Source organism: Proteocatella sp. QWL-06 (assembly GCF_058684135.1).
Genome location: NZ_CM178755.1, coordinates 2,648,736 through 2,706,406, shown reverse-complemented (window position 1 = coordinate 2,706,406; position 57,671 = coordinate 2,648,736). Strand labels below are relative to the sequence as shown.

At 45.0% G+C, this 57,671-nt stretch carries 50 protein-coding genes (2 of these 50 cut by a window edge); 13 read left to right on the top strand and 37 right to left on the bottom strand.

All coding sequences use genetic code 11. The features are described from left to right. The 32 genes from flhA to AC4PGZ_RS12665 all read right to left on the bottom strand — a co-directional run. On the bottom strand, positions 1 to 1,853 hold the 5' portion of the coding sequence (flhA, locus tag AC4PGZ_RS12820) for a flagellar biosynthesis protein FlhA (RefSeq protein WP_492159020.1). 211 nt of this gene lie to the left of the window's left edge; only the first 1,853 of its 2,064 coding nucleotides appear in the window; it begins with the start codon at positions 1,851 to 1,853; the stop codon falls past the left edge of the window. A gap of 89 nt (positions 1,854 to 1,942) precedes the next feature. Next, positions 1,943 to 3,007 (bottom strand): flagellar biosynthesis protein FlhB, encoded by a 1,065-nt coding sequence (gene flhB, locus AC4PGZ_RS12815; RefSeq protein ID WP_492159019.1) that lies wholly within the window; start codon positions 3,005 to 3,007, stop codon positions 1,943 to 1,945. Positions 3,008 to 3,023: 16 nt separating this feature from the next. Then, complete coding sequence (locus tag AC4PGZ_RS12810; protein WP_492159018.1) at positions 3,024 to 3,785, bottom strand: flagellar biosynthetic protein FliR; 762 nt, start codon at positions 3,783 to 3,785, stop codon at positions 3,024 to 3,026. A 27-nt stretch (positions 3,786 to 3,812) separates the two neighbouring features. Continuing rightward, the gene (gene fliQ / locus AC4PGZ_RS12805) at positions 3,813 to 4,073 is read right to left on the bottom strand and encodes a flagellar biosynthesis protein FliQ (protein ID WP_492159017.1); all 261 of its coding nucleotides are present in this window, start codon (positions 4,071 to 4,073) and stop codon (positions 3,813 to 3,815) included. A 15-nt stretch (positions 4,074 to 4,088) separates the two neighbouring features. Next, on the bottom strand, positions 4,089 to 4,745 hold the full coding sequence (gene fliP / locus AC4PGZ_RS12800) for a flagellar type III secretion system pore protein FliP (RefSeq protein WP_492159015.1): 657 nt from the start codon (positions 4,743 to 4,745) through the stop codon (positions 4,089 to 4,091). A 17-nt stretch (positions 4,746 to 4,762) separates the two neighbouring features. Next, positions 4,763 to 5,119, bottom strand: coding sequence for a FliO/MopB family protein (locus tag AC4PGZ_RS12795; RefSeq protein ID WP_492159013.1), 357 nt, complete (start codon positions 5,117 to 5,119; stop codon positions 4,763 to 4,765). A 6-nt stretch (positions 5,120 to 5,125) separates the two neighbouring features. Then, positions 5,126 to 6,292: a flagellar motor switch phosphatase FliY gene (gene fliY, locus AC4PGZ_RS12790; RefSeq protein WP_492159011.1), complete on the bottom strand. Its 1,167-nt coding sequence runs from the start codon at positions 6,290 to 6,292 to the stop codon at positions 5,126 to 5,128. Positions 6,293 to 6,338: 46 nt separating this feature from the next. Then, positions 6,339 to 6,779, bottom strand: a complete 441-nt coding sequence (gene flgC, locus AC4PGZ_RS12785) for a flagellar basal body rod protein FlgC (protein WP_492159010.1) — start codon at positions 6,777 to 6,779, stop codon at positions 6,339 to 6,341. A gap of 29 nt (positions 6,780 to 6,808) precedes the next feature. Continuing rightward, positions 6,809 to 7,168, bottom strand: coding sequence for a response regulator (locus tag AC4PGZ_RS12780; protein ID WP_492159008.1), 360 nt, complete (start codon positions 7,166 to 7,168; stop codon positions 6,809 to 6,811). Between the two features lie 82 nt (positions 7,169 to 7,250). Further along, a complete protein-coding gene (locus AC4PGZ_RS12775) occupies positions 7,251 to 8,246 on the bottom strand; it encodes a flagellar motor switch protein FliM (protein ID WP_492159007.1) in 996 nt (331 codons plus the stop codon). A gap of 23 nt (positions 8,247 to 8,269) precedes the next feature. Beyond that, entirely contained in the window at positions 8,270 to 9,025 is a 756-nt protein-coding gene (locus AC4PGZ_RS12770) for an OmpA/MotB family protein (RefSeq protein WP_492159005.1), read from the bottom strand. 12 nt (positions 9,026 to 9,037) lie between these two features. After that, a complete protein-coding gene (locus AC4PGZ_RS12765) occupies positions 9,038 to 9,868 on the bottom strand; it encodes a motility protein A (RefSeq protein ID WP_492159004.1) in 831 nt (276 codons plus the stop codon). 41 nt (positions 9,869 to 9,909) lie between these two features. After that, positions 9,910 to 10,113 (bottom strand): flagellar FlbD family protein, encoded by a 204-nt coding sequence (locus tag AC4PGZ_RS12760; protein WP_492159003.1) that lies wholly within the window; start codon positions 10,111 to 10,113, stop codon positions 9,910 to 9,912. A gap of 139 nt (positions 10,114 to 10,252) precedes the next feature. After that, the gene (locus AC4PGZ_RS12755; protein ID WP_492159002.1) at positions 10,253 to 11,200 is read right to left on the bottom strand and encodes a flagellar hook-basal body complex protein; all 948 of its coding nucleotides are present in this window, start codon (positions 11,198 to 11,200) and stop codon (positions 10,253 to 10,255) included. Positions 11,201 to 11,279: 79 nt separating this feature from the next. Then, complete coding sequence (locus AC4PGZ_RS12750; protein ID WP_492159000.1) at positions 11,280 to 11,654, bottom strand: TIGR02530 family flagellar biosynthesis protein; 375 nt, start codon at positions 11,652 to 11,654, stop codon at positions 11,280 to 11,282. 29 nt (positions 11,655 to 11,683) lie between these two features. Continuing rightward, the gene (locus AC4PGZ_RS12745; protein ID WP_492158999.1) at positions 11,684 to 12,199 is read right to left on the bottom strand and encodes a flagellar hook assembly protein FlgD; all 516 of its coding nucleotides are present in this window, start codon (positions 12,197 to 12,199) and stop codon (positions 11,684 to 11,686) included. 13 nt (positions 12,200 to 12,212) lie between these two features. Next, on the bottom strand, positions 12,213 to 13,406 hold the full coding sequence (locus AC4PGZ_RS12740; RefSeq protein WP_492158997.1) for a flagellar hook-length control protein FliK: 1,194 nt from the start codon (positions 13,404 to 13,406) through the stop codon (positions 12,213 to 12,215). A 5-nt stretch (positions 13,407 to 13,411) separates the two neighbouring features. Then, entirely contained in the window at positions 13,412 to 13,861 is a 450-nt protein-coding gene (fliJ, locus tag AC4PGZ_RS12735; RefSeq protein ID WP_492158996.1) for a flagellar export protein FliJ, read from the bottom strand. A 35-nt stretch (positions 13,862 to 13,896) separates the two neighbouring features. After that, positions 13,897 to 15,207, bottom strand: a complete 1,311-nt coding sequence (gene fliI, locus AC4PGZ_RS12730) for a flagellar protein export ATPase FliI (RefSeq protein ID WP_492158994.1) — start codon at positions 15,205 to 15,207, stop codon at positions 13,897 to 13,899. Positions 15,208 to 15,213: 6 nt separating this feature from the next. Next, complete coding sequence (locus AC4PGZ_RS12725) at positions 15,214 to 15,999, bottom strand: FliH/SctL family protein (RefSeq protein WP_492158993.1); 786 nt, start codon at positions 15,997 to 15,999, stop codon at positions 15,214 to 15,216. Continuing rightward, on the bottom strand, positions 15,992 to 16,999 hold the full coding sequence (gene fliG, locus AC4PGZ_RS12720; RefSeq protein ID WP_492158992.1) for a flagellar motor switch protein FliG: 1,008 nt from the start codon (positions 16,997 to 16,999) through the stop codon (positions 15,992 to 15,994). Before fliG ends, AC4PGZ_RS12725 begins: the two co-directional genes overlap by 8 nt. Continuing rightward, positions 16,992 to 18,689: a flagellar basal-body MS-ring/collar protein FliF gene (gene fliF, locus AC4PGZ_RS12715; protein ID WP_492158991.1), complete on the bottom strand. Its 1,698-nt coding sequence runs from the start codon at positions 18,687 to 18,689 to the stop codon at positions 16,992 to 16,994. The genes fliG and fliF overlap by 8 nt, the downstream gene beginning before the upstream one ends. A gap of 30 nt (positions 18,690 to 18,719) precedes the next feature. Continuing rightward, entirely contained in the window at positions 18,720 to 19,040 is a 321-nt protein-coding gene (fliE, locus tag AC4PGZ_RS12710) for a flagellar hook-basal body complex protein FliE (RefSeq protein WP_492158990.1), read from the bottom strand. A 75-nt stretch (positions 19,041 to 19,115) separates the two neighbouring features. Beyond that, positions 19,116 to 19,499 carry a flagellar basal body rod protein FlgB gene (gene flgB / locus AC4PGZ_RS12705; protein WP_492158989.1) on the bottom strand — a complete coding sequence of 128 codons (384 nt, stop codon included), beginning with the start codon at positions 19,497 to 19,499 and terminating at the stop codon, positions 19,116 to 19,118. Beyond that, positions 19,496 to 20,239 carry a PilZ domain-containing protein gene (locus AC4PGZ_RS12700; protein WP_492158988.1) on the bottom strand — a complete coding sequence of 248 codons (744 nt, stop codon included), beginning with the start codon at positions 20,237 to 20,239 and terminating at the stop codon, positions 19,496 to 19,498. Before AC4PGZ_RS12700 ends, flgB begins: the two co-directional genes overlap by 4 nt. 445 nt (positions 20,240 to 20,684) lie before the next feature. Next, complete coding sequence (locus AC4PGZ_RS12695; RefSeq protein WP_492158987.1) at positions 20,685 to 21,722, bottom strand: substrate-binding domain-containing protein; 1,038 nt, start codon at positions 21,720 to 21,722, stop codon at positions 20,685 to 20,687. A gap of 55 nt (positions 21,723 to 21,777) precedes the next feature. Further along, positions 21,778 to 22,521, bottom strand: a complete 744-nt coding sequence (locus tag AC4PGZ_RS12690; protein ID WP_492158986.1) for an ABC transporter ATP-binding protein — start codon at positions 22,519 to 22,521, stop codon at positions 21,778 to 21,780. Beyond that, positions 22,522 to 23,220, bottom strand: a complete 699-nt coding sequence (locus tag AC4PGZ_RS12685) for an ABC transporter permease (RefSeq protein WP_492158985.1) — start codon at positions 23,218 to 23,220, stop codon at positions 22,522 to 22,524. 143 nt (positions 23,221 to 23,363) lie between these two features. After that, entirely contained in the window at positions 23,364 to 25,007 is a 1,644-nt protein-coding gene (locus tag AC4PGZ_RS12680) for a sensor domain-containing diguanylate cyclase (RefSeq protein ID WP_492158984.1), read from the bottom strand. A gap of 167 nt (positions 25,008 to 25,174) precedes the next feature. Further along, on the bottom strand, positions 25,175 to 26,074 hold the full coding sequence (locus AC4PGZ_RS12675; protein WP_492158983.1) for an EamA family transporter: 900 nt from the start codon (positions 26,072 to 26,074) through the stop codon (positions 25,175 to 25,177). Further along, entirely contained in the window at positions 26,071 to 27,402 is a 1,332-nt protein-coding gene (locus AC4PGZ_RS12670; RefSeq protein WP_492158982.1) for a CCA tRNA nucleotidyltransferase, read from the bottom strand. Before AC4PGZ_RS12670 ends, AC4PGZ_RS12675 begins: the two co-directional genes overlap by 4 nt. Continuing rightward, the gene (locus tag AC4PGZ_RS12665) at positions 27,399 to 28,016 is read right to left on the bottom strand and encodes a TetR/AcrR family transcriptional regulator (RefSeq protein WP_492158981.1); all 618 of its coding nucleotides are present in this window, start codon (positions 28,014 to 28,016) and stop codon (positions 27,399 to 27,401) included. The genes AC4PGZ_RS12670 and AC4PGZ_RS12665 overlap by 4 nt, the downstream gene beginning before the upstream one ends. Positions 28,017 to 28,207: 191 nt before the next feature. On the opposite strand from AC4PGZ_RS12665, the gene AC4PGZ_RS12660 reads away from it, so the two are divergent. The 8 genes from AC4PGZ_RS12660 (at position 28,208) to AC4PGZ_RS12625 (ending at position 39,331) form a co-directional block, all read left to right on the top strand. Continuing rightward, a complete protein-coding gene (locus tag AC4PGZ_RS12660; protein ID WP_492158980.1) occupies positions 28,208 to 29,938 on the top strand; it encodes an ABC transporter ATP-binding protein in 1,731 nt (576 codons plus the stop codon). Further along, a complete protein-coding gene (locus AC4PGZ_RS12655) occupies positions 29,931 to 31,814 on the top strand; it encodes an ABC transporter ATP-binding protein (RefSeq protein WP_492158979.1) in 1,884 nt (627 codons plus the stop codon). The genes AC4PGZ_RS12660 and AC4PGZ_RS12655 overlap by 8 nt, the downstream gene beginning before the upstream one ends. 14 nt (positions 31,815 to 31,828) lie before the next feature. Next, the gene (locus tag AC4PGZ_RS12650; protein ID WP_492158978.1) at positions 31,829 to 32,563 is read left to right on the top strand and encodes a hypothetical protein; all 735 of its coding nucleotides are present in this window, start codon (positions 31,829 to 31,831) and stop codon (positions 32,561 to 32,563) included. Between the two features lie 16 nt (positions 32,564 to 32,579). Further along, a complete protein-coding gene (locus AC4PGZ_RS12645; RefSeq protein WP_492158977.1) occupies positions 32,580 to 33,953 on the top strand; it encodes an efflux RND transporter periplasmic adaptor subunit in 1,374 nt (457 codons plus the stop codon). 9 nt (positions 33,954 to 33,962) lie between these two features. Next, positions 33,963 to 35,126: a TolC family protein gene (locus AC4PGZ_RS12640; protein ID WP_492158976.1), complete on the top strand. Its 1,164-nt coding sequence runs from the start codon at positions 33,963 to 33,965 to the stop codon at positions 35,124 to 35,126. 170 nt (positions 35,127 to 35,296) lie between these two features. Then, the gene (locus AC4PGZ_RS12635; RefSeq protein WP_492158975.1) at positions 35,297 to 36,172 is read left to right on the top strand and encodes a methylenetetrahydrofolate reductase; all 876 of its coding nucleotides are present in this window, start codon (positions 35,297 to 35,299) and stop codon (positions 36,170 to 36,172) included. Positions 36,173 to 36,174: 2 nt separating this feature from the next. Next, positions 36,175 to 36,888, top strand: a complete 714-nt coding sequence (locus AC4PGZ_RS12630; RefSeq protein ID WP_492158974.1) for a methionine synthase — start codon at positions 36,175 to 36,177, stop codon at positions 36,886 to 36,888. Then, positions 36,860 to 39,331, top strand: coding sequence for a homocysteine S-methyltransferase family protein (locus tag AC4PGZ_RS12625; RefSeq protein ID WP_492158973.1), 2,472 nt, complete (start codon positions 36,860 to 36,862; stop codon positions 39,329 to 39,331). The genes AC4PGZ_RS12630 and AC4PGZ_RS12625 overlap by 29 nt, the downstream gene beginning before the upstream one ends. Here the strand turns inward: AC4PGZ_RS12625 and mgtA are convergent. Next, on the bottom strand, positions 39,313 to 41,826 hold the full coding sequence (mgtA, locus tag AC4PGZ_RS12620) for a magnesium-translocating P-type ATPase (protein ID WP_492158972.1): 2,514 nt from the start codon (positions 41,824 to 41,826) through the stop codon (positions 39,313 to 39,315). The two genes, AC4PGZ_RS12625 and mgtA, sit on opposite strands and share 19 nt — an antisense overlap. 191 nt (positions 41,827 to 42,017) lie before the next feature. On the opposite strand from mgtA, the gene AC4PGZ_RS12615 reads away from it, so the two are divergent. Then, positions 42,018 to 42,791: a hypothetical protein gene (locus tag AC4PGZ_RS12615; RefSeq protein WP_492158971.1), complete on the top strand. Its 774-nt coding sequence runs from the start codon at positions 42,018 to 42,020 to the stop codon at positions 42,789 to 42,791. Positions 42,792 to 42,805: 14 nt separating this feature from the next. Next, positions 42,806 to 44,821: a zinc ribbon domain-containing protein gene (locus AC4PGZ_RS12610; RefSeq protein ID WP_492158970.1), complete on the top strand. Its 2,016-nt coding sequence runs from the start codon at positions 42,806 to 42,808 to the stop codon at positions 44,819 to 44,821. A gap of 177 nt (positions 44,822 to 44,998) precedes the next feature. On the opposite strand, the gene kbl is transcribed toward AC4PGZ_RS12610, so the two are convergent. Next, positions 44,999 to 46,189 carry a glycine C-acetyltransferase gene (gene kbl, locus AC4PGZ_RS12605; protein ID WP_492158969.1) on the bottom strand — a complete coding sequence of 397 codons (1,191 nt, stop codon included), beginning with the start codon at positions 46,187 to 46,189 and terminating at the stop codon, positions 44,999 to 45,001. 24 nt (positions 46,190 to 46,213) lie between these two features. Further along, on the bottom strand, positions 46,214 to 47,248 hold the full coding sequence (tdh, locus tag AC4PGZ_RS12600; RefSeq protein WP_492158968.1) for an L-threonine 3-dehydrogenase: 1,035 nt from the start codon (positions 47,246 to 47,248) through the stop codon (positions 46,214 to 46,216). Between the two features lie 302 nt (positions 47,249 to 47,550). On the opposite strand from tdh, the gene AC4PGZ_RS12595 reads away from it, so the two are divergent. Genes AC4PGZ_RS12595 through AC4PGZ_RS12585 form a run of 3 tightly spaced genes read left to right on the top strand, consistent with a single transcriptional unit; the run spans position 47,551 to position 55,677 of the window. Beyond that, positions 47,551 to 49,452, top strand: a complete 1,902-nt coding sequence (locus tag AC4PGZ_RS12595) for an oxygen-binding di-iron domain-containing protein (RefSeq protein ID WP_492158967.1) — start codon at positions 47,551 to 47,553, stop codon at positions 49,450 to 49,452. Beyond that, positions 49,449 to 52,463 carry a glycosyltransferase gene (locus AC4PGZ_RS12590; protein WP_492158966.1) on the top strand — a complete coding sequence of 1,005 codons (3,015 nt, stop codon included), beginning with the start codon at positions 49,449 to 49,451 and terminating at the stop codon, positions 52,461 to 52,463. The genes AC4PGZ_RS12595 and AC4PGZ_RS12590 overlap by 4 nt, the downstream gene beginning before the upstream one ends. Then, on the top strand, positions 52,447 to 55,677 hold the full coding sequence (locus tag AC4PGZ_RS12585) for a hypothetical protein (RefSeq protein WP_492158965.1): 3,231 nt from the start codon (positions 52,447 to 52,449) through the stop codon (positions 55,675 to 55,677). Before AC4PGZ_RS12590 ends, AC4PGZ_RS12585 begins: the two co-directional genes overlap by 17 nt. A gap of 60 nt (positions 55,678 to 55,737) precedes the next feature. Here AC4PGZ_RS12585 and AC4PGZ_RS12580 read toward each other — a convergent pair whose 3' ends face one another. Both AC4PGZ_RS12580 and AC4PGZ_RS12575 read right to left on the bottom strand, forming a co-directional pair. Continuing rightward, on the bottom strand, positions 55,738 to 56,499 hold the full coding sequence (locus AC4PGZ_RS12580) for a ZIP family metal transporter (RefSeq protein WP_492158963.1): 762 nt from the start codon (positions 56,497 to 56,499) through the stop codon (positions 55,738 to 55,740). A 147-nt stretch (positions 56,500 to 56,646) separates the two neighbouring features. Beyond that, positions 56,647 to 57,671 carry the 3' portion of a M20/M25/M40 family metallo-hydrolase gene (locus AC4PGZ_RS12575; protein ID WP_492158962.1) on the bottom strand. 619 nt of this gene lie beyond the right edge of the window, so 1,025 of the gene's 1,644 nt are visible here — the last part of the coding sequence; the start codon falls outside the window, past its right edge; it ends in the stop codon at positions 56,647 to 56,649.

The following is a 57,671-nucleotide window of genomic DNA, read 5'->3' as shown; positions in this document are numbered from 1 at the left end:
GGGTTGAGCGCCAGATATATTCCCTGTTCGCTCCTTGTGAGGCTGTTTACTATAGTCTTTTCAAGCTCTGCATCGAGCGTTATCACTCTAAGCTGTCCACTTTCGCAGAATCTCCTTGTTATAGTACGCTTGAGCGCTATCCTGATGTTTTCTGTTATCGTATCTATGTCTCTTGTAGTTGCGGATGTGTCTATTATGCTTTCGAGTATCGTGCCTGTGTCTTTTATAGGGACGCCTTCCTTCAGCAGATTCGCAAGTATCTTCTGGAAGTTGGCGTAGCTTATTATGTTAGGGAATGCTTCTTCTACGAGCTCCGGTATCTGCTGCTTAGTGTTCTCTACGATCTGCATTACTTCGGCTCTTCCAAGGAGCTCATGCGCATGTCTCTTCACGGTCTCTGAAAGATGTGTGAGCATCACTGAGAGCGGGTCTATAACGGTGTAGCCGTAAATCTCTGCAAGCTCCTTCTTGTCGGCGGTGATCCACTTGCTCGGGATTCCATACGCCGGCTCTATCGTCTCTATTCCGTCTACCTCACCCGAAGGCGTTGAAGGCTCGAGGGCAAGATAGTAATCCACGAGAAGCTCGCCCTTGGCGATTTCCTCTCCCTTTATCTTTATAGTGTACTGGTTGGTGCTTATGCTGGAGCTGTCCCTCAGCCTTATGGAAGGGACTACGAAGCCCATCTCCTGTGCATACTGCCTCCTGAATATCACTATCCTGTTTATGAGGTTTCCTCCGCTTTCCTCGTCCACGAGAGGTATCAGGCTGTAGCCAAATTCCATCTCTATCGGTTCGACGCTGAGGAGCTGATATATGTTGTTTACATCCTTGTAGTAATCCGTTTCGTCCTCTGCCTCTGCTACCGACAGGACTTCTTCGGCGCCTGCCATCTCGAGTGCAAGCCGGTTCTTCTTTATGGCGTTTGAGCTGTTATATCCCAGTGCCAGAAGCATCGCTGCGATAAGTGCGAGCTGGATATGAGGCATCCCCGGCACTACTGCAAGTGCTGCCAGCAGTCCGCCCGTAACCATGAGCGCATGCGGCTGAGCGAGGAACTGTTTTGTGACGTCTGTGTTCAGGCTGCCCTCTGATACTGCCCTTGTTACTATCATACCTGTGGAAACTGATATAAGAAGCGCCGGTATCTGTGATACCAGGCCGTCTCCTATGGTTGCTATAGAATACATCTGAAGTACTTCGCCAAATGCCATGTTTGACTGGACTATTCCTATTATCGTTCCGGCTATGAAGTTTATGAGAGTTATTATTATGGACATGATTGCGTCACCCTTTACTATCTTGGTGGCTCCGTCCATGGCTCCATAAAAATCTGCCTCTTTCTGTATCTTATATCTTCTGTCCTTTGCTTCCTGCTCGTTTATGAGTCCTGAGCTCAGGTCTGCGTCTATGGCCATCTGCTTTCCAGGCATCGCATCGAGCGTGAATCTCGCCGCTACCTCTGCGACCCTTTCAGCTCCCTTTGTGATTACTATGAACTGAACGAGAACTATAATAATAAATATAAGTACTCCGACTACTACGTTTCCCTGGAGCACGAAGGTTCCAAAGGCCTTTATTACAGCTCCTGCCTCTCCCTGCTTTGTAAGTATCAGCCTCGTGGACGATATGTTAAGTCCAAGCCTGAAGAGCGTCGTTATGAGAAGAAGCGACGGGAATATCGAAAATTCCAGCGATTCGGATATGTTCATGCTTATCATAAGTATTACAAGCGATATCGCTATATTCATTATGAACATCACGTCCAGTACAAAAGGACTTAGCGGTATTATGAGAAGCAGTACTATGACGACTACAAAAAGAGATACAGCATTGTTTAAAAGTGTTTTCATTCCGTTATTTTCTCCACTGCTTTCTATGTTATGGGGCTCTCCCTGTTTATGAGGCTCCCCCTGCTTTCCATCTGATCACCCTTGCGCTTTTACAGCTTAAGCTCCTTATTGTTGAGCTTGTAGATGTATACGAGTATCTCCGCTATCTCGGCATAATGCTCCTGAGGTATCTCCTGATTAAGCTGAGTCTGGCTGAATATGCTTCTGGCAAGCGGCTTGTTTTCGATTACCGGAACATTGCTCTGCTCTGCCGTCTTTATTATCCTCAGTGCCAGCTCGTCCTGCCCTTTTGCTACAAGCATCGGAGCTCCGTCTTTTTCGATATCATATTTGAGCGCTACTGCGAAGTGCGTCGGGTTTTTTATTACAACGTCCGCTGAAGGTACTGCCTGCATCATACGCGACATTGCCATTTTTCTCTGTATTTCCTTGATCTTTCCTTTAATCTGAGGATTACCCTCCATCTGCTTGAATTCTTCCTTGATGTCATGCTTTGACATCTTGATCTGGCGTTCATAGTCCCACCACTGGTATGCATAATCAAGCGCTGAAATCGCCGCAAAGGCTATGCTTATGTTGAATACCATCTGTATGACCGATTCGAGCATGAATACGGAGGAGGATGCTATTCCCATGGTCATGGTCCTGCTCAGATCTGTAAATCTGCTTCTGATGAAGTTATACAGTATGTATAACAGCACACTTATCTTTATAGTGCCCTTGATCACTTCCACGGTGCTCTTGAGCGAGATTATCTTTTTTATTCCTTCAAGAGGATTAAGCCTGCTGAACTTTGGCATAAGGCTCTCTGTCGAGAACATAAGCCTTGTCTGGGCAAGCGTCACTATAACTCCTGTCATCATCGCAATGAGTATGAGAGGTATCGCAGCTCTTGCAAATGTTATCATAGATCCCACCGCTATCTGAGAAAGCAGGGAGCCTGTTATGTCCGTCTTTGTAGACGCATAGTCAAGATAAAGCAGCATGAATGCCTTGAGCTCTCTGTACATTCCCGGAAACAGAAGCTTTACTGAGTAGAATACGGTCAGTATGGATATGAGCGCTGTCACATCCTTGCTGACGAATACATTACCCTTCTTGCGTTCGTCCTTCCGCCTCTTGGGGGTGGCTTTTTCGGTCTTTTCGCCTGCCAAAATCTCACATCCTTTATTACATAAGGTTTATAACGTTTCTGAGCGCATCTGTCATCATCACGAGAGTGTTGTTTATGAAATCTCCCATAGGCGAGAACATGAACACGAGGACTATCATTCCTATGAGTATCTTTGCCTGAATGTTTACTATAAACACGTTTATCTGCGGTATCGCCTTCATCAGTATGCCTACTCCCACCTCCGCAAAGAACTCTATCGCCATTATAGGAAATGCAAGCTGTATAGCCAGGGTAGTGCATGCCGTGAATATACTTAGGATATAGACTGTCATGTCCGGGCTGAAGGCAATCTGCCCATAAGGCACTGCCAGTCCTGACTCCATAAATATCCTCAGCAGTGCGAGATGCCCGTCTGCTGCAAAGAATATGAGTATGAACAGTGTATTGAATACCGTTCCCGTAATCGGAATAGATGAGTTGCTCTGAGCGTCATATATGGTCGCCATCGAAAGTCCCATCTGGTAGTCAATTATTCCCCCCGCATATATCGGTATATATGTGAACAGCTGGACTATATACCCGAGTATGAATCCGACCGCCAGTTCCTTTATCAGAAGGAGAGCATACTCTGCAAATCCAGATGCCTCTATTATCTGCTGTGGCTGAAAATTGAATACCAGCAGCGTAAGAGCCATTATGAAGCCTGCTCTCACTATGCCCGGAAGATTCCTTCTTCCCAGTATGGGATTGAGGAGTATGACTCCTGTGCATCTCGTGAGTATGAGCGTCCACAGCATTAGCTGTTCCTGATTTATCATATTTCCTCCCGATCCAAAACATCATCTCTATCTGAGCATCATCTCAAAAATCTCATAGCAGAAGTCCTGCATCATCTCAAGCATGGTTCCTCCTGTAAGCAGCAGTATGAGCGATATGAGAATAAGCTTTGGAACGAATGTTATCGTCTGCTCGTGTATCTGTGTGGCAGCCTGTATTATAGATATGACTACCCCCACTGCCATGCTTATTAGAAGTATCGGAGCCGAAAGCTTTGTAGCAACTATCAGCGCTGACTGCATCAGCATGAGTGCTTCTGAATTTGTCATCCTTTGCCTCCCTTATCAGTTAAAACCCTTGATTATAGTGCTGAACAGCAGGTTCCATCCGTCTATGGTTATGAACAGAAGTATCTTGAACGGCAGCGATATCATCGCCGGCGGAAGCATCATCATACCCATTGACATCAGAGTGCTGGCAACAATAAGATCTATCAGCATGAACGGTATGAAGAGCAGAAAGCCTATCACGAAAGCTCGTTTGAGCTCTGTCGTCATGAATGCTGGTACCACTATCTTCATAGGGATCTCTGATACGTTTTCACTGAGCTCCTGCCCTGCAAATTCTGCGTACATGTTCAGCGTGCCGGTTTCTGTCTGCCTGAGCATGAACTCCCTCAGAGGCACCTGCGCCCTCTCTATTGCCTGCTCCTGCGTTATCTGCTGACTTTTGTAGGGGGTATAGGCATTCTGATTTATATCATCTATCACCGGTGACATTATGAACATGGTAAGAAAGATTGATATGCCTATGAGCACCATGTTTGGAGGCAGCTGCTGCACTCCCATGGCATTTCTGAGAAAAGATAGTATGATTATTATTCTGGTAAATGAGGTCATCATTATCAGAATCGAAGGAAGCAGAGATACTGTTGTCATAAGCATCAGTATTTCCAGTGTCTGTGCTCCGTCTCCATTAATATTTATAAGTGCCTGTCCCATTTACAATACCTCAATGTCTATTCTTTCCTGTTCTTTACTTTTTTCATTATATCCGCAAATTTCTCTTTCATGTCAGACATTTCCAGAGTCTGGAGCTCAAGCTCTATAAGATCCTCAGGGGAAAGCTCTGCAATGTTTGTCATGCCTCCGGAGGTTATGCCGACAAGAAATATCCTGCCGCCCACCTGAGTTACCGCTATCGCTTTATCCTGTCCGAGAGACATCATGTCTGCGACTTTAATATATCTTGACTGGCTCTGCCTGACTGCGACCGTGCCTACATATTTGCTGACCCTGTACGCGAGGTACAGTATTGCCGCCAGCATCAGAAGGGTAACCAGCATGGATGAGGTTTCTCCTAAAATATCATTCACTTCCTTCTATTTAACTATCTCTGTAATCCTTACTCCAAAGTTGTCATTTACTACAACTACGTCCCCTCTTGCTATGCATCGTTCATTTGCATAGATTTCAACCTGATCTCCTGCGAGCTTGTCGAGAACTATCAGCGAGCCCTGAGTGAACTCTACGATTTCCTTGACCAGCTTTCTTGTGCGGCCTATCTCTACAGATATTTCCAGCGGCACATCCATAAGAAGCTCCAGATTGTCCTTTGGTGCTTCTCTCAATGCGTCTTTCCCTGAAAAAGACTCTGCAGGTATAGGCTTTACATCTATTACCCTGTTTGGAACAGTTGCTGCAGGCGTAGGAGGTGCGACTGGCTGCTCATACTGAGGCTGAGCTGGTGGCGCCTGTGGGGCTGCGTATTGAGGCTGAGCTGGCTGCTCGTACTGCGGAGCGGCTGGCGTTGCCTGTGGTGCGGCTGGCTGCTCATACTGAGGCTGCGGTGCTGGTTCCTGTGGCTGCACAGCTGCAGGCGGAGTTTCCATCTGCGGCGCTGCCGGTGCTGCTTCCTGAACCAGCTGTGAAACCTCTGCCTCCTGAAGGAGAGACTGATCCGGGATCATCCTCGAAACCAGCATCTTCACTAGAGGTATCGGCATCAGATTTACAAATTCGCACTTTATTGAGCCCTCTATGGAAAGGCTGAATTCTATGCTTACAAAATTGTTATTCGGTTCAAAGTATTTTGCTTTGAACTGATCTGAGTTTTCTATCTCAAATGACGTTGGAGTCGTTATGTTTACTGTTTCTCCGATGAACTCTGACATCGCTGTCGCTGAGGCTCCCATCATCTGGTTCATTACCTCGCATATGGCGCTGACATAGAGCTCGTTCATCTCAAACTCTTCATCCGGGATTTCGCTTCCCATCAGAAGCCCTACTATAGTCTTGACATCCATTTTCTTGATGATCATGACGTTATTTCCTGAGAGTCCGTGAGTATAGGTTATTTCAACCCCTATAGCCGGTTCGAGTCTCTTGAATTCAAATTCCTCGAACGTGACAACCTTTACATTCGGAGTCGTTATATCGACCCTCCTGTCAAGCATTGTCGCTACTGCTGTCGCGGAGGCTCCCAGGCTTATGTTTATAATTTCTCCTATTGCATCTATCTCTATAGGATTTAAATTTTCATTACTCATCTTGCCCTCCTGCTTTTAATATTTCTGCGTTCAAATGTCTTTAAGACTATCTTCCTATTTCTAATGCTTTGGTCGCCATCATCTTGATCGCATTAAAAGCAGTGATGTTTGCATCATAGGATCTTGTTGCAGACATACTGTCTACAGTTTCCTTTATGAGGTCCACATTAGGCATCATTACGTATCCGTCTGCGTCCGCATCCGGGTGCTCCGGGTCATATACTGCCTTGAATTCTCTTTCATCTTCTACGACCTGGGTTATCTGTACTCCGCCCTTCTGAGTGTTTTCCTTCGCAGTCCTGCTGAGCACGCTCCTGAAATCCTGCTGCTCTATCGGCTGAAATACCACCATTTTTCTCTGGTATGCTCCTCCGCCTTCTGTCCTTGTAGTATTTATGTTAGCTATGTTCTCCGCTATTATGTCCAGCCTCTGTTTCTGGGCAGTCAGACCGGAAGCACTTATGTTCATGGAGCTTAAAAAAGACATACATTCCTCCTTAACTTAACAGGGTGCTGTTATCCAAGTATCTGCTGAACTGCCTTGAGTATTCTGTCTGGCTTGAAAGGTTTTACTATGAAGTCCTTTGCTCCTGATTTTATAGCCTCGACAACCATCGCTTCCTGTCCCATCGCTGAACACATTATTATCTTTGCATCAGGATACTGGGATTTTATTGTCTTGAGTGCCTCAAGTCCATCCATGTTTGGCATAGTGATATCCATTATTACAAGATCCGGCTGAACTTCTTTGTACTTTTCTACAGCCTCAACTCCGTCTGCTGCCTCATAAAGATCTGTAAATCCATTTTTCGTAAGAGTGTCCTTAACTACCATTCTCATGAATGCTGCGTCATCTACCAACAATACTTTAGCCATTTTTTCTACCTTCCTTATCTTCTTTAAGTTGATTTTTAAGTTAATTTTTAATTTTATTTTATATTTTTACTTTATAACTGTGTTATTGTTTTATATCCTTTACCTTGACTGCCACGTTTTTCTTGTGGACTCCGAGGGAGCCTGTAAACCAGAGGTTATCATCCACGTACATGTAGACATCTGAATCTTTTGGCCTTCCGAGATTTATCGTGTCTCCTACCCTGAGTGAGTAGGCATCGCGCATCTTCATCTCTCCGGAACCAAATTTTACCTTTATCTCCATCTCGGATGTTTTTACATTCTCCAGTATGATTTCATCCTCGTTGCTGTCATTGTCGCCCCGTTTTTTGAGGTTTTCGTTTTCATGTACCTCGAATATCAGAGAGAGAAGCGTCCCGGGAATACAGAGCGTGAATTTTCCTTCTGTTGATCCTATTGTCGCGCTTATAATGACTATGACGACAGTCTCGTCCATCCCTATCACCTGACCCACATTCTGGTTCATCCTGGAGTACATGTAGTTGAAATGACCATCTACATAGTTTGCCCATGCCTCTCTCATGCTTGGAGTGATTTTTGACACTATATGGTCATAAAGGGAAATCTCGACATCGGTGTATTTGTAGTCCGTTCCAATTTCCATTTCATCACCTTCGCCGCCAAGTATACGGTCTATCATGCTCAGCATAAGCCTGTTGTTGACATGCATGAGGAGTGGCGCTCCTTTTTTGGTATTCTTCATCTCCAAGTCGACAAACGACAGGATGTCATTGTCGTTTACGGCATTGCTGAATTCATAATACCGCTGTTCTTCGACCCCGAGGACCTCAAATTCTCCTGAACTCCGGAAAAGGTTGTTTACTTTTGTCGCAAGTATCCTGGAATAATTTTCATATATGTTGTTTATGAGCTTGAGCTTGTCTCTGGTGAATTTCTTAGGGCTGTAAAAATCATATTTCTTATATCCCTGCTCTTCTTTTTTTGCTTCAGGCTCCTGAGCCTGCTGCGCGCTGTCTCCTCCATCTCTCATGGAGTTTAATATCAGGTCTATCTGGCTTTGAGATAATACTTCTGACATCTGATTCTCACCTCCCTTTCCCTTTATTCGTATACCTCTGCATAATATTCATCCAGCGCTCTTGTCACTGCGTCATTTTTCGTTATTACTATTTCTACTCTCCTGTTTTTGGCCCGGTTCTCCGTGGTGTCAAAAGGGCTTACCGGCCTGAACTGTCCAAATGAGCTTGCTACGAGCTTTGACGGCTCTATTACATCCTTCATCTGTATATATGTCAGCACCTCTGTTGCCCTGTTTGACGCAAGAAAACGGTCAAACCTTACATCATTCTGTTCGTTTGGCCTTGCCTGAGAGGTATGTCCCAGCACCTGGACCTCTCCTATTGTTTTTGCAGACCCCTTGATTATCCTCGCAAGGCTGTCAAGCACCTGCTTGCCGTTTTCCTTGAGGATATAGCTGTCTCCATCAAAAAATATATTATTCCTGAATGTGATGAAAGTGAATCCATCACCCTTGGTTATCTCTACATCTGACTGAAGCTGCTGCTCTTCTACCTCTTTTTTGAGTGCATAGTAGAGTTCATCGAAATCATCTACTATTGCCGGCTCTGTAGCTCCCTCAACATCATAATCTCCTGCAGTTTCAGTCTGATCTGTAACTATCTGAGAGGTTGCTGTTGCGTTAGGATTGAAGCTCCTTACCACTATCTCCCACTTTGCTGCATCCACAGAGCTTATTGAGTACAGGAGTACAAAAAAGCACATAAGGAGGGTTATGGTATCAGAATATGTGGTAAGCCACTTGCCGGTTTCTTCAGGTGGTCTGTGTTTTTTCTTCAAATCATGTTCCCCCTATTCCTTTGATTTCTTACCTTTTTTCCCCTTAGGAGCTTTTTCTGCGCCTTCTTCTCCTCCGCTTCCATCAGCTCTCTCATGATGCGCAAGATATGATGTAAGCTTCTCATTAAGGAATTTCGGGTTGTCTCCAGCCTGTATCGCAAGCACGCCTTCAATTATTATGTTCTTGTAAAGTATCTCCTCATCATGGCGCTGCTTGAGCCTTCTTACTATAGGACCGAACATTATGTTGGCCATTATAACTCCGTAAAGAGTCGTTATAAGCGCTACAGACATGTTCTGTCCGATGTCGCTGCTGCCTCCTGAGTCCATGGACATGCTCTTGAGCATGTTTACAAGTCCTATCAGGGTTCCTATCATACCGAATGCGGGCGCAAGTGCTTCTCCTGTTTCATAAAAGTTTACCGACTTTGCATGCCTTTCGTCAAGATAAAGCAGCTCGTTCTCAAGCATTTCTTTTATTCTTGATGCATCTGGCACGTCAACGATCAGTATGAGACTCTGTTTGAAAAATGGATCTTCAATCTTCTTGGATTCCTCCTCAAGGGCAAGCAGGCCTTTTTTCCTGGCTATCTGAGCCATCTCTACTATCTGGGCTATGCAGTCCTGCGCATTGAACTTGTCCTTTGCCATTATGAGCTTTATGTGCTTTGGTACCTGCTTGAATGCCTTTATGCCATATCCTGAGAAAAGCGTGGCCAGAGTACCAATAAGAACTATAACTATACTCTGGACATCAAAGAAGTTGCCCAGGTTCGGAATTCCCATACCATAGATCATTAAGGCTGTTGCCAGTATAATTCCAATAAACATTGTAAAATCCATATCATTCCTCCAAAATTTAACGTGGTCAAAACTACTTTCTGCTATTTAATGCTGCTGTGACTGAAATCTCTGATCATCCTGTTATATTCAATCGTTTTTCTGATTATATCATCTACGCTCTCCTTCACTATGAAGTGTTCCTTGTTCATGAGAGTTATCTTAGATTCGGGTATTATATCTATAGTCATTATCTGCGAGCAGTTGATTACGAATTCTTCGTTGTTGAGCTTTGTCAGTTTTATCATGGCAATCTCCTTTATATTCTATTATAAGGACCGGTTTATGTACATAAAATATTTTTGTTTTTCTATAGGTTTTTTATTATATCATTTGCCGGGAGTACTTATCCTCCCGGCTTTTCATTGCTTTATTTCTTCATTATTCTTATCTCTTCATTGATATGAGTTCCTGGAGCATCTCATCTGATACTGTTATTATCCTTGTGTTTGCCTGGAACCCTCTCTGAGTAGTTATCATCTCCGAGAACTCCTTTGCAAGGTCCACGTTTGCCATCTCAAGTCCGTTTGACATCAGCATTCCCGTTCCACCATCTCCAGCACCAAAAGCTACTGCATTACCCGCGTTTGACACTATCTTATAGTATGGTCCCTGAGATTTTTCAAGCGCGTTCGGATTTGCAACGTTTGCTACTCCAATCTTAGCTATCGTAATTGGTTTGTTATCCGCTGCATTGATTCCTATTACATTACCTTTGTCATCTATTCTTATGCTGTTGATATTCATTCTCTCTTCAGTTGAAGCATGATCCGTAGAACCGTCCTTGTCCGGAATCCTTATTGGTTTTAGAACTGCAGCAGCATCTGCAGATACTATGGGATCATTTATATCTGCCTCAGGTACAAAACCATATACTACATTGCTGTTTGAATCCACCAGGTATCCGTCTCCGTCAAACCTGAAGTCCCCCACTCTTGTGAGAGTAAGCGCATTTATATCAGATGGTGTTCCATCTCCTTGGCCAGCTATAAGACCATCTGTTCCAGCCAAATCCTTTGTTCCTACAAGGAAGAATCCGTTTCCGTCTATCATGCAGTCTGTAGGGCTGTCTGTAGGCGCGTAGCTTCCCGACGAGAACATGAGGTCTATCGAGCCTATCTGAGATCCGTATCCAACCTGAGAAGGGTTGCTTCCTCCGAAGGTATCTGTTCCGTCACTTGATCCTCTTACTGTCTGATATATAGACTCCTTGAAGGTCGCTCTTCCTGCCTTGTATCCAAATGTGTTTACGTTTGCTATATTGTTACCTATTACGTCCATCTTTGACTGATGGGCTCTTAGCCCGGATACTCCTGAAAACATTGATTTAATCATTATTTATTTCCTTTCATCCTGTGCACTGCATGCTGAGCTGTCATTCGGACAGCTTCAGTGGGCCTCCTTGCGGTCCAGCCTATATTATTACAGCACTGTCAATATTGGTAAATATATTGTTCTTCATCTCGAGTGATGACATCGTGGTAACTACGACTCCGTTTGTAACATTTACTATGAATGCCTCGCTCTGGCCTATTATCGCAAGCTCTCTTGCGCCTTTTTCCCTGGCCTTGTCTACTGCGCTCTGAAGATCGTCCATGAGAGCCGGTGTCACATCTATTCCTCTTTCAGCGGCTCTTTCCTGAGCATGCTTTGAGAATCTGAGCTCCGAGCTTTCCTTTATCTGATCTCTGAGGATCTTTCCAAAGTCATTTCCTCTGTTTACATAGTTGAGTCTTTCGTTAATATGTCTGTCATTTACGGGATTGGAACTGTTTACATTTTTTATCAATTATAATCACTCCCATTTTTTGAGTATCCTTACTCTGTTTCAACCTTGGTTTCCGTACCTGTTACTTCTTCTGTTGCTGCTGCTTCTGTCACTGGTTCTTCTGCTGGCTTTTCTTCTGGAACTGTTTCTTCCTTTGCCGGCAATTTCCCTACTGCCATGATATCTGTAAGGTAGTAGCTCTTGTTGTTTACGAATATTACCTGCTGGCCGCCATATACTGCTGTTCCTGTAACGGTTCCTGATATTTCGTTTACTGCTCCGCCGACTCTTTCTCCTATCGTGACTTCTTTTCCTACAAGTGATGCTGAGTAGCTCGTTACTGATGCCTCGGTAAGCGTGCTCATTGCGTTTATCGTTGCCATCTGTACCATCTGGTTCATCATGGCTGCATCGTCCATAGGGTTGGTCATGTCCTGATTCTGAAGCTGCTTTACTATAAGTGAAAGAAAGTCATTCATGTCAAGCGTGGTCTTTGTGTTCGACTTGCTCTTTTGTGTCTGGCCTGCTATTATCTGCTGGGCGCTTATAGCTCCTATATCTGCCATTTTATATTCTCCTTTAACTTATCTGAGACATCTGATACTGCCTCTTCAAGTTCTCTATTTCCCAGAGTCCAAGCTTTATCTGGTCTGAAAATTCCTGATTTTCGTCGCTGCTCTGATTCTGTCTCTGCTGATGACTTTGCTGATTCTGATTTTCGCCTTTTTCCTGGCTCAGGTATCCGCTTTCATCCTGCACGTTTACTGATGCTGAGGTTCCATTGTTTTCCTGGATTATCTGTGCCAGCATGGATGCGTTTTCTGAAAGAAGCCCTGCTGTCCTGGCATTTGTGCATGTAAGGGATATATTTGTCTGTCCCTGCTCAAAGCTGATGCTCACCTTGATCTTTCCGAGATTTTCAGGATCGAGCTGGATCTCATATGAGTCTGCGCCGTTTTTCATGATCTCGATATTCTCGGCTACTGCTTTTGTGAATTCGGCTGAGCCTGCCTTCTGCATGTCTCCAACCTTGACCTTGATTATCTCCGGCTGATCGCTTTTCTGGACCCTGTTCATTGCTGACAGTTCATTGTTCAGATTTGAATCTGAAGATTCTGAATCGCTTTCTGATTTCTTTTCTGTAACCTGGATTTCCGGCTTTGCATCGGCTTCAGCTGAATGCTTCATGCCCTGATTCAATCTGATGTCCTGATCCTGCTGCTCAGCTGGCTGAGAAGCTTCTGCTGCAGTTTTTTGAATCTGTGGCGCTGTATTTCTTGCCTGGCTTTCTTCTGATGCTGGCATCATTTTCTGTAAAATGCTCTCTGCTGGTTTTGCTGAATCTGCCTGAAGTTTTTCTGCCTGCGCTGCGACGCCCTGAATCGTCTGAGATGCCTGAGTTTCCGGCTTGGCGATTTCATTTCCCATCACGGCTATGCTTATCTTTCCATCTTCTACTGATACTGTCTGGATTTCCGGCTTTGCCTGAATGCTCATGGCTGCCATAAGGCTTGCTGCTGCCGCAATATCTGCCTGAACTGCATCCTGGCCTTTTGAAGGTACCTCCGCTGACGGCTGATCGCTGCCTGTTTCCTGGGGCTTTGTGCTGTTTTCAGGCCTGTCCTGCTTTATGCTCTCCGGATTTGCCTTTGAGCCGGCTGCGCTGCTGTTCATTATGTCTCTGAATTCGCTTTTCTCTGCCTTTTTTGCTGCGCCGTTTTTTGCTGCTGCACTGAATGCGCGTGCCATCATGTCTATGCTTTTCGTGTTCATCTTTCTCACCTCCTTTCAATGGTGCTTGCTGAGTTTGATACGAACTCTTCTATAAAGAGCTCATCGCTTTTCTTTACTTTTGCGTCATACTGCGTCTTTTTCTTTTCCCTGAGTTTTTCTATGGCCGCAGACTCTGTCTTTGATTCTACGACCTCTCTTCTCTTTTTCTCTTCTCTCTTCTTTACCTCTTCAAGCTTTTTTTCCTGAACTTTTATCTGATTTTCAATCTGGCTCAGATAAAGCTGAAATGTCCTTGCTTCCATTATGGTCATTCCATAAAGCTTTTTATCGTTGAATTCGATTCTGAGTTTTTCGTATCTGTCTTTCAGGTCCTTCATGATGTTTTCCTGATGGTTCATCTCCGCTATTATCTTCCCGTGCTCCATCTGAAGATTTGATAGCACCTGATTCTTATAGTCGAGTACAGTGTCCAGTCCAAATGTAAATTTTTTCACCAGATCATTATCTCCTTATCTGTTCTCACTTACTGTCAGGCTAGTATTTCTCTCAGTCTGGCAATCGTGTCTTCAAAAGCAAAGCTCTCATATATGCCCTGCTTGAGAAAATCATTCACCTTGTCTATTTTGGATATGGCATAGTCGAGTCTCGGGTTTGTCCCTGACTTGTATGCTCCAATCGAAATAAGGTCGAGGTTCTTTTCGTATACGCTCAGTATGTCTCTCAGGCTTGATGCCAGTTTCTGATGCTCCGGATCTGCTATGGTGGACATAAGTCTTGAGATGCTGGCATTTACGTCTATCGCGGGAAAATGGTTCTCGTTTGCGAGTCTCCGGCTGAGTACTATATGGCCGTCGAGTATGCCTCTTACCATGTCCGCTATAGGTTCATTCGTGTCATCCCCTTCTACGAGGACAGTGTAGACTCCTGTTATGGAGCCTTTTTCAAAATTACCGCTTCGTTCGAGAAGCTTTGGAAGCTCTGCATATATCGAAGGGGTGTATCCTCTTGCTATCGGAGGTTCTCCTATGGCAAGCCCTACCTCTCGCTGCGCCATCGCGAATCTCGTGAGGGAGTCCATCATCAGGAGGACGTCCTTTCCCTGATCCTTGAAATACTCTGCGATCGTCGTGGCTACCAGAGGACACTTTAGTCTGAGCATGGCCGGCTGATCTGAGGTTGCTACCACGAGTACCGATCTTTTGAGGCCTTCCTCGCCGAGGTCTTTTTCGATGAATTCTCTTACCTCACGGCCCCTCTCGCCTACGAGGGCGATCACGTTTATGTCTGCCTTTACATTTTTGGCTATCATTCCGAGCAGGGTACTCTTTCCTACTCCACTTCCTGCAAATATACCTACTCTCTGGCCTTTTCCTATTGTCAGCATGGAGTCTATGGCTTTTACTCCGAACTGGAGTTTTTCATGTATCGGCGGCCTCGTGAGTGGATTTGTGTATTTGCTGTCTGCATAATAGTATGCTTCCGGCTCAAAAAGCTTTGTCTGGTCTATCGGCTTTCCCATGGCATCGAGGATCTGTCCTGTAAGATTGTTCCCCACAGGTATCTTGAGCCTGTTTTTTGTGTTTCTTATGAAGCTCCCGGCGGCTATTCCTCCGATGTCTTCGTATGGCATGAGCAGTATCCTGTCATCCTTGAAGCCGACTACCTCTGCCGGTATATGCTGATTTCTGTTTTCGCTGTATATCATGCCTATGTCGCCTATGCTTGCGTTTCCGCCTGTGGCTTCTATGGTCATTCCTACGATGTTTTCTATCTTGCCTATATGGCTTACAGTCTCTGACTTTGCGATAAGCTTTGGTATGCTTTTGAACACTTTTTTCACCTGCTTCTAAATTCGGGAGCTGCTGATTATTTCCTTTATGTTCTCTATCTGTGTGTTGGTGCTTGCGTCTATTACCTTGTCTGGGAACTCTAATATACATGTTCCTGGGGCTTCGTTTTCCATGACTATTATCTTTATGTGGTCTGAGACGTAGGATATCGAATTTATTAGCATGGAATCTCCGTTTACCGCCATTTCGGCATCGCATCTGGAAATGTATATCTTTACCCATTCTTTGGACATTATGCCTTCAGTCGCTGATATTATCATTCTTTTTATTATGTCGCCGCTGCTTTTGAGGCTTACTCTGATGATCTTTTCGGCTATTGATATGGCGATGTCTCTCAGATCATCCTTGTACTGCTCGAGCATCTCTCTTTTTTTCTGCTCTACGGATGCAATAAGGTCTCTCAGCTCAAGAAGGAGTTCATCTGCTTCTTTTTTAAGAGTCTTTTCAACTTCCTGCTGCGCTTTTTCATAGCCGTCAATATAACCTTTTTCGTAACCTTCTCTTTCGCCTATTTCGCGGCCTTCGTCCCTGGCCTGATTCTTTATCTGTTCTGCCTCAATACGGGAGTCTTCGAGCAGGCGTCTTACAGCCTCTCTGGTCTCTTCAAGCTCCTTCATAAGCTGAATCTTTTCTTCTCTGTATTTTTCAACATCCATTACTAATGAGCTGCTTTCGGGATTTCCTGAATCGCGGGCTGCAACGGCCTCTTCATACTCTTTTCTGAGGCGTTCTTCCTTTTCGAAATCCACGAGAATCTCAAATATGTTGTCTGAACTATACAATTATATCATCCTTTCCTCCCTTAGAAAGTACAATAGCTCCTTCTTCATCAAGCTTCCTTATTACGGATACTATCCTCTGCTGAGCTTCTTCTACTTCTTTCAGACGTACATTGGTTGTAATCTCAAGCTCATCTTTGATGTTTTCAGCCATTCTCGCTGACATGTTTGCAAATATGAGATTTGCAACGGTTTCATTGGTTCCCTTGATTGCAAGTACGAGGTCTTTGATATCGCACTCTCTGACAAATATCTGTATCGCTCTTCCATCCATTGCCGCGATGTCTTCGAATACGAACATTTTTTTCTTGATTGTTTCGGTAAGCTCCATGTCTTTTTTGCCCATCTCGTCGAAGATGTATTTCTCGTTGCTTCTGTCCATGTTGTTCATTACCTCGGCGATATAGTCTATTCCACCTATCTTCGCAAAGTCTGTAGTCGATACGGTTGCGAACTTGTTCTTCATCTGCGCCTCTACTATCTTTATGGCTTCAGGAGATGCGCTGTCCATCTTTGCTATCTTCTCTACTACCGCCACCCGCTTGTCCTCAGGAAGCGCCGCGATAACGCTTGCCGCCTTTGAGGAGTCTACGTATGAAAGCACTATGGCTATTATCTGAGGCCTCTCATGCTGAAGCACGGAGAAAAGACTCTTGATGTCTGTTCGCCTCAGAAAATCGAAGGCCTTGACCTTGAGGCTCTTTGATACTTTTTCAAGAAGTGCGTGAGCCGTGCTTTCGTCAAATGCTTTTTCGAGCACTGTCTTCGCATATTCCATGCCACCTTCTGTAACTACTTTCTGGGTAAGGCACATTTTGTAGAAGTCATCCAGCACTTCTTCCGTATCTTCCACTGAAACATATCCCAGCTGCGCTATTGCAATGGTCAGCTGCTCTATGTCATCTTCGGAGAGATATTTGTATATTTGGGAGGCTTTGTCTACGCCGAGCGATACAATCACTGCGGCGGCCTTCTGCTGATTCGTCAGTTTTGTATTATTCATTGTTATCGCCACCTTTTAACCATGATTTCAACAGCTGTGCGGATATTTCAGGATTGTCCTCTGCAAACTCTCTGATGTTTCCTCTGAGCTCAAGGCTCTTCTCGTTCTTTATGTTTATGAGGTTGTCTCTTATGTCTTCCATGCCCGGGCCTTTTGGCACCTCCATTACCTGGATAAGCCTCTCTACTGCCGGTGCATCTTCTTTTGATATCTGTTTCTCTGAAAGCTTTGATTTCTTTTTCTTTCTTCTCAGAAGAAGCAGTGTCACTATTAGCGCTATTAGAATTGCGAGCGCTGCCGCTGCTATTATATATATCTGTTTCTGGTTATCTGGTGTAAGTCCTTCACCCAGTCCTGCATCCGGATCATAGAACTCGCCTCTCACGATTGAGATCTTGTCTGTCCTCTTTTCAGGTGCTATTCCTGATGCGTTTCCTACAAGCTTGATAAGCTCTTCCTCTGTAACCGAGGTTCCATTGTTTCTGGTATTTATGGACACCGATACAGTAAGGTCTTCTATCATGCCTGCATCTATCTGGGTCTGTTCCTTTATCTGATCTACCAGATAGTCTATCTCGTTCTGGTTTATTATCTGGGTCTCGTTTCCATTGAGCTCAAGCTGCCCATATATCGGAATGTCTGAGTTGGTCTCTGTTCCAGGCACTCCGCCTGTTGCCTCGCCGTCACGGATGACCTCCTGATTTATGGATTCTCTTGAAGGGATTCCTCTTTTTATCTCACCAGCTGCGTCTGTGCCTGCTTCGCCCTGGGCATTTCCTTCTTCTCCTTCAGCTGCTGCCCCAGGAGCAGTCTGAGTCTGATCTGCAGGGTCCGGCTGGAAGTAGTTTATGGTTTCACGTATTTTCTTGTTCATGTCTATCTGAGCTTTTACGGAAACCTTTACGTTTTCTTCGCCATAAAATGGTGCCAGAACATTGGCTACCTTTGACTTTACAGAATTCTCCAGCTGCCTCTCAAAATCAGCCCTGAGCTGATTGAGATCACTCTGCAGGCTCGGCGCTACTGAAACGTCGTTTCCTTCACCGTCGAGCACCGCCACGTTTTCTATGTCAAGCTGCGGTATGCTCTTTGAGACAAGTCTCTGGATACCCTTTACCTGCTCCGCAGTAGGGGATCCTCCATCTTTCATTATAACAACAACAGATGCACTGGTATCTGTAGCATTTTTGCTGTCCAGAACATATTTCCTGTCCTCGCCCAGCGCTATCGTTACCTTTGCATCTTTAACTCCATCAAAAAGAGATATAGTTGATCCTATCCTGTCCTGAAGCTCGAAAAGCTTGTAGTTGTTCTTCTCGAAATCGGTTGTCATAAGATCTATATTGTCCTTGAATACGTTGTAGGTGAATCCGCTTTTAGGGTAGCCTTCATAAACGAGCTGCGCCTTTAGCTTCTGTTCCTGATCTGCAGGTACGAGTATGGTGCCGTCGTTTTCGTATTTGTAATCTATAGCTGACTCCTGCAGCTTTCCTATTATCTCACTGGCTTCCTGCTCATTGAGGCCTGTGAAAAGCACTTCATACCCTCTGCTGTTCAGAAGAATTGCTGCTGCCACAGAAAATATGAGGATTGCCGATATGGTTATTATTGCCAGTTTTTTTGTCCTGCTGCTCAGCTTCGAGAGCATTGCTCTGGCCTTGTCTATATAAATTTTGATCTTGTCCTTCAATTTTGAATTCCCCTTACTGTATTAGTCTGGCTATATGTTGATCCTCATTATTTCACTGTACGAATCCATTGCTCTGTTTCTGAGCTGAACCATAAAATCTACAGCAAGCTGAGCCTTTGTCGATGCTATCGTCATATTATGTATGTCATCGGACTGCCCCGTTGCCAGAAGATACTGCTGATTCATCACTTCAGCATCTGTTTGATTTACATTGTTGACTGCGCTTTCCAGTACATCTCGAAATACGCTGCCGTTTGCGCCATCCTGTGCAGCCGCACCCTGATTCTGAGGCTTTGCAATCTGTCCCAGCTCTGAAATCGAATTTATTCTCTGCATCTGATTTATAAACATGAGTCCTCCGTCTTTTTAAACAGTATAATTGATATGATTGCTATAGTGTACCTTGTTGTTGTCCTTTTATTGTCCCTATTGTCCTTTTATTGCGCTTCGAAGCCTTGCAAACTCATCTGAAACGGCTCTTATTGCGTACTGATACTGAATAGTGGTCCTTGCAAGCTCTACATATTCCGCATCCGGATTCACGTTGTTTCCATCCATCCTTGCACTCTCGTTCTCAGTAGTATTTATCCTGAAATCAGTATTTTCTACCGCTTTTACATAATCCTTTTCATCTGTCTGAGCTGCTTTTGCCAGATTGCTCCTCAGCTCGTCCTCAAATGTAACGTATCTTGATTTATACCCAGGGGTATCCTGATTTGCAATGTTGTCAGTAATTACGCTCTGCTTCTTCCAAAGATAATCAAGGGATTTCTGTGCGATGTTTATCGAATTTCCAAAAAGCTTGTTCATATTGTTTCTCCTTCGAGATTTTCTTCAAAATACTCTTCCGTATCTTCCTCAAACTTTGATTTCCCACGCTTGTTCTCTATATCTATCCTGAATATGGCCTGCTTTATCATGCTTTCCTGTACCATGTTGAGCGGCAGCATCCTGCATCCATAGTGATAATTAACATCATTTATGTGATTTTCCTTCCTGATTATCTGAAGCTTTACAAGAAGCGGGTCCCGAGTAAAGTCATATACTACCTCTACGATTTCTCCGACTCTCAGAGATTCCTGAGTCATGAAGCATGCGCCTCCGCCACTTACATCCTTTATTACTACCGGCATGCTGGTCTTATCACCGGTCTCCTCATCCGTTACTGTAATCTGAGCCTTGCGCATATAATCTACCTTGAGATCGTTTTTGAGCTCGTCGCATATATTCTCAAAATCCGAGAAGAATACTGCATTTCCATCAATATATTCAATAGTTCCCCTGTAAACCTGGTCATACTTTTCGAGAGATTTAAAGTATAAAAGAGACTTCCCCTCAAGTTTTTTTGCATCCCATATTGAAAGCAGCTGTATAACGATTATTTTTGATCCAACGTAGTCAAGATACGCCTCCAAGAGCTCGTTTCCGTTTTCGTCAGATATAACTACGTTTCTGTATGGCTCAATTCCTTTTCTCTTCATCAGTCCGCTGTCATCCGGAACAATATCCTTTTTATCATATAGCAAATCTTCTGACATAGTATCTATCATTCCTTTCCTTTCTTCTTGTTTACGTCATAAATATATAAAAATATTAAGTTTTGTTGTCTTTCCCTGTAATGTTCTTGTATGATGATTTTATTGATATGATCTTATCCTGAAGTGATTTTTGAAAACCCGGATCCTTCCGGGTATGGTGCGAGGGTTTTGGAAAAATTTAAATTTTTTAAATATATTTTTAATAAATTCTTTAATAGTTTTTTGTATTATCCTATATATTATACTATTTTTATCGCTCAGATTCAAGAAAATACAGCATTCTTTACATAAATTTAATGCGTTTTTTATATTTTCCCTATTTTCATTTCTTTCTGGACAGTATTATTAATTATATATTAATAATCACGATGAGTAAACAACTATTTTAAGGAAAAAACAAATATATCAGGCTAAAAAAACAAAAAACTGCCACGGCATATGAGCCGTGGCAGTAGTCTTACTTCGCATCAGGGATGAACAGCTTCTGTCCATTTTTGTTTACGAAATCTCCTATTATTTTCTGACCTTCATCTGATGTTATGAACTCCGTAAATGCTTTTGCAGCTTTTGCGTTAGTTCCTGTGTGTTTTGTCGGATTTACTGTGATTACTCCATATGGATTGAATAGTATCTTGTCTCCCTGAACCATTATCTCAAGGTTTGGAAGCTTGTCCTTCATTGCTCCCCAGGTTCCGCTGTCTACGAGCGTGTATCCCTTTGTCTCATTTGCCATTGTCAGAAGGTCTCCCATTCCAAGCCCTGCTTCTTTGTACCACTTGTCACTTGCACCAGTCGGAGCAAGTCCTGCAGCCTTCCATATGGTAAGCTCTTTTGAATGAGTTCCTGATTTGTCAGCTCTTGAAAGGAATGTAGACTTACTCTGCGCAACAGCCTTGAGAGCGTCTGATGCAGATTTGAGGCCTTTTACCTTTGCAGGGTCAGCCTTTGGACCGACAATATAGTAATAATTGTACATTACATCCTGTCTGTTTATTCCATGGCCTTCACTTATGAATGTCTTTTCCGCTGCAGGAGAGTGAACGAGAAGCACGTCCGCATCGCCTCGCTTGCCTATTTCCATGGCTTCACCTGATCCTACAGATACCCAGTCAGTCTTTGTTCCGTATTTCTTGTCAAACGCAGGTACAAGGACATCAAGAAGGCCTGTATCGTTTGTACTTGTGGTAGTCGCTATTCTCAGCTTTGTGCCTTTAACTCCTGTAGTATCGACCTTTGTAGCAGCTGTCTGCTTTACGGCAGTCGCTGCAGTCTTTGAAGGTATTACGAGCTTCTGTCCTACTGTTATCCTGTTGACATTGGCAATCTTGTTGACTTTTGCTATCTCCTGGTATGTAACTCCATATTTCAGAGCTATCTTTCCCAGAGTGTCCCCATACTTTACTGTGTAAGTCGAATCTGCGAATGCGAAATTGATGCACGCAAGCGACATCAGAATCGTCAGCAGTACGCTTACGGTTTTTCTGCTTTTCTTCATTTTGTTCCCCTTTCATGATAATAAACCCGGAAAATGTTAACATATATTTCATCCATCAGCAGATCATTTCCCCCGAAACAAACTGCCTTGTCCTTGGATCAGAAGGATTTTCAAATACATCTTCAGTTTTTCCATGCTCTACTACTTTTCCATCAAGGAGAAATATCACCTCATCCGCTATCCTTCTTGCCTGAAACATATTATGCGTGACTATTATGACGCTCGTGCCATAGCTGCGGTTTGCCTCTCTTATCATGTCTTCTATTACGGATATGTTCTGCGGGTCAAGACTTGCAGTAGGCTCATCGAGAAGCAGAAGCTCCGGCTCTGTAACTATAGCCCTTGCGACAGATACCCTTCCCGCCTCTCCCCCGGAAAGCGTGACTGCCTTCTGCCTGAGCTTTGACTCAAGCCCCGTGAGCTTTGCCGCCATGACCACCTTTTCCGATATGTATCTCTTATCAAGCGAAAGATCTTTTCTTCTTACCTCAAGCCCATACGCTATGTTCGCATAGACGCTAGAATTGAACATCACGGGTTTCTGAAACACCATGGCCATCTTCCTTCTTGCAGAAAGCGGATAACTCAAGGATGACGATGCCGTCTGCCCTGCAAATTCTATGTATCCTTCAGAAGGATTATCCTGCCCGTTTATCATCGAAAGCAGGGTGCTTTTTCCTGATCCGCTTGGACCTATTACCGCAGTTATCTTTCCTCTTTTTATCTCCAGATATGGAATATCCACGACAGACGCAGAGCCGTAGATTTTTTTAAGCTTATCAATCCTCAGAACTGTCATCTATATTCTCCCGTAGTTTCTTATTATTTCGATTATCCCGTTAATCAGGAATGATATCATCAGAAGAATCACCCCGAGTGCAAGTGCAAGCTGAAACTCGCCCATGCCCTTGTTCATGGCTATGGCCGTAGTCATTACCCTTGTGTTATATCTTATGTTTCCACCTACCATCATCACCGCTCCCACTTCTGCGATGAGTCTTCCGAACACAACTATGAATGATGTATATATGCTGAACCTGGCTTCCTTTACCATTGCGGTAGCCACCTGAGAAGGCTTTGCGCCAAGGCTTCTGGCAGATTTCGCTATAAGCGGGTCCACATTTTTGAGAGCATTGTATGTAAGGCCTGCCATCAGCGGAACTGCGAGCATAAACTGAGCAAGCACCATCGCGAAGGGAGTAAAGAGAAGACGCCGCTCTCCTACGAGGCCTGTCTGATTTGAAAGGAGTATGTATACTATGAGTCCCACCACTACCGGCGGTATGCTCATGAGAGTGTTTATTATATTTACGACTACAGATTTTGCCGGAAAACGCCTGAGTGCTATAAATACTCCAAGCGGAATACCTGCAACAGCCGCAAGTATCAGTGCGCTGAACGTGACCCCCAGAGAAAGCCCTATTATTGAATAGAGCTCCGGATCCATTGACAAGAGAAGCCTTACCGCTTCCCCGAATGCCTGTGAAAAATACTCCATTTATGCCTCCATATGCTAAAAAAGGCAACCCCGGTTGGGATTGCCGTGATTTGTCGGACAATAATTATTCAAACAATTTATATATTTAATTATATCCCCCTGATTTTTAAATGTCAAGATTATTCAGAAAACTCAGAGGCGTTTTATCCATGTATATCACTTTTCAGGCGCCTTTGCCTGTTCTTTTCCTTAGCTTTGTACATATCTATGTCTGCATTTCTTATAAGTGTATCTATGTCTTCTCCGTCCGAAGGATATCTGGCAAGTCCAACACTGGCCTTTATATTGAAATCCTGTCCTTTCAGCCTGTAGCTTTCACTGAAGCAATCCTTAATCTTTTCTGCTACTTTGGAAAGATCTTCCGGATCCAGGAGATTTTGAACAAGTATTATGAACTCGTCTCCACCCGCTCTGCATACGGTGTCTTCTTCCCTCATTTTGCCCGATATCCTGTCTGCAACTTCTCTCAGGAGCTCATCTCCCTGGTCGTGCCCCAAGGTGTCATTTATCGTCTTGAACTCATCGAGGTCAATGAATATAACTCCAAGATATTTTTGAGTCCTCCTGGCCAGAGATATCGCCTGCCTTAGCCTGTCAGTTAGCATGAGTTTATTTGGAAGCCCTGTAAGATGGTCATGGTATGCCAGCTTCATCATTTCGTCCTGTATCTTTATCTTTGCTTCAAGCTCATCTTTCGCATTTTTCAGCTCCTCCTCAGCCGATTTTCGCCTTTCAAGCATACGGCGGATTTCTTCAGATAAAGTTGAGATTTCATCGTTCTTTTTTTCATGGCTGAAACTTGCATTTGAAAAATTACCGTCTCCGGCTCTTACAACATCTCTGCTCAGATTCAGGATTCTTGAAATTACATTTTTTTCAAGAAAAAGCCACAATATAATTATGAATGTAAGTCCTGCTGCGACAAGTGAATACAGCATGCTTTCAATGCCTTTTTTCCCTGTCATTCTGACTTCTCTCGTCATTTCTATCTCAAGCTCGGCTGTCTCATCTCCGTTTATGTCCTTTAAAACTGTACGAGCCTCAAGCCTGTCCTCTCCAGAAAACTTAACTTTAACATCAATTCCATTCACTGTATTTATTTCATTGTTAAAATCAAATTCCTGACCGCCGTATTCATCCGCTGTTTTCTCAATAGACATCTCCAGCCTCAGCATATCAGAAAAATCCTGTACGCATTTCTCGTCAAGAAATTTGCCAAATATCATGTTACCCATAACAGGACCGCTGAGGTCGTTCCTGAGAACTGGATGAGATGCTATCTGAAGTATTCCCTCAGGAAGCTTTATTATTCCACTCACTACAAAATCAGGGTCAGCATTGTAAAGAATCCCGGCCAGATTAAGTGCTTTTGCCAAATCTTCAGTTACAGGAATGAATTCAAAATTCCCTCTGTCAATCCCTGTGGCGAATATATATTCTCCTGACCTTCCGACAATTGCCATAACGTCAAGATTGAGATTTACAAAAACGTCCTCATATATGTTGCTGTCCAGATATTTCTGGTTGCGATCCTGAACAAATTCATATGTATCATTCCACGCCGCCCAGTCCTTGGTTATCGATGCAATAGACGATTCCTGCTGCTCGATTGCATTTACAGCTCTCTCTATATTGTCTGCGATATTCTTTTCTTCAAGCTGATTTATACTGCCAATCATGACCGTATTAAGCAGTATATACGCTGAAGCAGTAAGTATGAGAAAAATCATCGCAAAAAATGTCAGCGTGCTGCTTCTAAGAGATCTTTGATTTAATCTTCTCCCCATATTTCCCCCTTTGTATCCCTTAGCATTCGTTTGCTGACTATATTTTACCCAAGTAAAAATTTAAAAAACATCAAATCCGATTATTTTTTGCTTTATCTGTCTAAATTTCTTTTCAATGACTCTTTTCAATCAAAAAAGCAACCCTTTTCAGGATTGCCGGATATATTCTATGCTTTCTGCCTTTTGAAATTAATATTTGCAATTACGAGCCCTGCGATTATAACAAGTCCGCCTGCCCACTGCATCGGAGTCATGACTTCTCCAAGTATCAGCCTTGCCGTTATCAGCCCTGTCACGGGAACCATGAGTGAAAGCGGGGATATCTTTGATGCCTCATACTTTCCAAGAAGCACATTCCATGCCCCATATCCGAATATAGTGGCTCCGATTGCCAGGTAGAGTATCGCGAATATCGACATCGGGCTCAGATTCATGAGCGTGCTGAAGACCACCTGAGGCGAGTCCTTTATGAGCGACATAATGAAAAGCGGAATCGGCGGAACAATGCTCGTCCAGATCACTACTCCTACCATGTCGAGCTTCTTGCCTTCTTTTTCAAGCTTGTTTGAAGCGAATTTGAGAATTATGTTGGATATGGCCCAGAAGAATGCCGCTGCCAGGGTAAGCATCAGCGCTGGAAGCGGAATCGAAGATGAGCCGCCTTCTCCTGCACTCACCCCAATCAGATAGAGCCCTCCGGCTGCAACCACAAGTCCTGCTATCTGGTTGGGCTTTACTTTTTCTCTCAGAAATGCCGCTGCCAGAAGCGGTGTCATGAATGCCGCCGACTGAAGTATTATCGATGAAAGCCCTGCCGGCATTCCGATTTCCATTGCGTAAAAAAGGCATGAGAACTGGAGCACTCCAACAGAAAATCCATAAGCCAGTCCATATTTCCAGTCGAGCTCCGGTTTTTTTACGAAAAACAGCGCCGGAAGCACAGACAGATATCTTAGGGATACCAGCAGCATCGAAGGCACTCCGCCAAGCCCAAGTTTTATCACGGTAAAATTAGCACCCCAGATTACAACTACAAGGAGCGTCAGTATAAAATCTTTCTTCTTCATATAACTATATATTTCCTCTCTGTAAATTCAAGTATTTTCTCTCTGTCATTCTCGAGCTCTCCATCAATGACCATTTCGAGAACCTCAGCAAGAATGCTCCCTATGAGCTTTCCCTGTGGTATTCCCATCCTTATGAGATCATTTCCGTCTATGGCGAGGCTCTTTACAGAAAAACACAGATTTTCCTCTATTATCTTATCTATTATTCTTTCAGTTTCTTCAATCGCACGCAGCCTTTCTCCCAGAGTGTCAGGGGAAGTAGCCGAAGAGTCAGCGAGCTTCATCCTCAGGAGCTTTCTGAAAAAGACCTCTCCAAATTTTGAAAGCCTTCGCCTGACTATTTTCTCTGAAGAAATAAGCTCCAGGCTGTGGTTTTCGACGAGCCTGACTGCATTACTGACAGTGGCGGAGTCATATTTCAGCCTCCTGAGAACCTTCTCTGCAATATCTGCGCTTATCCTGTCGTGGCCGTAGAAATGCCCTATTCCTTCCTTCTCGCTGTAGCACAGCGGCTTTCCTGCATCATGGAAAAGAAGCGCAAGCCTTATCTCAAGGTCAGCATCGGCATTTGCAATGCTCCTTACTGTATGCTCATATACATCATAGATATGATGTGGATTGTTCTGTTTGAATCCAAAGGCTGCTCTCAGCTCAGGTATCACCTCAAAAAGCGGCTCCGGATAGTTCATGAGGGCGCTGAATACGCCTTTTCCCATAAGAGTGCGGCTGAGCTCAACTGCTATCCTTTCTGCGGAAATATTTCTGAGCAGACTGACATTCCTGCACATGGCCATGTATGTATCCGGCTCTATCCTAAAATCCTTTTCAGAAGCGAATCTCAGTGCTCTCAGTATCCTCAGTGCATCTTCAGAAAGCCTCTCATCGGGATTTCCCACGCATCTTATGATACCTGATTCAAGGTCTTCCCTTCCTCCAAAATAATCCATGAGGCCGCCTGTATGATTCCAGGCCATGGCATTTATAGTGAAATCCCTGCGTCTGAGGTCCTCTCTGAGGCTGGCCACAAAGGTCACGCTCTGTGGCCTTCTGCTGTTGACATAGCTTCCGTCTGTCCTGTACGTGGTTATCTCAAAAGGCTCAGATTCCATCATCAGCGTCACGGTCCCATGTTTTATTCCTGTATCTATTATATTGAAATCAGAAAATATTCGCTTTACATCCTCCGGCCTGGCGCTCGTTGTCATATCCCAGTCATGTGGATCCTCACCCATGAGGAAGTCTCTTACGCATCCCCCGACTATATAAGCCTCATATCCCGCTTCATGCAGCTTGTCTATTATATATCTCGCGCTTTCCGGCAGCTTCATAATTCCTCGATTCCCAGCGTCCTTGCCTTTCGCTGGCTGTCTTCCACCTGATAAAGTACCTCAAAGTGATACCTCAGATAATTTTCAAAATCAAAGTCTCCATTTCTTGTAGCCCATACAAACATTGTTGAGTGAAAGAACTGGTGAAACATCCTTACAAGATCCTTGCTGTCAATCTGGCTTTTTATCTGGCCGCTCTGCTTTCCCTTGTCTATTATGCTTACCATCAGCTTTATCATATCCTTGATTTCGCTTGTGTCTATGGCGAAGGTTCCCTGATCATCGCTGAGGTTCTTGATCATTATCTGCTTTACTATCTCCAGGCCCTTTTCCTGTACGAAATCTATCAGCTTCTTGTTTATCATCCACAGCTGCTCCACATAGGAATCCATCGAGAATATCATCCCGAACTCTTCCATCGAAAGGCCGCATGGCATCTTGTAGAATTTGTCCAGCAGGTCATCCTTCGATTTGAAATAATAGTAGAAGGTATGCTTTGTTATCCCGCTCTCCTTGCATATCTCGTTAATTGTGACCTCTTCAAAGGATTTCTCCTCAAAAAGGCGCAGAGCGGTCGAGCGTATTCTCTTTTTGGTCTCATTTTCCTGCTTCATCAAAAAGCCCCCTTTATATAAAAAATGCCCACCTGATGGACATTGAGTTTGTATCTCTACTTTTATATTATACATTATTTATTACCGTGTCAACAGTTTTATGGCCCGTATGTAGTTTTTTTATATTCCGATTGACAACTTTGTATAACCGTAGTACTATAAATAATAGATTTTATTCGAGAGGTGACAGAATGACAAGATTATTAAGATACGCCGAGCCATATTTCTGGCTCATACTGGCTGCGGTCATGCTGCTGTTTGGCCAGGCAATGTGCGACCTCGCCCTGCCTGATTATATGTCAGACATAGTAAATGAAGGCATTGCAACCGGAGATACCGGTACAATAATAGGCATAGGGTTCAGGATGATACTGATATCTCTTACCGGAGGAATGCTCAGCATAGCGGTTGGCTATCTGGCATCCAGGGTAGGAGCCGGCATAGGACAGCAGCTTAGGATCGACCTGTTTGAAAAAGTAGAAAGCTTTTCAAACGTAGAATTTGACAGATTCTCCACATCCTCGCTTATTACAAGGACTACCAACGATGTGACTCAGGTGCAGACGCTTGTGATAATGATGATAAGAATGATATTTTACGCCCCTATAATGGGTATAGGCGGAATCATTCATGCAGTAAACAACAGTGCTTCCATGTCGTGGATAATAGCACTCGCGATAGTGGTGCTCGTAGGGATAATCGCTACGCTTTTCAGCCTGGCTCTTCCAAGATTCAAGGTAATACAGACCCTTGTTGACAGGCTCAATCAGGTGGTACGAGAAAATCTCTCAGGGCTGCTTGTTACAAGAGCCTTCAACACTCAGGATTTCGAGGAAGCCAGATTTGACAAGGAGAACAAGACCCTTACTGACACCAACCTTTTTGTAAACCGCACAATGGCTGCGATGATGCCTCTGATGATGCTCCTGATGAACCTCATAACCGTACTTATAGTATGGGTCGGCTCTTATCAGGTGTCTGCGTTCAAGATCGATGTCGGTCAGATGATGGCATATATGCAGTATGTTATGCAGATAATCATGGCCTTCCTCATGATGTCCATGATGTTCATAATGATACCAAGAGCCTCAGTGTCGGCAGTTCGTATAGCCGATGTGCTCGAATCAGATCCTCAGATAAAAAACAGGCCCGATGCGCTTCCATTTTCATCATCAGAGGGAGTTCTGAGATTCGACCACGTGAGCTTTCGTTATCCGGGAGCAGAAGAAGACGTGCTGCATGACATAGACTTCACTGCAAAGCCAGGGGAGACAACCGCATTCATAGGCTCTACAGGAAGCGGAAAATCCACCATAGCCAATCTTGTGCCAAGATTCTATGACGTTACAGAAGGAAGCATAACCATAGACGGTACGGATATAAGGGACATGGAGCTCCACTCCCTCCGAAGCCAGCTTGGCTACGTACCTCAGAAGGCAGTGCTTTTTTCAGGGACAATAGATTCCAACCTCAGGTATGCAGACAAGAACGCTACAGACGAAGAAATCCTGTCCGGCGCGCAGATAGCTCAGGCCATGGAATTCATAGAATCAAGGCCGGAAGGCTTTGAAACCCCTATTGCACAGGGCGGATCAAACGTGTCAGGCGGTCAGAAGCAGAGGCTTTCGATAGCGCGGGCACTCGTGAAGAAACCACAGATATATATATTTGATGACAGTTTTTCAGCCCTTGACTTCAAGACAGATTCTGCTCTGAGAGCGTCGCTTAGAAAAGAGACCGGAGGAAGCACAGTGCTTCTCATTGCTCAGCGTATAAGCACCATAATGGACGCCGAACAGATTGTAGTGCTTGAAGCCGGCAAAATCGCCGGAAAAGGCACGCACGAGCAGCTTATGAAGAGCTGTGAGGTCTACCGGGAGATAGCTCTGTCACAGCTGAGCAAGGAGGAGCTAAATGAGTAAAGAAAACAGCAAAGCCCCTCAGAAAGGCCCCATGGGCGGAGGTCCTATGGGAGGAGGTCCCATGGGCGCAATGGGAGCTGGCGGCGCAAAAGCCAAAAACTTCAAAGCTACCATGCTCAAGCTCCTAGAATATATCGAAGAGTATCAGGCAAAGATAGTAATAGTTCTTATATTTGCAGCATTCTCATCCATATTCTCGATAGTAGGACCAAAGCTTCTTGGAAAGGTAACTACCAAGCTCTTTGAAGGTCTCATGGCCTACATGATGGGAACCGGCCTGCTTACAGATTTTGATTATATCAACAGAATGTGCCTCATAATGATGGCACTCTATGTAGTATCTTCCGGATTTGCATATCTTCAGGGATATATAATGTCCGGGATATCGATGAAGGTTACCTACAAGCTCAGAAGAGACATCTCCCAGAAGATGAACCGGCTCCCGCTCAGGTACTATGATACACGTACCCACGGAGAAGTCCTCTCAAGAGTCACAAACGATGTAGACACTATAGCCCAGACCCTCAACCAGAGTCTCGGACAGATAGTCACCTCAGTAGCAACGGTAACAGGAGTAATCATAATGATGCTCTCCATAAGCTTTTCACTTACACTTACCTCGCTTATGATACTTCCGGTATCCGGAGTTCTCATAATGAGGATCGTAAAGATGTCGCAGAAGCACTTCAGGACCCAGCAGGAGTACCTTGGCAGCATAAACGGTCATATAGAGGAAAACTACTCCGGACATAATGTAGTCCAGGTATTCAACGGTGAGGAAGAAGCCAAGACCATCTTCAGGGAGATGAACGAAAAGCTTTACGAATCCGCATGGAAGTCACAGTTTCTTTCAGGGCTGATGATGCCTCTGATGAACTTTGTAGGAAACCTCGGATATGTAGCCGTATGCATACTCGGAGGATACCTCGCAGTAAAGAAGGTAATCGAGGTAGGAGACGTACAGGCCTTCATACAGTATGTGCGAAGCTTCAACCAGCCTATCGCGCAGATGGCCACCATATCCAATACACTCCAGTCCACCGCAGCCGCTGCAGAGCGTGTATTTGAGTTCCTTGAAGAAGAAGAAGAAGTTCCAGATCCCGAAAATCCGGCCGTGCCTGAAAAAGTAGAAGGCCATGTGGAATTCAAAAACGTGAGATTCGGATACAACGAGGACAAGATAATAGTGAACGATTTCAGCTGCGACGTAAAACCAGGCCAGAGAATAGCCATAGTAGGCCCTACCGGAGCAGGAAAATCAACTATCATAAAGCTGCTGATGAGATTCTATGACGTAAACTCAGGAGACATAATCATAGACGGCCACAGCATAAAGGATTTCACAAGAAAAGACCTGAGGGACATGTTTGGAATGGTGCTCCAGGATACATGGCTGTACAATGCCTCTATAATGGACAACATAAAATACGGTTCATTCGGCGCGACAGACGAGCAAGTAAAAGAGGCCTCAAAATCCGCCCACTGTCACGATTTCATAAAGGCGCTCCCGGGAGGATATTCAATGATGCTCAACGAAGAAGCCAGCAACATATCACAGGGACAGAAGCAGCTGCTTACAATAGCGCGTACCTTCCTTTCAGACCCTAAGATCCTCATACTAGACGAAGCTACAAGCTCCGTAGACACCCGTACAGAAGTGCTCATTCAAAAAGCCATGGACAACCTGATGGCGAGCCGTACAAGCTTTGTAATAGCTCACAGGCTTTCCACTATAAGAGATGCCGACCTGATCCTCGTAATGAAGGACGGAGACATCATAGAGCAGGGAAATCACTACGAGCTGCTTGAAAGACAGGGCTTCTACAGCGGCCTCTACAACAGCCAGTTCACAGGCGCAACATCAGAAGAAGAATAGGAGTGTATAAAAACATGGAAAATAATGAAAATAAAAATCCAGATGCAAAAAATCCAGACGTAAAGACCCCAGGCAAAAAGACCCCAGGCAAAAAGAGAATAAAGCTTCGCAGGCTGCTTCTCAAGATTCCAAAAAAAGTATTCTATCCACTCGTCTCAGCAATCGCAGTAGCCCTGTGCATAGCCATAATGTTCGCAGTAAGCTCCGCAAACACCTTCAGCACAGACAACGCAAAGGTCACAGCCAAAATGTACACCGTAAACGCGATATCTTCAGGAAAACTGCTTGAGTGGAACGTGGCAACCGGAGATATGGTCTCACAGGGAGAGATGCTTGGAAGACAGGAAGTACTCCCTGGAATATTCTCGCCTGCGGACGGAACCGTAGTTAAATCAGATTACAGCGTCGGCCAGAGCGTAACGCCTCAGACCACCCTCGCAGTGATAGCAGACACAGACAACATGTACATCGGCGTAAACATAGAAGAGACCGACATAATGAAGATAGCCGTAGGACAGAAAGTAGATGTGAAGATAGACGCCTACGGAAACAGGAAATTCAGCGGTACTGTAAGTGAAATCGACAGCGCGACTCAGACCTATTTTTCATCAGGGCTGTCCTCCTTCTCTACAAGCGGAACATACACCAAGGTAACCCAGCTCATTCCCGTGAAGGTGACAATTGAAAATCCGGACAAGCTTCCAATGGTATTTGGAATGAACTGCGATGTCAAAATTCACTTAAACTAGCCAGGAGGAAAACATAATGAAAAAAACAATCTCTGCCGCCCTCTGCGCGGTACTTTCAATGAGCGTCCTCGCAGGATGCGCATCCGCAGAAACCAGCATCACCGTTGCCAGAGTAAAGACCAGCTCAAGCCTCGAAGCCGTTTCCTACGACGGAAAGATAAACTCATCAGAATCCATGATGATAATCCCTTCAGCATCTGGAAAGGTTACCTCTGTAAAGGTTGATATAGGAAGCCAGGTAAAAAAAGGCGATGTCCTTTTCACAATAGATGATACGACAGCTCAGCTCCAGCTCAGGCAGGCAAAGGCCAGCCTCAATTCTGCAGGCGCAAACTACTCAAAGATCGTAAGCGCGGCAAATCCTCAGGCTGAAACACAGGCAAAGCAGGCTCTTGAGCGCGCCGAAAACGAGCTTAGAGACGCTCAGACTCTTTATGACAGCACAAAGGCGCAGTTTGAAAGCAGCTCCCTCATAATGCCAGCCCAGGCTGCATATGATAATGCCCTTTCGAATTACGAGAGAATCTCATTTCTGGCAGAATCCGGAGAAGAAAGCCAGTACAATCTGGACACTGCAAAGAACACCCTTGATACAGCCTCAGCCCAGCTTGAAAATGCAAAATCACAGGCACAGTCCTCAATGAACAGCGCAGACAGCAGGCTCAAAAATGCCAGGACCGCACTCGATGCCGCAAAGGAAAACTACAGCCTGACAACAGAAAGCGTGAATCCCGAAAATGCAAAGGTAGCCAAAGCTCAGGTAGAAAGCGCCCAGGCAGCATTTGACCTTGCACAGAAAAATGTGAATGATACCGTGATAAAGGCTCCTATAGACGGCCACATAGCTTCAAACAGCATAAAAATCGGAGACATGGTATCATCTCAAACCCCTGCAATGAGCGTAATAAATCCAAAGAACATGGAAATGACGATAAAAGTTTCCGATGCATATATAGATGAAATTTTCTCCGGAAAAGAAAATATATCTGCAGAAGTTCTCGTTTCTGCTACAGGGCAGACGGTGACAGGAAACATAGCCGCAGCATCACCAGGGGCAGACCCCGCAACAGGACTTTACAGCGTTAAGATCAGCATTGCAAACGAAGACGGCTCACTCAAGGACGGAATGCTTGCAAGCGCAAAGCTTATACAGAAAAATGCTGACAGCGAGATCCTGATACCTTCAGAATCCGTGCTTGAAGAAAACGGAACCAAATTCGTGTATACCGTTGCTGATGGCTCCCTTGTAAAGAAAGAAATAGTTACAGGACAGGAAAAAAACAGATACATCACAGTCACAGGCCTGAGCGTAGATGACAGCGTGGTAGTTGAAGGTGCAGACAAAGTCACCGAAAATGGAAAATTCCGCATCCTCAGCGTTGGAAACTAGGAGGAAGACATGAAAAGAAACATACTGAAAACCGCAGTCTCCTCACTGATTATCACAATAATGCTTTCAGGCACAGTCGCCTCAGCGCAGACCACCGAAAAACCTGCAGCTGAAAAGCCTGCAGTGTCAGGACCAGTGCTTACGCTCAGCCTCGAAAACATCGAAAGAATAATGCTTGAGCGTTCGCCAGTGATAAAGAAGATAAAGAATGACACCTGGACCTACGAGAAAAAATATGATGACCTTGAAGATACCATAAGCGACCTGAACGATGAAATAGACCGCCTTAACTCACAGAAAGACGATCAGGGAAAGCCGGTAGACAACAGCGCCCGCATATCCACGCTTTACGGCCAGATAAGCTCGCTGAGCTCCTCTCGAAATCAGCTGGACCTCACAGCCGATCTTGCAAACGCCACCATGGACCAGCAGATAAGCCAGCAGATTCAGAGAGCAAAGCAGCTCTTTGTAAACTGCCTTGCCGACCAGGAAATGCTCACAGTAAGTAGCTCAAAAAATACTCAGACCCAGAGAAGCCTCGAGATTGCCGCAGAAAAGCTCAAACGAGGCTATATCTCAAAAAATGCCTATGATGCAATCGTAAACTCCGCCGGAGAGTCAGACATAAACCTCAGCTCACAGTCTGCGGCAGCCGCATCAAGCCTGGCAGAGCTCAGAGCCCTGCTCGGCGCAGACAAGCGTACCACGCTTGAGCTTGAATCCGTCGAGATATCAGATACAGAGCTTGAAAAGATAGAAAACCTCAATTTTGAAGAAGACCTGAAAAATCTCATGAATACGAGCGCGACCATAAAATCAGCCCAGATATCATATGATGTCAAAAGCAGGAGCACGGACTACAGCGAATATGAAGAAGACTCCGCGCAGGCCGCCCTTCAGACCGCAAAAGACAGCGTTTCATCAAGCTTTACAAGGCAGTACGATTCTCTTATGAATTCGTACAAATCCCTAAAGATATCTCAGGAAAAGCTGAGACTTGCTCAAAATACAGAAGCTGTACAGAAAACCCTCTTTGAGAGGGGATTCATATCTCAGACCGCTTTTGAAAACACGCAGATATCTACGCAGACAATGGAAAGCCAGGTAGCTGCAGCAAAAAACCTGCTTTATGTATCGCTTGAAAGCTACAGACAGACAAGATCAGGAAAATAGAATAGCAAATATGCTCATTCCATTTCCCGGAAAGTGCAATCTTTTACAGATTGCACTTTCTTTTTTTGATTTAAAAAGAAAAACACATAATTGATAATAAAATAACTATTGCTTTTTTCTGAATAATCTGATATACTTTTAAGAATTTATCAAAGACAGGAGTGATTTAATTGCACATAAAAAAACTATATGAAATAAAAAGACCAGTAATCTCATTCGAGGTATTTCCTCCAAAGCAGGAAAGCTCCGTTGAGACAGTAACAGACGTACTCTCAGGCATGGCTAAGCAGAAACCCGGCTTCATAAGCGTCACTTACGGAGCAGGAGGGCACGGCAACAATTCAAAGACCATCGAAATCGCTTCACATATAAAAAACGAGCTTGGCACAGAGCCGATGGCACACCTCACGTGCATAGGGGCGACGAAACCTCAGATCAGCTCCATTCTAAGTGAAATGAAAAACAGCGGCATCGAGAACATAATGGCTCTCAGGGGCGATATCCCGGAGGGATTTTGCGAAAAAGACCACGGTGATTTCAGATACGCAAGGGATCTCATAGAATTCATAAAAGAAACCGGAGACTTCAGCATCGGAGCCGCATGCTATCCGGAGGGACATATAGAGTGCGACAGCATCAGCAGAAACTATGACCACCTGTATGAAAAGCAGCAGGCCGGCGCAGACTTTTTCGTATCACAGCTTTTCTTTGAAAACGGAACCTTCTTCAGGTTCATGGAGCAGGCAACAAGCCGAGGCATAACAAAGCCTATCGTTGCAGGCCTGATGCCTATCCTCGGGAAATCTCAGATACAGAGAATGATATTCCAGTGCGGCGTAAGTCTTCCTTCTGATATAATCAGGATACTGCACAAGTACGAAAACAGCCCTGAGGACCTCAAAAAAGCCGGTATAGATTATACCTGCAGACAGATGGAGAATCTCATAAGAAACGGTCACAGAAACATACACATCTATTCAATGAACAAGCCGGAAATCGCAATGCAGTGCAAGGCGCAGTTCGACTCATTATTCCAGGAGAGATAAAATTGAACGGATCCATAAGTATTGACAGGGCCGAAGTGCTGCGTTATCTTGGATATAAGGACCAGGAAATAGATGCAGAGCTTTCGGCTCTTATCGATGAGAACATAAAAAAATGCAGAGACATATCAAAGCCAAGGTACTGCTGGAAGATCAGCAGCCTGATAATCTCAGACGATGATGTCTCAATCCCCGGCTCAGCTCTCGTGCTCAGAGGAAAAGACCTTGCCCGCCATCTCAGCGGCGCTGAAAAGGTCGCTTTCATAGCAGCCACTCTGGGAACATCATTTGATGCCGGCATGAAAGCCATCCAGTCCAGGTCAGTCACCTCCGGACTTATTTTTGATGCCTGCGGAAGCGAATACATCGAAAAAGTATGCGATGCGGCAGAAGAAGAAATTCGCAGCCAGATACAGTCAGAAGGCCTACTTACGCTTCCCCGCTTCAGCCCGGGATATGGAGACCTGAGCATATCGCATCAGAAGGAAATCCTTAGATATCTTGATGCAGAAAGAAGGATCGGGCTTACCTGTACAGAAAGCTGTATAATGCTTCCCCGAAAATCAGTCACAGCAATAATAGGCCTCACGGATAAAAACAAGATTGAAGAATCAGGCAGCCTGAGCTCCGGCGCATGTGATATATGCCAGTTCAGGGATCACTGCATACTAAAGAAAGAAGGTAGATACTGTGGACGTAAGAGAATATCTGAAGAGTAACATAATAGTATTTGACGGAGCAATGGGCACGATGCTTCAGAAAAAAGGCCTCCAGGCAGGAGACCTTCCCGAGTGCCTCAGCATTACCCATCCCGAAACAGTGCTTGAAATACACAGAGAATATGTAGCTGCCGGCGCAGACATAATAACGACCAACACATTTCAGGCGTGCGAACTCAAGCTCCAGGACTCAGGATACTCAGTAGAAGAAATCGTAAACGCCGGAGTAAGCCTTGCAAAAAAATCCGGTGCAAGATACACCGCCCTTGACATAGGGCCAACCGGACAGCTGCTCGAGCCAATGGGGACCCTCAGCTTCGATAAGGCCTACGAGCTTTTTAAAAGGCAGATGATCGCCGGAGAAAAAGCCGGTGCAGACCTCATACTCATAGAGACTATGTCCGATCTTTACGAAATGAAGGCTGCCATACTCGCAGCAAAGGAAAACACAGACCTCCCTGTATTTGCCACCATGACCTACCAGGAGGACGGAAGAACATTCACGGGAACGGATCCCCTGACAGGAACCATTACCCTGCAGAGCCTGGGCGCAGATGCCCTCGGCGTAAACTGCTCCATGGGACCCGAGGAGCTCATGCCAGTCGTAGAGCAGATACTCGAATATTCAAGAGTACCTGTTATGGTACAGGCAAACGCCGGACTTCCCAAGATAAGAGAAGGCGAAACAGTGTATGACATATCTCCTGAAGGCTTTGCAGACATAGTATCCGAAATGGTCGCAAAAGGCGCAGGGATAATAGGCGGGTGCTGCGGGACCAGTCCTGAGTTCATAAAGGAGCTTCGAAAAATCGCAGATGCCTCAGAACCATTTGAAAGAATAATAAAGCCCGTTACTGCAGTAACTTCATCTACAAGGACGGTCATCCTTGATGGAGTGGTCACCGTGATAGGCGAGCGTATAAATCCTACTGGAAAAAAAAGGCTGAAGGAAGCTCTCAGAAACGGCGACATGGAATATATAATCGGTGAGGCAATCGATCAGGTGGAAAAGGGAGCCGATGTACTCGACATAAACACGGGGCTTCCTGAGATAGATGAAGCCGCTGTCATTGCGCGCGTCGTAAAGGAAGTGCAGAGCGTGACCTCGCTTCCGCTTCAGATAGACAGCTCCGACCCAAAGGCTATAGAAGCAGGCATAAGGGCGTGCAACGGAAGACCGATAATCAACTCCGTGAACGGCACAAAAGAAAACATGGCCATGATATTCCCTATAGCAAAAAAATATGGCGCCGTAGTAGTTGGCCTCACTCTTGATGAGACCGGAATCCCTCAAAGTGCGGAGGACAGATATGAGGTGGCCAAACGCATAGTGGAAACCGCAGCAGTTTACAACATCCCAAGAGAAGACATACTGATTGACTGCCTTACCCTCACGGCCTCAGCGCAGCAGGAAGCGGTGCTTGATACCCTCCATGCAATAAAACTCGTGAAGTCAAGACTGGGAGTGAAAACTGTTCTCGGAGTGAGCAATGTATCCTTCGGGCTGCCAAACAGAGCGCTCCTCAACAGCGCATTCCTGAGTGCAGCCCTCGGAGCCGGACTTGATGCCCCTATACTCAACCCACTCTCCGAAGACATGATGAGAGCCATAGACATATTCAGGGTATTCAACTGTCAGGACAAAGACTCAGCAAATTATATCGCTAACTATTCAGGCGAGCTCGCGATAACAGGTACAGCAGCTGCACCCGACGGCGTGGCAGGCACAGCAGCTCAAAATTCATCAGACAACCTGGAATCCCAGGACTCAGGCCTGAGCCTCATGGACATGATAATACAGGGCAGAAAGCTCGAAGCTCCCGAAAAGACAGCCCGGATGCTTAAAGAGCTTGCTCCCCTTGATATAATAAACAGCCATTTCATACCGGCGCTCGATACAGTCGGCGAACGGTTTGAGAAGGGAAAGATATTCCTTCCGCAGCTCATGCAGTCAGCAGAAGCCGTTAAGGCCTGCTTTGAGATAATAAAGAGCCATGAGGCTCAATTCAGCAATTCTGAAGCTGCCGGAGACGGAGCCTCTTCCGGATCAGATTTCGAAGGCATCTCAGGCAAAAAGAAGATAATAGTCGCCACGGTACACGGAGATATCCATGACATAGGCAAAAACATAGCAAAAATGCTCCTTGAGAACTACGGCTATGACGTCATTGATCTCGGCCGCGACGTGCCGGCACAGACCATTGTCTCAGCCATAAAAGAACACGACGTGTCCCTTGTGGGCCTGAGCGCACTCATGACCACCACTGTGAAGAACATGAAGGACACCATTTCTGCAATAAGAGAGGCCGGTCTGGACTGCAAAATCATGGTCGGAGGAGCGGTCCTCAATCCCGAGTACGCCGACTTCACTGGCGCTGACTACTATGTAAAGGATGCCCGCGAGAGCGTGGACATCGCAAGAAATCATTTTTCATGCCTGTAGAAGAAATGCTTTGCAATTTCTGTGGTGACTATATATGCTGCAGAAATTGCAATCAGGCTCATTACTATTACCGGTCCCGGAGCATTTATGTCAAGGACCTGTCTTATCGGAGTATATGGAAGCATAACGGTGAGCAATCCTACCGCTACAGATGAATAAAGGAGTGCAGGAGAGGGCCTGCTCATGAAGAACGGCTTCTGGGTACGCATGACCATCAGTATCAGCAGCTCCGTGATTACCGAGAATATGAACCAGCTGCTCCTGAATATCTCCGGGCTCACTCTGAATCCTGCAAACAGCACTCCAAATGTTATATAGTCAAAGACAGAGCTTATTATACCGAAGACAAACATGAATCTCATTATCTGGCGTATGTCCCATCTTCGAGGCCTTGTTAATATTTCAGCATCCACTCTGTCTCCCGCTACCGTTATGGCCGGAAAATCCGTAAGAAAGTTTATGAGCAGTATCTGTTTGGGAAGCAGAGGAAGGAAAGGAAGGAATATCGACATCCCTGCCATGCTGAACATATTTCCGAAATTGGCGCTGGTCGTTACCATTATATATTTGAGCGTATTGCTGAAAGTAGTCCGCCCAAGCTCAATGCCCCGGTTCAGCGAACTGAGGCTTTTTTCTATAAGCACGAAATCCGCAGACTCCCTCGCAACGTCCACTGCATTATCCACAGATAAACTTACATCTGCAGCGTGGAGCGCCGGCACGTCGTTTATTCCATCTCCCATGTATCCAACTACATGATGATTCTTCTTGAGCGCAAGGATTATCCTTTCCTTCTGGTTAGGGTCCACCTCTGCAAACACATTCACACTCTCGATCCTGTTCCAGAGAGATTCCTCGCTGAGCTTCATGAGCTCTCTTCCTGTTATCACGCCTGTTACCTCAAGCCCCACGCTCTCCATAGTATGGACCGCTATGAGGCGGTTGTCTCCGGTTATTACCTTAAGACTGACCCCGTTGTTTCTCAGGTCGGACACCGTCTCCAGTATTCCTTCCTTTGGATGGTCGAACATGAGCAGGAATCCAATGAATACCATGTCCTTCTCATCGTCCACATAGTATTTTCCCTTTGGCTCCACCTTTCTCACAGCTACTCCAAGCGCCCTTATGCCATTGCCGCTCCATGATTCGTAAAGCCTCTCGATCCTTTTCATTCCGGCTTCATTCTTTGATATTATCTCGCCATCATCCTGAATATATGAGCATACATCCAGCACGCTGCTGAGTGCCCCCTTCGTTATGAGATTAAGCTCTCCATCCTCCTCCGCGATTACGCTCAGCCTTTCCCTCGTGAAGTCAAAAGGAATCTCGCCCCTTCTGATGGCCCTGCTTACGGAAGGATTTCCCGCCTCGCTTATGGCTTTGTCAAGAGAGTTCTCCATTCCCGTCTGAAGACTGGCGTTTATATAGGCTAATCGAAATACCTCGTCAGACTTTTCTCCATAGGTGTCACATGCCCCACCCAGCCTTATTATACCCTCTGTGAGAGTACCCGTCTTATCCGTACAGAGAATGTCCATGCTGCCAAAGTTTTCTATAGCGGTTAGCCGCCTCACTATAACGCCTTCCTCCGCCATGACCCTGGAGCCCTTCGAAAGCGTTATGCTTATTATCGCAGGAAGCAGCTGCGGCGTTATACCCACCGCCAGCGCTACGGAGAACAGAAGCGATTCAACCGCAGGCTTGCTCAGGATAACGTTGACCGCAAAGACAGCCAGCGTAAGGATCAGCATCAGCTGAGTGAGAAAATACCCAAAATGCCTTACGCCTCTCTCGAATTCCGTCTCCGGAGGCCTGAGCGAGAGCGTCTTCGCTATATTTCCAAACTGTGTATCCTCTCCTGTCGAAATTATCACCGCCGTAGCGCTCCCGCTGTGCACATTGGTTCCCATATACAGGCAGTTGACTCTTTCCTCAATGCTTGCGTCCTCATCACATGCTGCAGATGATTTCTCAACAGGAAGCGACTCACCTGTAAGTATCGACTGCGTAACAAAAAAATCCTCGCATTCAATTACCCTTGCATCCGCAGGTATGAGGCTACCCGCAGACAGCCTTATGATGTCCCCTGGAACTGCATTTCTTGAAAATATCTCAACCTCTTTTCCATCACGCACTGCGACAGCCCTTGCCTGCACCTTGCTCCGAAGAGCCTCTATGGCATTCCCGGCACTGTACTCCTGAGTAAAGCTGAGAACGGCGCTCGCCAGCACTATAAGGAATATTATGAACGCATCGGTCCAGTCGCCAGTTATCCCTGAAATCAGCGTCGCAATTATAAGGATTACTACAATAGGGTTTCTGAACTGGTTTGCAAAAAGCATGAACTGCGTAACCTGCTTTTTCTTCCTTATCACATTCTCCCCGTATTTCTTTATCCTTTCCGATGCCTCCGCCTGCGACAAGCCCTGCCTGTCAGATTTCATGTATTCAAGCACCTCTTCTGATGTCATGCTCCAATATTTGAATTCTTCCATGATATTACCTCCTGTAAAATGCCTTCTTGCTCATCCTCTTTATACCCCTTTTTTATACCCCTCGAATGAAAAAGTTTCCTTCAGTAAAGCTATTTTAGAAAAATGCTAACTAAATAAACCTATATGAATTGAAATATAAGGGCCTCTGTGATATTATTGTCTTACTAAAAATCAATATAAGGGGGATAAATATGTACTGTGAAAATTGTGGGGTATTTCTACCCGAGAGCACCCGCTTCTGCACAAACTGCGGAGTAAAGATAGCTCCTGCGCCGGAAATAAAGATAAATCCTGTGCCGGAAAACCAGAATGCTGCTGAAGCGAAGCAACCTGAATCGAAACCGCCTGAACCTAAGCCGCCTGCGCCGGCTGCCACAGGAGTAAAAGGAGGTTACTCAAATCGAATAAATGATCCGGCATTTGCCCGTTATCTCAAAAACACTAGCCGCTGGTCATCGCTTTTCTCACTGATACTTGCCGTAGCAGCTGTTGCAGGATTTTACATCTACGGAGAAACCAGTCCTGAGATGGACAACCCGGAGGCGCTCTACATAGGCCTTGGCATAGGAGGAATGTTTCTGCTGATTGCTCTCTACAGCATCATTTCAAGAAAAAGGAGCAAGACCTGGGACGGCGTCGTGGTTGAAAAAACCGTCAGAAAGAAGAATCGCCGCCAGAGCACCGGCAGCGGCGACAACGATTATTATATCCATCATTACACAGAGTACACCGTCATAATCCGCGAAGAACGCCGCGGCAAGATCCATAATCTCACGGCCGAGGATGACACGACGGTTTTTGACTATTATAAGGTTGGCGATCTTGTAAGGCATCACGCAGGGCTTAACTCATATGAAAAATATGATAAGTCGCAGGACAGCATAATATTCTGCAATGCATGCGCTACGCTGTGCCAGATAACCGATGATGTGTGCTGGCGCTGCAACTGCCCGCTGCTTAAATAGAAGGAGGAACGCAAATGGCAAATTTCTGTGGAAACTGCGGCTCGCCGCTCAATCCCGGTGCAAGATTCTGCCGCTCCTGCGGGACTGCGACAGATGTGGCGCCGGCGGTGACACCAGACACGGCACCGACAGTTAAACCAGTTGATAAAACTCCCGCCGCAGCTGCCCAAGCGCCAACACCGGCGCCCGTGAAGGAGTCGATACCCGAGCCGGAAACAAAGCCGGCACCTAATCGGGAAGAAATACATGAGAAACCGGCTGAACCGACAAAATCTAAAGGAACAGCAAAATCTAAAGGAACGACAAAATCAGGAAAAAAAGGTATCCGCGCCGTTCTGGCACTTATTGTCGCAGCCGCCCTGGCTCTCGGATTCCTGCCTGGGCTGCTTGACAGGAGCGAAATCGCTCCGGTAACGGCAATCCGAAACGCAGAACCGCTCGCTGCTAAGACAGCAAGCGAGGCCACTGCCGTAGCTCTTAGACAGTACATCTACGCAAGGCTTGCGACAGAAGCATTTGCTTCAGCCGATCTTAAGTCCATGTCCATGAATGAGATCCAGGAAATGCTGGATGATGCTACTCAGGCATGGGAGGCTGCAGGGCTTGCGGCTTATGTAGCAGATGATATATCCGCACAGGCGATCGAAGTTCTGGAAGAGTATTCAATAACCAAGACCTCATCAGTAATGCTGCCGAAGGAGCAAGGTGCTTCCCCGAAAGCTTCATCTCTTGGAATTCCGTTAGTCGCTTATGCTGAAGGTTCTCCCGGAAATCCTGACCCTAAGGTCTGGGCGGAAAACCTGACAAAGCAGTACGATGCCCTGAGGGGCGCGAAGCGCTATCAGCAGCTTGCCCGTCAGCTGGGTACAGATGCGAAATCAGCATATAAGCAGATAGAGCTTGCTCAGGCAATAATACACGGTCAGGCCATGGAGGACGCAGCCTTCTGGGATAAGCTGACCAAGGCTGCACAAGCGACCAAGACTGCGAGCAAGGTAGGCCTTCTGGGAATATCAATGGTGGCAACCGGTGGCGGCAGCGTGGCTCTGCTTGAGGGAGCAGGCCTTCTTGTTGGCGGAGTCGACTGCATCGTGGATGTAGCAGATACCGGCAGCACCATAATCCTTGGCGATGGCAATCAGGTCTCAACGGTCTTTGGAGACATCAAGGAAAAGATGGGCCCTGTCTCTTCTGTCATAGGCCTTGTGACGCTTAATCCGTCAGGCATAGGAAATACAGCCAAGGATACCACTGAAGCTATGGTCTACATCACCGATTCGCTTGTGGATCTGTTTTATGAGGATAAGATAGTAGGAATAAAAGTTGAAGGGCTTTCAAACAACACAATAGAGCTGAGCGGCCAGATTTTTGAGTCAGGCGCAAAAGCGGCTCTGGAGGCAGCCGGATATGTACTGCCTGAGAATGATACGGTTAAGGCACTTTCTGACATCCTCAATGGATGGAAGCCGGATCAGGAGCTAATGATATCGCGTCTTGATGCCCTTGCATCACAGATGGCCGCAATATATCAGAACCCTGAGCTTTACAGGAATACAGACGAAAACGGGCTCGAAGCCATTCCGGAAGAAGATCTGGAGGAATGGGAGAACGCGCTCAAGGAAAGAGAAAACGAAGGTTCTGCTGCACCTCCATCAGGCGATTCTGGAGCTGTTTCTGGCTGGCCGGGCGATTTTTACGGAGTAACTCTTCCTGCGCCTCAGACAGGCGGGAAGATAACCGAGCTGAAAAACGAAGTCAACGGCTTTGGAGACGAGGTCACTACGATTCGTATTGAAGGCATGACGCATCAGGAATTCGAGCAATATCACAAAACTCTCACAGCACTTCCAGGATGGGCACTGGACGGCGAAAGCAATATGCCGTGGAGCAGCTACGACTCAGACAGGGATTACGAATTTGACGGCATCTACGGAGGACTGCCTCATATCTCCGTTTTCTTCTTCGATGAGGATACAGCATCAGACCTGAACATTCCTCAGTTCCAGATGTTCGTCTTCAAGACATATTAAACTTAGAAACACCTGAATGGATTATTTATAGCTTTATAATCCTTCAGGTGTTTTTATATGGTAATTTCAAGAATATTTCCAACAACAAAAAAACAGGTTAGGGAATCAATCCTCAACCTGCCTTCCGTTATATTCTGTTATTAATATCTGTCTTATATTTTATTGACTCTGATTCTTTTACAGTCCTAATTCTTCTTTAGTCTCTTTGAATGCCTTAAGCGCTCTGTCAAGATCTTCTCTTGAGTGGCCAGCTGATATCTGAGTTCTTATTCTCGCTTTTCCTTTTGGAACAACCGGGAAGAAGAATCCTACAACATAAACGCCTTTTTCAAGCATCTTCTCAGCGAATTTCTGAGCAAGAACTGCGTCTCCAAGCATTACAGGGCATATAGGATGCTCTGATTCTATTACATCAAGACCAATCTTCTTAATTTCTTCTCTGAAGTATTTTGTGTTGGCCTCAACCTTGTCTCTCAGCTCTGTGCTGCTCATAAGCATGTCAAGAACCTTTATTGTAGCTCCAGCTATTGCAGGTGCAAGCGTGTTTGAGAAAAGGTACGGTCTTGAACGCTGTCTTAGAAGATCGATTATCTCTTTTCTTCCTGAAGTGTATCCGCCGCTCGCTCCGCCAAGAGCTTTTCCAAGAGTTCCTGTTATTATGTCAACTCTGTCCATACAGTTTCTGTATTCGTGAGTTCCTCTTCCAGTCTTTCCAACAAAACCTACAGCATGTGAATCGTCAACCATAACAAGCGCATTGTACTTGTCTGCAAGGTCACAGATTTTGTCAAGGTCAGCTATTATTCCGTCCATTGAGAAAACTCCGTCAGTAGCTATAAGCTTCATTCTTGCTCCGTCAGCATCTGCCTGCTTGAGCTGAGCCTCAAGATCTGCCATGTTGTTGTTCTTGTATCTGTATCTCTTCGCTTTTGAAAGTCTTACTCCGTCTATGATAGAAGCATGGTTAAGCTCATCTGAGATTATAGCGTCATTTTCTGTAGTTATAGTCTCGAAAAGGCCTCCGTTTGCATCAAAGCATGAAGAGTAAAGTATTGTGTCTTCCATTCCAAGGAAATCAGATATTTTCTGCTCAAGCTCCTTGTGGATTCCCTGAGTTCCGCAGATGAAACGAACTGAAGAAAGCCCGAATCCCCACTTGTCATAGCTGTCCTTTGCTGCCTGGATTATTTCTGCGTTGTTTGAAAGTCCAAGGTAGTTGTTTGCGCACATGTTTATAACATTGTGAGCCATAGTAGTGTCTATGACACTCTTCTGAGGTGTAGTTATTATTCTCTCATCTTTCCAGAGACCTGCATCCTTGATCTCCTGAAGCTGAGCCTTGTATATTTCTACTGCTGATTTGTACATTTAATTCCTCCTGTTTTCAGTTAACTATATCCAGTTAAGAACGACTTTACCAGAATTTCCTGAGATCATTGCTTCAAAGCCTTTTTCAAACTCAGTATAGTGGAACTGATGAGTAACTATTGGTGAAAGGTCAAGTCCTGACTGAAGCATTGACTGCATCTTGTACCATGTCTCGAACATTTCTCTTCCGTAGATTCCCTTGATGAATAGTCCGCTGAATACAACCTTGTTCCAGTCTATGTGTGTTCCAGGTCCCTGGATTCCAAGCATAGCTATCTTTCCACCGTGAATCATGTTGTCTATCATAGAGTTGAACGCAGCGCCGTTTCCTGACATCTCAAGACCTACGTCAAATCCCTCTTTCATTCCAAGCTCTTTCATCGCATCTTCAACTTTTTCCTTAGATACGTTTACTGCTTTGCTTGCACCCATCTTAAGCGCAAGGTTTAATCTGTATTCATTTACGTCAGTTACAACTATATGTCTTGCTCCTGCATGTCTTGCTATTGCAACAGCCATTATTCCTATAGGTCCCATTCCTGTTATAAGAACGTCTTCTCCAACAAGGTCATATGAAAGCGCAGTGTGAGTAGCGTTACCGAATGGATCGAATATGCTCAGGATCTCTTCAGGTATGCTTGTATCGCAAAGCCATACGTTTGCAGCTGGTATTGTAGCATACTCAGCGAATATTCCAGTTCTGTTAACTCCAACTCCCTGAGTGTCCTTGCAAAGGTGTCTCTTTCCAGCAAGACAGTTTCTGCATTTTCCGCATACTATGTGTCCTTCTCCAGATACTATATCTCCAACCTTAAGGTCTTTTACTCCCGGTCCGATTTCAACGATTTCTCCAACGAACTCGTGTCCTACTGTCATTGGTACAGGTATTGTCGCCTGTGACCACTCATCCCAGTTGTATATATGCACGTCAGTTCCGCATATTGCAGTCTTGTGCATTTTTATAAGTACTTCGCCTTCCTGTACTACCGGTTTTACAACATCTTCAAGCCACAGTCCCTTTTCAGGCAGTTTTTTTACCAAAGCCTTCATCATTTCCATCAACATTACCTCCTGGTTTTTTCAAAAATATTTTTGGGGTTATAACATAATTTACTGGCCAGTGTATCTATAATTGCGTTTTTGTTTTTTATAATCGAGTAAATATGTCCTTTTGTATATTGTACGCTTACATTGTTAGAATTGCAAGTGTTTTCTTGCAAACTCAGCATATTTTGCATGCACCTGCAAAGCTTCCTTATATATTACCCCTTTGTTTAGCTTGTCAATAATTAAAATTTGCTATATAATTGACAGGAAATAAACATGAAATCATACCCGTTTTTTGAAAGGAATTCAGAGCTATGGAATTGAAAAAAGATATATACTGGGTAGGAGCCGATCTTCAGTACGAAGGTCTGCAGTGCAATCCCTACCTGATAATAGATGGAGACGAAGCTGCACTTATAGATCCAGGGTCAGTGCTGGATTTTGAATATGTATTCAAGAATGTCACGGATTTAATACCTCTTGAGAAATTAAAATATGTGATCCTGCACCACGAGGATCCGGACCTTTGCTCAAGCGTTCCCCTGTTTGAGGCAAAAGGAGCTGATTTCAGGATAATAACTCACTGGAGGACTCATCTGCTTTCAAATTACTATGGCATAAAATCTGAATACTGGTTTGCAGACCAGAATGACTTCACATTCAGATTCAAGTCAGGAAGAGAGCTGAGGTTCATCCCTACGCCATATCTTCACTTTGCAGGGGCAATCGCGACCTATGATCCTCTTACAAAGGTTCTGTTCTCGAGCGACCTTTTTGGGGGAATCCTCACGCCGTGGTCACTGTTTGCAGATGAAAATTACATCGAATCGATGAAGGCATTCCACGAACACTACATGCCGTCAAATGAGATCCTGAGCTCCGTCATGAGGATATTCCTCACCATGGATATAGACATGATAGCACCACAGCACGGCTGCGTAATAAAAGATAATATAGAAAAGCACATCACCGCTCTCAAAGACCTCGACTGTGGAACATATATGCAGAGCGTAAGCGGCGACCTTGGAGAAGCAGGAAAGATCAGCCACCTGCTCAGCCTCGTGCTCCGGAGATATGCTTCTATTTTTGGAGCTTCTCAGCTTATGGAGGCTATAGCAGATCTCGACATGAAGGTAGATGAAAAGAGCTTTGAGGTTGCCGACTACAATTACAGAGGCGAAGAACTCTGGGAGCTGTTTTTTCAGATGATACTTGCTAAAAAGGGACTCCACTGGCTCATCATCATAGAGCCTCTTATCGAAAGGCTCTGCCAGGAATATTCAGTTGAAAAGCCCTCCGTGTTTCAGTCCAATCTGAAAAGCTCACAGGAGAAGATGACCCTGTGCCCTGTGACGAGGCTGTACAACAAGGAATTCTACAACAGCTATCTGGCGGATCTGAGCCATGAAAAGGGAGTAAGCTCTCTCATAATAATCTCTCTGGACAACACAGATTCCATGATACTTAAATACGGATACGACGAGCTTAACGTTATAATGAAGAACGTGGCTTATATAATAAAGAATGTGCTTGATGAAGACGGAGTGGCCTTCAGGCTCGAGGGAAGCTACTTTGCCGTATATCTCGAGGATTCAGATGAGAAAAAAGCCGTAGAGATAGCCGAAAAGCTCAGAAATTCCGTGTCAAAATCCAATGTATTCATAGACAGGACAACTATAAGCCTCGGGGTCGCATCAACCGAGGCATATGATGAGAATCATCACAAAATCGACCTCAAGAGCTTCCTTAACAACAATGCGTTCAAGAGAGTGCAGACCGCGAGGATTTCCGGCATAAACAGAGTATATTCAAGCGCTGATGTGAAGGAAGATCTCAGGACTAAATTCAGGATAGCCATGGCCGACACGGACAGGATACACATGGAGGTCCTGAAGAGGTATTTCGAAAACGAAGACTTTGAAGTCCACGTAGCCCATGACGGCGAAGAGCTCCTTGAAATAATAAATGATAAAAGGCCTGACATAGTTATATCTGAGGTGATGCTTCAGAAAAGCGACATATTCCTCGTGAGAGAAAAAGTGCTTAAAAATTCGGCCACAAAAAGCATTCCCTTCATACTTACATCTCACCTGAAGACAGAAGACACTGTCTCAAGAGCGATAAGTCTTGGGATATGCAGTTATCTTAAAAAACCTTATATCCTCAAAGAACTCTTTGGGATAGTTTATCTGACTTTAAAAGGGGATAAAATATGAATCTGAGTCTTGAAACAGTTATTCTGATTGGTATGATATTCGTCATAATCGATATCGTAGTAATCATGAAGTTATTTGCAAACCGGCTTAAAAAGCTCATAAACGACGAAAAAACCGATTCTTCAAACAATCTTTTTGCTGACTCCTTTGTCAGTGAAAATGAAGACAGTCAGACCAGAAAATCGCTTGATGACTTCTTCAGCCTTAACGACTCTCTTAGAGTAAATACCTCGACAGAGGATAAGATAATAAGTTCGGAGAAATTTATAAAGACCGAAAGAAAATACATCAGAAAACTCAATTCGATTTTCTGGATAGACAGAGTCGAAGCAAGCGTAAAGCTTGGCTCTCACAAGACAGAAACTGCGAGACTCGCACTTGAAAAAGCCCTTGAAAAAGAAAAACTTTTTCACGTCAAGATCTATATGGCAAACTCGCTCGGAGACATCAGAAACAGAGATTCACTGCCTGTCCTGGTGTCCTCTCTCATAAATTCACACAGATGGTACAGAAAAAAGGTAAACTCTATAATCGCCGATTTTGGAAAAGATTTTGATGATTATCTTGAAACCCTGCTGGGCAGAAATGAGTCTGAAATAAAGGAGCTCATAATAGACTTTTCCCTGGAATATCCGTCAGAAAACACTAAGCAATTCCTTATAAATTTTCTTAACGAAGAAGAGTATCCCCAGACCAGAGAAAAATACGCAAAGATGGACAGCCTCGTTCGCTGCTGCGGAAAATGCATACACGGCCGTACCTCGAACGCAGCCGGAAACAGACTCTGCAGATATAAGGGAGAGGTCAGTCCGTTCTACGGCTGCCGAAGATTCAAGATACTGCATGTCAGCATAAACGGACGTCTTTACAACCAGAAGCTCAAGCAGACCGCATCGGCCATAGTCTCCAGATACTATCCTGAAGAGCTTGACAATCCAAAATTCCTCGAAAACCAGGACCTTGAGATAAAAAAGAATTCAATAAGAGCGATGGCCAAGTCAAAGGACAGTAATGTCTTCTCAAGACTGATGGCGCTTCTTGAGGACGACGAGCTTGCTCAGTTCATGACCGTGCTTGTCGGAGAATATATAGATTCTCACCCCGAATACTTCTACCTGCTGCTAAGGAAATATAACTCTGAAAAAAATGAAATCCTCAGAAAAAGATATATCGAAATCCTTGCAAACAGGGTAGAATATTTCTTCATAAAAATGGACCTCTACAGGGATCAGTCAAACCGTAACCTGATAAGAGACATCGCAAACAGCCATAAAAATGCAAGGATAATAGATTTTCTCAACCACAACAGGAATCTGGATATAGAAAACGAGATCCTTTCCATAATCAAGGAACCGGTCAGTAACAACGAGCTCCTAAGGACCGACTGCTCAAGGTATCTCGACCAGAGAATACTGGCAAAGCTGGGCCTTGAAAAATACGAGGAGAAAAAGGCAGAGGTTGAATTCAAAAGAGACCCCAAAAAGCTGTGGAGCCTTGTATTCACCCTCATCCTGATACTTTCTATAGTGCCTGCTGTATACATCATCCGGCATTACAGCGACCTGTTTACTACCTCGCTGTACAGGCAGGCCAAGACATATGTCATAGATTTTAACATATATCTTGTGTATTATTCAATAGCGATAAACGCCGTATACCTGATGCTAATGCTGCTGTCTTCAAACAACATGAAGAAGCAGGCAAGGCTGTGGAACATAAAAACCAAGACCATGATGTTCAAGAAGAACATGCTGCCCTCTATATCCATAATCGCACCGGCCTATAACGAGGAAAAGACTATAGTAGAGAGCATCAACTCGCTGCTCAACCTCAAATACCCGGAGTATGAGCTGATAGTAGTAAACGACGGCTCCAGAGACAGCACCCTGGATACGGTCATACAGCGCTTCAACCTCAATAGGGTAGACTATATAATCGACAGCAAGATAAATACAAAAGAGGTCCGCGGAGTATATATGAACAGCTCCATGCCAAATCTCATAGTAGTAGACAAGAAAAACGGCGGAAAGGCCGATTCCCTGAATGTCGGGATAAACATCTCAAACAAGGAGTATTTCTGCTGCATCGACTCAGATTCTCTGCTTGAGGATGAGTCCCTGCTCAAGCTTGCATCGCTGGAGCTCGACATGGGAGTAGAGACCCCTGCCCTTGGCGGAAACATATTCGCAGCAAACGGCTGCACCATAGATCACGGAACCCTTACAAACATAGCCATACCAAAGAACTTTATTGCAAGAATACAGACAGTAGAATATATAAGGGCCTTCATGACAGGAAGGCTCGGCTGGGCGAACATAAACGGGCTTCTGATAATCTCCGGGGCATTCGGGCTCTTCAGAAAAGAGAGAGTTCAGAATGTGGGAGGCTATCTCACAAGCAGCGGCCGCTATGCCAAGGACACCGTCGGAGAGGACATGGAGCTCGTGGTCAGGATAAGGCGCCACATGGAAGAACTCAATCAGAAGTACAAAATCGCATATGCCTTCAATGCCAACTGCTGGACTGAGGTCCCGGAGGAATATGACTTCCTTAAGAAGCAACGGATAAGGTGGCATAACGGGCTCATCGATGTGCTGTTCTTCCACAAGAAGATGATCTTCAATCCTAAACACAGGATAACCGGGCTCGTGTCGATGCCCTACTTCCTTATATTCGAAGTCATCGGCCCCGTGTTTGAGATCCAGGGATATATAATGATAGTTCTCGCGCTCTTTCTCGGGCTGCTGAACACGCAGATAATGATAATGCTGTTCATAGTGACTATACTGATGGGAGTGCTCATCTCGCTTTCTTCGATACTCATTGCCGAAAACGAGACCAAATACTTCAACCTCAGAGAAATGTCCATACTGGTGCTGCTGTCAATATTTGAGAACTTTGGGCCAAGACAGCTCATAAGCCTCTGGAGGACAACCGCCTATATAAGGCTCATCGCGAAATCTGAGAGCTGGGAAAAATTAGAGAGAAAGGGATTTGCCAGAGCAAATTAACGGGACTATGAAAAAAACAGTATATATACTTTTGAACATCCTTATGATTGCAGTGATACTGGTACCTGCCTTTTTCATACTAAGGCCAGCTTACGACTGGAGCCAGCTGCAAGCCTCAGAGCTCAATGTCTGGATAATAGACAAGACCGTACCGAGACCTGACTACAGAGAGCACAAGGCGCTCACATGGGTACTCGATTACAGGAAGATAGTAAACGAAAAGACCGGAGAATACTTCGACAGCGCAAAAGACTACTATGGCTACTTCCCGCTCGAAAAAAATACCTTTGAGATAAGAGAGATCCCGAATACCGTCGAGACTCCAGACATGATATACCTTACCGATACCTACGGCGTATATCAGGATGACCTCACGACCTCCGAGGCATATGACAGTGAAAACAGAAATATCTACGGAGGGCTTGATGAAAGCGAAATCCGCATAATAGAAAAAAACCTTGGCGGAGGAAATACCATAGTAGGAGAATTCAACATCGCCTCCTCCCCTACCAATGAGGATAACAAGAAGATACTTGAGTCCATATTCTCGCTTGAATGGTCCGGATGGAGAGGAAGGCAATTTGACGACCTCAGAAAATATGTAGAAATCCCGGACGCAATAGTTGAGCAGTATGAATCCCAGGAAGGCAGAGAATGGAATTTCAGCGGACACGGGTTCGTATTCATATCAGATGAAGGGCAGATAGTCGTTCTCGAAAAAGAAAAGCATTACGAAAAAACCGGATATTCCATAAAATTCAGGGAAGAATTCAGGGAGGAGTACTCCATAGAAAACGATTCTACCTTCAAGATGTGGTTCGAAGTAATAAATCCCGAGCCCGGTACGGAAATCCTTGCAGATTACGAAGCCGATCTTACAGAAGATGGAAAAAAACTGCTCAGCGAAAACGGGATCCCAATTTCATTTCCTGCCGCAGTCCATAAGGTCAACAGGCAGTATCAATCCTACTACTTTGCCGGAGATTTTGCAGACATGCAGAGCGGCAGCGAGTTCTACAGGTATGACGGTCTTCACAGGATAAAGCAGATGACATCGAAATACTACAAAGACAAGCCGGAATATTTTTACTGGAACTGCTATGTACCTCTTATGTCAGAGATCATAGAGGACGTAAGCGCAAGAGCCGCTTCAGGCGAAATACCTTCAGAGGAAGGGCTTCCTTATCCTTCAAAAGTGGAGGGCAGCGACTTCCTTGTCAATGTAGACGGCAGCTGGGAGAAGAAATTCATAAAAGGCGTGAACCTCGGAGCCGGAAAGCCCGGAGCATTCCCGGGAGAGCTTGCCATTACAAAAGGCGAATACCTGAGATGGCTGAAATACATTTCAGAGATGGGCGCAAATACTATAAGAGTATATACCACACTTACCCCGGATTTCTATGACGCGCTGCATCTCTTCAACAAGACCAGCGACAATCCGATCTACCTGCTGCAGGGCGTATGGGTAAGAGAGGAAGACATCGATCACCTGCTTGACGCATATGCACAGGATTCAAAGATAATGAACGACTTCATAAAGGACGGCAGAGATCTGGTGGACGTGCTCCACGGAAACATTACCCTTCCTGAAAAACCAGGATTTGCGAGCGGAACCTACACAAGCGATGTCTCAGAGTATACGATAGGCTGGATCCTCGGGATAGAATGGTACCCGGACTTTGTCGAAGGAACCAACACGAACAATCCTGAAAAAAGCAGCTACAGCGGCAAGTATCTCCATACAGAGGACGCATCTCCTTTTGAAGCCTTCCTCTGCGAAGTCGGAGACAGCCTTATAGCATATGAAACCCAGAAATATGACGCTCAGAGGCCGGTGAGCTATTCAAACTGGCCTACGACAGACATGCTTGAGCACAGCAATGAGCCTTCGCTTGACGAAGACAGAGCGGTCGTGAACATAGAGCATATAAAAGCCACAGACAGCTTTGAGCCTGGAGTGTTCGCCTCATATCACATATATCCGTACTATCCTGATTTCATGAACTATCAGCGCGAATATGCGACTTTCAGGGACGAGACAGGAAAGATAAACTCATACAGGGCCTATCTCAGAGACCTCATGAGCCAGCACACCATGCCGGTTCTTGTTGCAGAGTTCGGAGTACCTGCATCAAGAGGAATGGCTCACGAGAACATCACCATGGGCTACCATCAGGGTAACCACGACGAGAGCGAGCAGGGCCGAATACTTGCTGAGATGCTCAGCGACATATATTCAGAGGGCTACATGGGAGGCCTCGTGTTCACATGGCAGGATGAATGGTTCAAGCGGACCTGGAACACCATGGATTTTGATGATCCAGACTCAAGACCTTACTGGTCCAATCCTCAGACAAACGAGCAGCAGTTCGGAATCATGGCATTTGACCCTGGCGAAGAAAAGAGTGTATCCTATGTTGACGGAGATTTCTCCGAGTGGACGGATGCCGCTCCATTAGCAGAGACTGAGGATATAAAGCTCTACAGCAGATCGGATGAAAAATATCTCTACCTCATGGCTGATGCTCCGGATTTCGATTTCGAATCAGACAAGCTTATAATACCGATAGACACCATCGAAGGACAGGGAAATGACAGGCCGCTTGATTACGACATGACTTTCAGCAGCCAGGCCGACTTCGTTATCGAAATAAACGGAAAAGAAGAATCAAGGATAAAGGTCGATGCATATTATGATTCCTTCTACTACTTCTATGGATACAGGCTTAAGATGATACCTCAGAATCCGCTTTTCACCCAGAGGAACACCGGCCTGTTCAACAGTATCAACCTGGCGCTCAACAAGGAGCTCTACCTTCCTCAGGACAGGAAAGTGCTGCCTTTCAGCTCATATGAGACCGGACTTCTGAAATTCGGAAATGCCAATCCGGAATCGAGTGATTTCAACTCAATGAGCGACTTCATATACAAAGACGGAAAGGTTGAGATGAGGATTCCATGGCAGCTCCTTAACGTCATGAACCCAGGCAGAAGAGAAATAATGGCAGATTTATACAGACACGGAATAAAGAAAATTCCAGCAGGAGAAATGAGCATAGGAGCGGCAGTCGAAGACTCCGCGTCCAGCGAAGGCTCATCATCCAGAGTCGAGATGAAGCCTTTCACATGGGAAACCTGGGATATGCCGACTTATCACGAAAGACTCAAACCATCATATTATATCCTTAAGGATGCATTCACGAAATACGAATAACCACAAAAAAACAGACTGTACTGAAGGGTTAATCCCTAAGTACAGTCTGTTTCAATTTATTCAGGCCACTTCACTTACAATGAAAGCCAGGAGAAAACCCAGGGCCGTTATAAGTGCTACAGCTCTTCCACCTTCTTCATAGGCTTCAGGCATCATTGTATCGGCAATCATAGACAAAATCCCTCCTGCAGCTATGGCGTACATAACAGCTATATTGTTGTCAGATGCCTTCCCAGAAAATATATATCCCAAAACAACAGCAAAAACTGTGACCGCAAGTGTGCAGGCCCAAACAAAGATAATATATCGGTTTGTCTTGCCTTCAGCTTTCATTCCATTGGCACCTGATATGCCTTCAGGAAAATTGCTTAGAAAGACAGCAATCATCATGCTTAACCCTAATCCCTTTCCATTAGCCAAATCAATCCCGATAGCTAAAGACTCAGGTATACCATCTAAAATTGCACCAAGAAAAATTGCGTATCCCGAACCTTTTTTCACATCAGTACTGTTGTAGCTTTTCTTTTCATGGATTACACCATGCTTTCTTTTACGAAAATGACCTCCCATATAGTCAATCAGGTAGTCACCGGATACGTATATTATCGTGCCAAGGATAAATCCTGCCGAAACGTTATATAATCCCCCCAGGCGATAGGCATTATACATAAGATCAATCGTCAGGGCTGATATAAGCACTCCTGAAGCAAAAGCCATGATAGCACCGTTGGTTTTTTGAGGTATTTTGATAAATACCCCCATCAGCGCTCCTATTATGAGAGTAGAACCGCTGATCAGTCCATAAACTATTGCTAAAGTCATTATAACTTCACCCTCCTTATAGCCTTCAATCTCGCGTACTGGATAACGACGCAAAATAAATTCCACCGTTTGAGGCATAGTATAACTTTCGGATATATTTTCTATATTATATCATATATTTCATAATATTCCATATATTTCACAAGACTATCCCAGAAGCTCCCTTATCACTCTGTCTATAAGCACAGGAGTCCTCTCGAAAAGGTCTTCCATATATACTCTTTCTGTGTACTTATGGAAATCCTTGCCCCATGGCCCGACGTTGAGGACAGGCACAGAAAGCTGTTTTATCTTGTCCAGAGGGATATAGTATACATGCTTCCACATCATCATGTTTTCCTCTATATAGTCTATGTTCTCGCTGTCAGCCTCAAACATAGCATAGCTGAGGTCCGATATTCCCGTAAAGTAATTCTGTACAAAGTATTCCTGATTCCATTCCTTCTTTGCAAAGTCAACGAGGCTCTCAACCGCTCTGTTTATTTCCGCACACTTGTCAGCTACCATCTTATTGTTGGTATTCGGATAATATGGCGGCGCCAGAGCCAGCACGACTACCGGTGAAAGATCATTTACGAACTCCAGGGTCTTCTCAATTATCCTGTATGCCCCGTCAATTATTGACAGCTCCCCTTTGTTGAAGCTGCTCTTTATCTCCTGCATGAGCACTTCCATAGCAGAGGTGAATGCTTCTCCTGAATCTCTAACGGCTTCCTTATAGAGGTCTCCGTAAAGCTTTACGTTAGGCTTCCAGGTCAGCTCATCAAGCTTCTTGCCCGACATCTCCTGATATCTGCTGTAGCTTCTGTTGACATCTGCGATAACTTCTTCAAATGCCTGTGTGCTCAGCTCATGGAGCCTGTCAAATATCTCCTTTGGCGGCTTGTCCAGAGTCAGTATGCTCATATAGCCTGCCGCAGCTATCGGAAGAGAAACGTCATATACTTCCTTTTTATCCTTCATGTAAAGCCATGTAGGAGGCGGAGTGGTCGTGTTTCCAACAGTCTCTATGAAGTCCGGGTTGAGCTCTGTCTTTCTCACTATCTCAGAAAGCAGGTTTATAGGGTTGAATCCTCTGAATACCTGTCCTACGTGCGCAAGCTTTCCTCTTACATATACGACCGGCATAAGCTTTCCTACAGATCCGTCATAGACAGTCGCTACCTGCTCGG

What these genes read in the sequence shown, in the direction of transcription:
- AC4PGZ_RS12780 (WP_492159008.1), bottom strand. Translation starts at nt 7,168, where the DNA reads ATGGCTAAAGTATTGTTGGTAGATGACGCAGCATTCATGAGAATGGTA.
- AC4PGZ_RS12680 (WP_492158984.1), bottom strand. Translation starts at nt 25,007, where the DNA reads ATGGGGAGAAGATTAAATCAAAGATCTCTTAGAAGCAGCACGCTGACA.
- tdh (WP_492158968.1), bottom strand. Translation starts at nt 47,248, where the DNA reads ATGGAAATGATGAAGGCTTTGGTAAAAAAACTGCCTGAAAAGGGACTG.
- AC4PGZ_RS12640 (WP_492158976.1), top strand. Translation starts at nt 33,963, where the DNA reads ATGAAAAGAAACATACTGAAAACCGCAGTCTCCTCACTGATTATCACA.
- fliG (WP_492158992.1), bottom strand. Translation starts at nt 16,999, where the DNA reads ATGAATAATACAAAACTGACGAATCAGCAGAAGGCCGCCGCAGTGATT.
- AC4PGZ_RS12655 (WP_492158979.1), top strand. Translation starts at nt 29,931, where the DNA reads ATGAGTAAAGAAAACAGCAAAGCCCCTCAGAAAGGCCCCATGGGCGGA.
- AC4PGZ_RS12590 (WP_492158966.1), top strand. Translation starts at nt 49,449, where the DNA reads ATGAATCTGAGTCTTGAAACAGTTATTCTGATTGGTATGATATTCGTC.
- AC4PGZ_RS12615 (WP_492158971.1), top strand. Translation starts at nt 42,018, where the DNA reads ATGTACTGTGAAAATTGTGGGGTATTTCTACCCGAGAGCACCCGCTTC.
- AC4PGZ_RS12595 (WP_492158967.1), top strand. Translation starts at nt 47,551, where the DNA reads ATGGAATTGAAAAAAGATATATACTGGGTAGGAGCCGATCTTCAGTAC.
- AC4PGZ_RS12685 (WP_492158985.1), bottom strand. Translation starts at nt 23,220, where the DNA reads ATGGAGTATTTTTCACAGGCATTCGGGGAAGCGGTAAGGCTTCTCTTG.
- AC4PGZ_RS12760 (WP_492159003.1), bottom strand. Translation starts at nt 10,113, where the DNA reads ATGATAAAACTGACAAAGCTCAACAACGAAGAATTCGTAATCAACTGC.
- AC4PGZ_RS12810 (WP_492159018.1), bottom strand. Translation starts at nt 3,785, where the DNA reads ATGATAAATCAGGAACAGCTAATGCTGTGGACGCTCATACTCACGAGA.
- AC4PGZ_RS12765 (WP_492159004.1), bottom strand. Translation starts at nt 9,868, where the DNA reads ATGGATTTTACAATGTTTATTGGAATTATACTGGCAACAGCCTTAATG.
- fliE (WP_492158990.1), bottom strand. Translation starts at nt 19,040, where the DNA reads ATGTTTATAAATCAGATGCAGAGAATAAATTCGATTTCAGAGCTGGGA.
- AC4PGZ_RS12645 (WP_492158977.1), top strand. Translation starts at nt 32,580, where the DNA reads ATGAAAAAAACAATCTCTGCCGCCCTCTGCGCGGTACTTTCAATGAGC.
- AC4PGZ_RS12580 (WP_492158963.1), bottom strand. Translation starts at nt 56,499, where the DNA reads ATGACTTTAGCAATAGTTTATGGACTGATCAGCGGTTCTACTCTCATA.
- fliP (WP_492159015.1), bottom strand. Translation starts at nt 4,745, where the DNA reads ATGGGACAGGCACTTATAAATATTAATGGAGACGGAGCACAGACACTG.
- AC4PGZ_RS12670 (WP_492158982.1), bottom strand. Translation starts at nt 27,402, where the DNA reads ATGAAGCTGCCGGAAAGCGCGAGATATATAATAGACAAGCTGCATGAA.
- AC4PGZ_RS12690 (WP_492158986.1), bottom strand. Translation starts at nt 22,521, where the DNA reads ATGACAGTTCTGAGGATTGATAAGCTTAAAAAAATCTACGGCTCTGCG.
- AC4PGZ_RS12675 (WP_492158983.1), bottom strand. Translation starts at nt 26,074, where the DNA reads ATGAAGAAGAAAGATTTTATACTGACGCTCCTTGTAGTTGTAATCTGG.
- mgtA (WP_492158972.1), bottom strand. Translation starts at nt 41,826, where the DNA reads ATGGAAGAATTCAAATATTGGAGCATGACATCAGAAGAGGTGCTTGAA.
- kbl (WP_492158969.1), bottom strand. Translation starts at nt 46,189, where the DNA reads ATGTACAAATCAGCAGTAGAAATATACAAGGCTCAGCTTCAGGAGATC.
- AC4PGZ_RS12695 (WP_492158987.1), bottom strand. Translation starts at nt 21,722, where the DNA reads ATGAAGAAAAGCAGAAAAACCGTAAGCGTACTGCTGACGATTCTGATG.
- AC4PGZ_RS12755 (WP_492159002.1), bottom strand. Translation starts at nt 11,200, where the DNA reads ATGATTAAATCAATGTTTTCAGGAGTATCCGGGCTAAGAGCCCATCAG.
- fliY (WP_492159011.1), bottom strand. Translation starts at nt 6,292, where the DNA reads ATGAGTAATGAAAATTTAAATCCTATAGAGATAGATGCAATAGGAGAA.
- AC4PGZ_RS12745 (WP_492158999.1), bottom strand. Translation starts at nt 12,199, where the DNA reads ATGGCAGATATAGGAGCTATAAGCGCCCAGCAGATAATAGCAGGCCAG.
- AC4PGZ_RS12660 (WP_492158980.1), top strand. Translation starts at nt 28,208, where the DNA reads ATGACAAGATTATTAAGATACGCCGAGCCATATTTCTGGCTCATACTG.
- AC4PGZ_RS12650 (WP_492158978.1), top strand. Translation starts at nt 31,829, where the DNA reads ATGGAAAATAATGAAAATAAAAATCCAGATGCAAAAAATCCAGACGTA.
- AC4PGZ_RS12700 (WP_492158988.1), bottom strand. Translation starts at nt 20,239, where the DNA reads ATGATAGATACTATGTCAGAAGATTTGCTATATGATAAAAAGGATATT.
- flgC (WP_492159010.1), bottom strand. Translation starts at nt 6,779, where the DNA reads ATGTCTTTTTTAAGCTCCATGAACATAAGTGCTTCCGGTCTGACTGCC.
- AC4PGZ_RS12610 (WP_492158970.1), top strand. Translation starts at nt 42,806, where the DNA reads ATGGCAAATTTCTGTGGAAACTGCGGCTCGCCGCTCAATCCCGGTGCA.
- fliQ (WP_492159017.1), bottom strand. Translation starts at nt 4,073, where the DNA reads ATGACAAATTCAGAAGCACTCATGCTGATGCAGTCAGCGCTGATAGTT.
- AC4PGZ_RS12775 (WP_492159007.1), bottom strand. Translation starts at nt 8,246, where the DNA reads ATGTCAGAAGTATTATCTCAAAGCCAGATAGACCTGATATTAAACTCC.
- flgB (WP_492158989.1), bottom strand. Translation starts at nt 19,499, where the DNA reads ATGAACAAGCTTTTTGGAAATTCGATAAACATCGCACAGAAATCCCTT.
- AC4PGZ_RS12740 (WP_492158997.1), bottom strand. Translation starts at nt 13,406, where the DNA reads ATGAACACGAAAAGCATAGACATGATGGCACGCGCATTCAGTGCAGCA.
- AC4PGZ_RS12665 (WP_492158981.1), bottom strand. Translation starts at nt 28,016, where the DNA reads ATGAAGCAGGAAAATGAGACCAAAAAGAGAATACGCTCGACCGCTCTG.